General features: G+C 31.3%; 56 protein-coding genes, 1 tRNA gene and 1 pseudogene. 31 read left to right on the top strand and 27 right to left on the bottom strand.

Annotation, left to right across the window (positions count from 1 at the left end):
* Window positions 1-552 precede the first annotated feature (552 nt).
* A complete protein-coding gene (locus C7448_RS15055) occupies window positions 553-1,140 on the bottom strand; it encodes a 2OG-Fe(II) oxygenase family protein (RefSeq protein ID WP_115902239.1) in 588 nt (195 codons plus the stop codon).
* 532 nt (window positions 1,141-1,672) lie between these two features.
* On the opposite strand from C7448_RS15055, the gene nadC reads away from it, so the two are divergent.
* From nadC to C7448_RS15105, 10 genes are all read left to right on the top strand, one after another.
* Window positions 1,673-2,533, top strand: a complete 861-nt coding sequence (gene nadC, locus C7448_RS15060; protein ID WP_115902240.1) for a carboxylating nicotinate-nucleotide diphosphorylase — start codon at window positions 1,673-1,675, stop codon at window positions 2,531-2,533.
* Between the two features lie 84 nt (window positions 2,534-2,617).
* On the top strand, window positions 2,618-4,720 hold the full coding sequence (locus tag C7448_RS15065; protein ID WP_115902241.1) for a M3 family metallopeptidase: 2,103 nt from the start codon (window positions 2,618-2,620) through the stop codon (window positions 4,718-4,720).
* Window positions 4,721-4,730: 10 nt separating this feature from the next.
* Window positions 4,731-5,306, top strand: a complete 576-nt coding sequence (locus C7448_RS15070) for a hypothetical protein (RefSeq protein WP_115902242.1) — start codon at window positions 4,731-4,733, stop codon at window positions 5,304-5,306.
* 16 nt (window positions 5,307-5,322) lie between these two features.
* Window positions 5,323-5,892, top strand: a complete 570-nt coding sequence (locus C7448_RS15075) for a pentapeptide repeat-containing protein (protein ID WP_211321930.1) — start codon at window positions 5,323-5,325, stop codon at window positions 5,890-5,892.
* 198 nt (window positions 5,893-6,090) lie between these two features.
* Entirely contained in the window at window positions 6,091-6,468 is a 378-nt protein-coding gene (locus tag C7448_RS15080) for a four helix bundle protein (protein ID WP_245939494.1), read from the top strand.
* Between the two features lie 154 nt (window positions 6,469-6,622).
* Window positions 6,623-7,558 carry a YihY/virulence factor BrkB family protein gene (locus C7448_RS15085; RefSeq protein WP_115902244.1) on the top strand — a complete coding sequence of 312 codons (936 nt, stop codon included), beginning with the start codon at window positions 6,623-6,625 and terminating at the stop codon, window positions 7,556-7,558.
* 141 nt (window positions 7,559-7,699) lie between these two features.
* Complete coding sequence (gene hisS / locus C7448_RS15090; RefSeq protein ID WP_115902245.1) at window positions 7,700-9,064, top strand: histidine--tRNA ligase; 1,365 nt, start codon at window positions 7,700-7,702, stop codon at window positions 9,062-9,064.
* Between the two features lie 47 nt (window positions 9,065-9,111).
* Window positions 9,112-9,804: a GTP cyclohydrolase I FolE gene (gene folE, locus C7448_RS15095; RefSeq protein WP_115902246.1), complete on the top strand. Its 693-nt coding sequence runs from the start codon at window positions 9,112-9,114 to the stop codon at window positions 9,802-9,804.
* 167 nt (window positions 9,805-9,971) lie between these two features.
* Window positions 9,972-10,163, top strand: a complete 192-nt coding sequence (locus C7448_RS15100) for a cold-shock protein (protein WP_115902247.1) — start codon at window positions 9,972-9,974, stop codon at window positions 10,161-10,163.
* 95 nt (window positions 10,164-10,258) lie between these two features.
* The gene (locus tag C7448_RS15105; protein WP_115902248.1) at window positions 10,259-10,453 is read left to right on the top strand and encodes a YwbE family protein; all 195 of its coding nucleotides are present in this window, start codon (window positions 10,259-10,261) and stop codon (window positions 10,451-10,453) included.
* Between the two features lie 76 nt (window positions 10,454-10,529).
* On the opposite strand, the gene C7448_RS15110 is transcribed toward C7448_RS15105, so the two are convergent.
* The 4 genes from C7448_RS15110 to mtaB all read right to left on the bottom strand — a co-directional run bounded on the left by C7448_RS15110 (window position 10,530) and on the right by mtaB (window position 14,570).
* Entirely contained in the window at window positions 10,530-11,432 is a 903-nt protein-coding gene (locus tag C7448_RS15110; RefSeq protein ID WP_115902291.1) for a lytic transglycosylase domain-containing protein, read from the bottom strand.
* 35 nt (window positions 11,433-11,467) lie between these two features.
* A complete protein-coding gene (locus C7448_RS15115; RefSeq protein ID WP_115902249.1) occupies window positions 11,468-12,133 on the bottom strand; it encodes an alpha/beta hydrolase family protein in 666 nt (221 codons plus the stop codon).
* A complete protein-coding gene (locus C7448_RS15120) occupies window positions 12,133-12,885 on the bottom strand; it encodes a DUF6438 domain-containing protein (RefSeq protein ID WP_115902250.1) in 753 nt (250 codons plus the stop codon). The genes C7448_RS15115 and C7448_RS15120 overlap by 1 nt, the downstream gene beginning before the upstream one ends.
* Window positions 12,886-13,235: 350 nt before the next feature.
* On the bottom strand, window positions 13,236-14,570 hold the full coding sequence (mtaB, locus tag C7448_RS15125) for a tRNA (N(6)-L-threonylcarbamoyladenosine(37)-C(2))-methylthiotransferase MtaB (RefSeq protein WP_115902251.1): 1,335 nt from the start codon (window positions 14,568-14,570) through the stop codon (window positions 13,236-13,238).
* Window positions 14,571-14,697: 127 nt separating this feature from the next.
* On the opposite strand from mtaB, the gene C7448_RS15130 reads away from it, so the two are divergent.
* The 5 genes from C7448_RS15130 (at window position 14,698) to C7448_RS15150 (ending at window position 18,267) form a co-directional block, all read left to right on the top strand.
* Window positions 14,698-15,198, top strand: a complete 501-nt coding sequence (locus tag C7448_RS15130) for a GNAT family N-acetyltransferase (protein ID WP_115902252.1) — start codon at window positions 14,698-14,700, stop codon at window positions 15,196-15,198.
* Window positions 15,195-15,512, top strand: a complete 318-nt coding sequence (locus tag C7448_RS15135) for an antibiotic biosynthesis monooxygenase family protein (protein ID WP_115902253.1) — start codon at window positions 15,195-15,197, stop codon at window positions 15,510-15,512. The genes C7448_RS15130 and C7448_RS15135 overlap by 4 nt, the downstream gene beginning before the upstream one ends.
* Window positions 15,513-15,598: 86 nt before the next feature.
* A complete protein-coding gene (locus C7448_RS15140; RefSeq protein WP_317124712.1) occupies window positions 15,599-16,030 on the top strand; it encodes a DUF4442 domain-containing protein in 432 nt (143 codons plus the stop codon).
* Window positions 15,993-17,636: an ABC transporter substrate-binding protein gene (locus tag C7448_RS15145; RefSeq protein ID WP_394342474.1), complete on the top strand. Its 1,644-nt coding sequence runs from the start codon at window positions 15,993-15,995 to the stop codon at window positions 17,634-17,636. Before C7448_RS15140 ends, C7448_RS15145 begins: the two co-directional genes overlap by 38 nt.
* Window positions 17,637-17,901: 265 nt before the next feature.
* Window positions 17,902-18,267, top strand: a complete 366-nt coding sequence (locus tag C7448_RS15150; RefSeq protein WP_115902255.1) for a hypothetical protein — start codon at window positions 17,902-17,904, stop codon at window positions 18,265-18,267.
* Between the two features lie 89 nt (window positions 18,268-18,356).
* Here C7448_RS15150 and C7448_RS15155 read toward each other — a convergent pair whose 3' ends face one another.
* From C7448_RS15155 to C7448_RS15175, 5 genes are all read right to left on the bottom strand, one after another.
* Window positions 18,357-19,091 (bottom strand): YggS family pyridoxal phosphate-dependent enzyme, encoded by a 735-nt coding sequence (locus C7448_RS15155; RefSeq protein WP_115902256.1) that lies wholly within the window; start codon window positions 19,089-19,091, stop codon window positions 18,357-18,359.
* Window positions 19,084-19,809 carry an AAA family ATPase gene (locus tag C7448_RS15160; protein WP_115902257.1) on the bottom strand — a complete coding sequence of 242 codons (726 nt, stop codon included), beginning with the start codon at window positions 19,807-19,809 and terminating at the stop codon, window positions 19,084-19,086. The genes C7448_RS15155 and C7448_RS15160 overlap by 8 nt, the downstream gene beginning before the upstream one ends.
* A gap of 91 nt (window positions 19,810-19,900) precedes the next feature.
* A complete protein-coding gene (locus tag C7448_RS15165) occupies window positions 19,901-20,503 on the bottom strand; it encodes a MarR family winged helix-turn-helix transcriptional regulator (protein ID WP_115902258.1) in 603 nt (200 codons plus the stop codon).
* Window positions 20,503-20,766, bottom strand: a complete 264-nt coding sequence (locus C7448_RS15170; RefSeq protein WP_115902259.1) for a DUF2024 family protein — start codon at window positions 20,764-20,766, stop codon at window positions 20,503-20,505. Before C7448_RS15170 ends, C7448_RS15165 begins: the two co-directional genes overlap by 1 nt.
* Window positions 20,767-20,833: 67 nt before the next feature.
* Entirely contained in the window at window positions 20,834-21,067 is a 234-nt protein-coding gene (locus C7448_RS15175) for a thioredoxin family protein (RefSeq protein ID WP_115902260.1), read from the bottom strand.
* Between the two features lie 310 nt (window positions 21,068-21,377).
* On the opposite strand from C7448_RS15175, the gene C7448_RS15180 reads away from it, so the two are divergent.
* The 5 genes from C7448_RS15180 (at window position 21,378) to C7448_RS15200 (ending at window position 25,429) form a co-directional block, all read left to right on the top strand.
* Window positions 21,378-23,168: an ATP-binding protein gene (locus C7448_RS15180; protein ID WP_170137060.1), complete on the top strand. Its 1,791-nt coding sequence runs from the start codon at window positions 21,378-21,380 to the stop codon at window positions 23,166-23,168.
* A gap of 8 nt (window positions 23,169-23,176) precedes the next feature.
* Window positions 23,177-23,818, top strand: a complete 642-nt coding sequence (locus tag C7448_RS15185; RefSeq protein WP_115902262.1) for a response regulator — start codon at window positions 23,177-23,179, stop codon at window positions 23,816-23,818.
* A 108-nt stretch (window positions 23,819-23,926) separates the two neighbouring features.
* A complete protein-coding gene (locus C7448_RS15190; protein WP_115902263.1) occupies window positions 23,927-24,268 on the top strand; it encodes a zinc ribbon domain-containing protein in 342 nt (113 codons plus the stop codon).
* A gap of 37 nt (window positions 24,269-24,305) precedes the next feature.
* Window positions 24,306-24,725, top strand: coding sequence for a hypothetical protein (locus tag C7448_RS15195; RefSeq protein WP_115902264.1), 420 nt, complete (start codon window positions 24,306-24,308; stop codon window positions 24,723-24,725).
* A gap of 161 nt (window positions 24,726-24,886) precedes the next feature.
* Window positions 24,887-25,429, top strand: a complete 543-nt coding sequence (locus C7448_RS15200; protein ID WP_115902265.1) for a hypothetical protein — start codon at window positions 24,887-24,889, stop codon at window positions 25,427-25,429.
* Here the strand turns inward: C7448_RS15200 and C7448_RS15205 are convergent.
* From C7448_RS15205 to C7448_RS15250, 10 genes are all read right to left on the bottom strand, one after another.
* Window positions 25,426-26,424, bottom strand: coding sequence for an SAM-dependent methyltransferase (locus C7448_RS15205; RefSeq protein ID WP_147300552.1), 999 nt, complete (start codon window positions 26,422-26,424; stop codon window positions 25,426-25,428). The genes C7448_RS15200 and C7448_RS15205 overlap by 4 nt on opposite strands.
* Before the next feature lie 18 nt (window positions 26,425-26,442).
* Window positions 26,443-27,168 (bottom strand): aspartyl/asparaginyl beta-hydroxylase domain-containing protein, encoded by a 726-nt coding sequence (locus C7448_RS15210; RefSeq protein WP_115902267.1) that lies wholly within the window; start codon window positions 27,166-27,168, stop codon window positions 26,443-26,445.
* Between the two features lie 147 nt (window positions 27,169-27,315).
* Window positions 27,316-28,458, bottom strand: a complete 1,143-nt coding sequence (locus tag C7448_RS15215; protein ID WP_115902268.1) for a geranylgeranyl reductase family protein — start codon at window positions 28,456-28,458, stop codon at window positions 27,316-27,318.
* A 55-nt stretch (window positions 28,459-28,513) separates the two neighbouring features.
* Window positions 28,514-29,527, bottom strand: coding sequence for an endonuclease/exonuclease/phosphatase family protein (locus C7448_RS15220; protein ID WP_115902269.1), 1,014 nt, complete (start codon window positions 29,525-29,527; stop codon window positions 28,514-28,516).
* Window positions 29,528-30,394, bottom strand: coding sequence for a rhomboid family intramembrane serine protease (locus tag C7448_RS15225; RefSeq protein ID WP_115902270.1), 867 nt, complete (start codon window positions 30,392-30,394; stop codon window positions 29,528-29,530). It lies immediately after the preceding gene.
* A gap of 41 nt (window positions 30,395-30,435) precedes the next feature.
* Complete coding sequence (locus C7448_RS15230) at window positions 30,436-31,161, bottom strand: rhomboid family intramembrane serine protease (RefSeq protein ID WP_115902271.1); 726 nt, start codon at window positions 31,159-31,161, stop codon at window positions 30,436-30,438.
* A gap of 8 nt (window positions 31,162-31,169) precedes the next feature.
* Window positions 31,170-33,023 carry a DNA mismatch repair endonuclease MutL gene (gene mutL, locus C7448_RS15235; RefSeq protein WP_115902272.1) on the bottom strand — a complete coding sequence of 618 codons (1,854 nt, stop codon included), beginning with the start codon at window positions 33,021-33,023 and terminating at the stop codon, window positions 31,170-31,172.
* Window positions 33,024-33,305, bottom strand: a complete 282-nt coding sequence (locus C7448_RS15240) for a riboflavin synthase subunit beta (RefSeq protein WP_115902273.1) — start codon at window positions 33,303-33,305, stop codon at window positions 33,024-33,026.
* A 178-nt stretch (window positions 33,306-33,483) separates the two neighbouring features.
* A complete protein-coding gene (gene ribH, locus C7448_RS15245) occupies window positions 33,484-33,990 on the bottom strand; it encodes a 6,7-dimethyl-8-ribityllumazine synthase (protein WP_115902274.1) in 507 nt (168 codons plus the stop codon).
* Entirely contained in the window at window positions 33,990-34,772 is a 783-nt protein-coding gene (locus tag C7448_RS15250; protein ID WP_115902275.1) for a tetratricopeptide repeat protein, read from the bottom strand. Before C7448_RS15250 ends, ribH begins: the two co-directional genes overlap by 1 nt.
* Window positions 34,773-34,885: 113 nt before the next feature.
* Here C7448_RS15250 and recF point away from each other — a divergent pair, with 113 nt between their 5' ends.
* Together recF and C7448_RS15260 are read left to right on the top strand one after the other, a co-directional pair.
* Window positions 34,886-35,965, top strand: a complete 1,080-nt coding sequence (gene recF, locus C7448_RS15255; RefSeq protein ID WP_115902276.1) for a DNA replication/repair protein RecF — start codon at window positions 34,886-34,888, stop codon at window positions 35,963-35,965.
* A gap of 37 nt (window positions 35,966-36,002) precedes the next feature.
* The gene (locus C7448_RS15260) at window positions 36,003-36,302 is read left to right on the top strand and encodes a DUF721 domain-containing protein (protein WP_115902277.1); all 300 of its coding nucleotides are present in this window, start codon (window positions 36,003-36,005) and stop codon (window positions 36,300-36,302) included.
* Between the two features lie 153 nt (window positions 36,303-36,455).
* On the opposite strand, the gene C7448_RS15265 is transcribed toward C7448_RS15260, so the two are convergent.
* Window positions 36,456-37,364 (bottom strand): hypothetical protein, encoded by a 909-nt coding sequence (locus tag C7448_RS15265; protein ID WP_170137061.1) that lies wholly within the window; start codon window positions 37,362-37,364, stop codon window positions 36,456-36,458.
* A 36-nt stretch (window positions 37,365-37,400) separates the two neighbouring features.
* Window positions 37,401-37,952 carry a hypothetical protein gene (locus tag C7448_RS15270; protein WP_115902279.1) on the bottom strand — a complete coding sequence of 184 codons (552 nt, stop codon included), beginning with the start codon at window positions 37,950-37,952 and terminating at the stop codon, window positions 37,401-37,403.
* A gap of 407 nt (window positions 37,953-38,359) precedes the next feature.
* Between C7448_RS15270 and C7448_RS15275 the strand changes: the two are divergent.
* Window positions 38,360-38,523: pseudogene (locus C7448_RS15275) on the top strand (IS110-like element ISCaa14 family transposase); the annotation flags it as partial.
* Window positions 38,524-38,530: 7 nt separating this feature from the next.
* Here C7448_RS15275 and C7448_RS15280 read toward each other — a convergent pair.
* From C7448_RS15280 to C7448_RS15290, 3 genes are all read right to left on the bottom strand, one after another.
* Window positions 38,531-38,938 (bottom strand): hypothetical protein, encoded by a 408-nt coding sequence (locus tag C7448_RS15280; protein WP_115902280.1) that lies wholly within the window; start codon window positions 38,936-38,938, stop codon window positions 38,531-38,533.
* Between the two features lie 256 nt (window positions 38,939-39,194).
* Window positions 39,195-39,614 (bottom strand): nucleoside-diphosphate kinase, encoded by a 420-nt coding sequence (locus C7448_RS15285; RefSeq protein WP_028892988.1) that lies wholly within the window; start codon window positions 39,612-39,614, stop codon window positions 39,195-39,197.
* Between the two features lie 108 nt (window positions 39,615-39,722).
* Window positions 39,723-40,730, bottom strand: coding sequence for an alkaline phosphatase D family protein (locus C7448_RS15290; protein WP_115902281.1), 1,008 nt, complete (start codon window positions 40,728-40,730; stop codon window positions 39,723-39,725).
* Window positions 40,731-40,811: 81 nt separating this feature from the next.
* Here C7448_RS15290 and C7448_RS15295 point away from each other — a divergent pair, with 81 nt between their 5' ends.
* The 5 genes from C7448_RS15295 (at window position 40,812) to C7448_RS15315 (ending at window position 44,812) form a co-directional block, all read left to right on the top strand.
* Complete coding sequence (locus C7448_RS15295; protein ID WP_115902282.1) at window positions 40,812-41,840, top strand: DHH family phosphoesterase; 1,029 nt, start codon at window positions 40,812-40,814, stop codon at window positions 41,838-41,840.
* On the top strand, window positions 41,830-42,369 hold the full coding sequence (gene gldI / locus C7448_RS15300) for a gliding motility-associated peptidyl-prolyl isomerase GldI (RefSeq protein WP_115902283.1): 540 nt from the start codon (window positions 41,830-41,832) through the stop codon (window positions 42,367-42,369). The genes C7448_RS15295 and gldI overlap by 11 nt, the downstream gene beginning before the upstream one ends.
* Complete coding sequence (locus tag C7448_RS15305; protein WP_115902284.1) at window positions 42,366-43,091, top strand: FKBP-type peptidyl-prolyl cis-trans isomerase; 726 nt, start codon at window positions 42,366-42,368, stop codon at window positions 43,089-43,091. Before gldI ends, C7448_RS15305 begins: the two co-directional genes overlap by 4 nt.
* A gap of 87 nt (window positions 43,092-43,178) precedes the next feature.
* On the top strand, window positions 43,179-44,237 hold the full coding sequence (locus C7448_RS15310) for a peptidylprolyl isomerase (RefSeq protein WP_115902285.1): 1,059 nt from the start codon (window positions 43,179-43,181) through the stop codon (window positions 44,235-44,237).
* 2 nt (window positions 44,238-44,239) lie between these two features.
* The gene (locus C7448_RS15315) at window positions 44,240-44,812 is read left to right on the top strand and encodes a phosphatase PAP2 family protein (RefSeq protein WP_245939495.1); all 573 of its coding nucleotides are present in this window, start codon (window positions 44,240-44,242) and stop codon (window positions 44,810-44,812) included.
* A gap of 114 nt (window positions 44,813-44,926) precedes the next feature.
* Here C7448_RS15315 and C7448_RS15320 read toward each other — a convergent pair.
* Window positions 44,927-45,011: transfer RNA gene (locus tag C7448_RS15320), tRNA-Ser, on the bottom strand.
* A gap of 293 nt (window positions 45,012-45,304) precedes the next feature.
* Between C7448_RS15320 and aroC the strand changes: the two genes are divergently transcribed.
* A complete protein-coding gene (aroC, locus tag C7448_RS15325; RefSeq protein ID WP_115902286.1) occupies window positions 45,305-46,366 on the top strand; it encodes a chorismate synthase in 1,062 nt (353 codons plus the stop codon).
* A 62-nt stretch (window positions 46,367-46,428) separates the two neighbouring features.
* Here aroC and C7448_RS15330 read toward each other — a convergent pair whose 3' ends face one another.
* Window positions 46,429-47,268 carry a M57 family metalloprotease gene (locus C7448_RS15330; protein ID WP_115902287.1) on the bottom strand — a complete coding sequence of 280 codons (840 nt, stop codon included), beginning with the start codon at window positions 47,266-47,268 and terminating at the stop codon, window positions 46,429-46,431.
* A gap of 305 nt (window positions 47,269-47,573) precedes the next feature.
* On the opposite strand from C7448_RS15330, the gene C7448_RS15335 reads away from it, so the two are divergent.
* Together C7448_RS15335 and C7448_RS15340 are read left to right on the top strand one after the other, a co-directional pair.
* A complete protein-coding gene (locus tag C7448_RS15335; protein WP_170137062.1) occupies window positions 47,574-50,165 on the top strand; it encodes a S8 family peptidase in 2,592 nt (863 codons plus the stop codon).
* Between the two features lie 169 nt (window positions 50,166-50,334).
* The gene (locus C7448_RS15340) at window positions 50,335-51,351 is read left to right on the top strand and encodes a PA0069 family radical SAM protein (protein ID WP_394342473.1); all 1,017 of its coding nucleotides are present in this window, start codon (window positions 50,335-50,337) and stop codon (window positions 51,349-51,351) included.
* Window positions 51,352-51,541 lie beyond the last annotated feature (190 nt).

The raw sequence follows: 51,541 nt of genomic DNA on the forward strand, positions 1-51,541 counted from the left end.
AATTGGAATAGAATAAAACAAGAATTAATTATTAAATTTGGTAAAAGGTTTATAGAAAACTAAAAATAAGTTGACACACTTTATTGAATACTCCCCGCTGATATCACGGCACGGATCGCTGACACCACGGCATGGGTCGCTGATATCACGGCATGGGTCGCAGACACCACGGCACGGGTCGCTGACACCACGGCATGGGTCGCTGATATCACGGCATGGGTCGCTGACACCGCGGCATGGGTCGCTACTATCACGGCATGCTCCGAAGATACCGCGGCACGGGTCGCTGATATCACGGCATGGGTCGCTGACACCACGGCATGGGTCGCTGACACCACGGCATGCTCCGAAGATACCACGGCACGGGTCGCTGATATCACGGCATGCTCCGAAGACACCGCGGCACGGGTCGCTAATATCACGGCATACTCCGTTAACACTACGGTGCAGACCTTTTTATCAAAGGCAACTGCCGCAACATCATAAGAACTTCATACAGAAATAAACTGCGAACTCTCAAGAACTAATAACTAACGACTAACGACTAAAAAATTACCTATACGGAGGACCTGCAACCCAACCAACGATAGACTTACGAACTCCTTTGGTAATAGGAGTTACGCGATGCATCATAAAAGAAGGAAAAACAATGATGGTACCTTTCTCTCTAGGAGCACTTACAATTTTTTGATTCAGCATAAACTGTAAATCACCACCCTCATACTCATCAGGGTCAGATAACTGCATAGAAATACTCAGTTTTCTATCAGAAATTTCACCCGCACCAAAATCCAAATGCCAATCAAAAAAATCACCCTCAGTATAGCTAGCCAATTGCAAACAGTTATGAAACCCCAATAAATCAAACCAATAACGTTCGTTATTACACTGAATAGCCAAACCAGCCAATCGGTTATATATCCACTCGTTTTCAGCCGTATTATCAATAAACATCACATCACTTTTTCTAAGCTCATCATCATAAGTGTCCGCTCCGCTAAGCGTAGCCTTAATTTTTTGATTCTCATTCCATAAATTCAAAATTCTATCAGTTTCATGCGGAAGAAATAAACCGTTGTAGTGTACAAATTCAGCAAAATTATGTTTTAACGGAAGACCAAAAGGATAGTTTATTGCCATGATATAAGAGTAGTTATAAGTTGAAAGAAAATTTCTTAATCTTTACAACACGTAAGTTTTAAAATTCAGTTAGTATTTAGAAAGCAAAATATAAAAAACAAACAAGAAGGAGTAAAAAACAGTCGTAAAAGCAAGAAAATAAATCAAGAGTGTCAAACCAGTTGATGCCTTTAGAGGCAAAAATATTGGAAACTGTCAGTTCGAGTGATTTTGAGGTACGAAAAATAATATCGAGAACTAATTTAAACGCTATAACTCTTTTTCTCGATACAAATTTTATTCATTTCAATCGTAAAATTCACTCGAATTGACAAAAATTTATCAAAAAGTACAATGTATCATATATAAAATAATACGCTAAACAAATACCAAACACATACTATACACACAAAGTAGTTGAAAGTGAAAAGTAACCTGTAACAGGTTTAGAATTTTGTTAGTAAAGAAACGGTAAAAATTACACAACAATAAGCAGAGAACTCAAAACAGAGAACTAAAAATAATTGTATTTTTACCTCAACAATTCAATACTATGATTTCACAAGAACAATTTAATAAAGAGTTAGATTTAATTATAACCAACGCTATTAGAGAAGATATAGGAGATGGCGATCATACCTCATTATCATGCATACCTGCCGATGCAACAGGAAAAGCTAAATTATTAGTAAAAGACGAAGGAGTAATTGCAGGGGTAGCGTTTGCTAAAATGGTGTTTAACTATGTGGATGCCGATTTAAAAGTTGAAACGTTGATTAATGATGGATCACCCGTAAAGTACGGAGATATTGTTTTTTATGTGTCAGGAAAATCACAGTCTATTTTAATGGCAGAACGTTTGGTGCTAAACGCAATGCAACGTATGAGTGCTATTGCAACCAAAACTAAGTTTTTTGCCAATTTGTTAGAAGGAACTAAAACCAAGGTGTTAGATACTCGTAAAACCACACCAGGAATCCGTGCTTTAGAAAAATGGGCGGTAAAAATAGGAGGCGGAGAAAACCACCGATTTGCTTTATATGATATGGTAATGATTAAAGATAATCACATCGATTTTGCAGGCGGAATTACACAAGCTATTACCAAAACCAAAAAGTACCTAGCAGAAAAAGGATTGGATATTAAAATAATTGTGGAGGCACGTAGCCTAGAAGAAATTGAAGAGATTTTACAAAACGAAGGTGTGTACAGAATTTTGATAGACAACTTTAACTATGAAGATACCCGTAAGGCAGTAGACATGATAGGAGATACATGTTTAACAGAATCTTCTGGTGGAATCAACGAAAAGACCATTAGAGAATATGCAGAATGTGGGGTTGATTTTATTTCGTCTGGAGCCTTAACACATTCAGTATATAATATGGATTTAAGCTTAAAAGCTGTTGATTAATTAAGAATCGTCATTACGAGTGAAACGAAGTAATCTTAACAGGTAATTACGTTCACTTTATTTGAATAATAAAGACCAAAACTCATGAAAAAACAACTATTACTCATAGCAACGCTAGTAGTAGCTATGTCGTGTAAAACAGAGCAAACTAAAAAAGAAACCACTTCAAACATGGTAGAAAATCCATTATTAGTAAAAAGTTCTTTAGACTTTGGAGCACCAGATTTTACTAAAATAAAGAACGAACACTTTATGCCTGCAATTTTAAAAGGTATGGAAGTTCAAAATGAAGAGATTGCTAAAATTATAGCAAATACGGAAGCACCAACATTTGAAAACACCATTATAGCTTTTGAAGAAAGTAGTAAAACGTTAGATAATGTTGAGGCGGTTTTTTACGCTTTAGCAGGAGCACATACGAACGATACGATTAAAGACAATCAAAAAGAATTAGCTCCAAAGTTTTCTAAACACAACGATGAAATTTTATTAAACACCAAGTTGTTTGAAAAAATAAAATTTATATATTTTAATTTAGAATCTTTAGGTTTAGATGCAGAAGATGAACACTTGGTAAAAGAGTATTATAAAAAATTTGTAAAAGCAGGCGCTGACCTATCGGAAGAAAAGAAGAACGAGTTAAAAGAAATCAATGCAGAATTAGCAAGTTTATCTAACGACTTCGGAAAAAAGTTATTAGATGCGAGTAAAAAAGGAGGTTTAACGGTTACGGATAAAGAACAGTTAAAAGGACTTTCAGAAGAAACAATTAAAGGTTTAGAGAAAGACGGTAAGTACGAAATCCAACTGATTAACACTACACAACAACCTTTATTACAAACTTTAGAGAATAGAGAAGTTCGTAAAGAATTGTTTGAAAAATCAATTCACAGAACTGATGCGGGTGAGTACGATACAAGCGATTTAGTAAAGAAAATGGCTTCGTTACGTGCTAAGAAAGCACAGATTTTAGGTTTTGACAATTTTGCTAGTTGGAGCTTACAAGGAACAATGGCTTCTACACCAGATAAAGTTTTTGAAATGTTCAACGGATTAATTCCAGGGTCGTTAGCAAAAGTAGCTGCTGAAACGAAAGAAATTCAAGCAGAAATCAATAAAGAAGGAAACGATTTTACTTTAGCTCCATACGATTGGAACCATTTTGCTGAAAAAGTACGTAAGTCTAAGTACAACTTAAATGAAGATGAGGTAAAACCATACTTTGAGTTAACCAACGTATTAGAAAAAGGGGTGTTTTATGCTGCTACAAAATTATACGGAATCACCTTTAAAAAGCGTACAGATATTCCAACATATCACCCAGATGTGGTAGTGTATGAAATCTTTGAAGAAGATGGTAGTAAGTTAGGATTGTTCTACGGAGACTTTTTTGCAAGAGATAGTAAAAGAGGAGGAGCTTGGATGAGTGCTTTTGTAAAGCAATCTAAATTAAGAGGACAAAAGCCAGTAATCTACAACGTTTGTAACTACCCTAAACCAGCAGAAGGAGAACCAGCATTAATCAGTTTTGATAATGTAGAAACTACCTTTCATGAGTTCGGACATGCGTTACACGGTTTATTCGGAAATCAAAAATATGCATCAATTTCAGGAACAAGTACCGCAAGAGATTTTGTAGAGTTTCCATCACAGTTTAACGAAAACTGGGCAACACATCCAGAGGTATTAAACAACTATGCATTGCATTATAAAACAGGAGAAGTAATTCCTGATGCGTTATTACAAAAAATTAAAGATGCAGGAACGTTCAATCAAGGATATTCAATTATTGAAAACTTAGCATCTTCTAATTTAGATATGCAATGGCACACTATTTCAGTAGATACTACTATTGAAGATGTAGCTAAATTTGAAGAAGAGGCATTGGTTAAAATGAAGTTAAAGATTGATGAGGTCCCACCAAGATACCGTTCAACATATTTCGCACATATTTTTAGTGGAGGATATGGAGCAGGATATTACTCGTATTTATGGACAGAAATGTTAAGTCACGATGCGTACGATTGGTTTAAAAACAACGGATTGTTAACTAGAGAAAACGGTCAGAAGTTTAGAGAACAAATCTTATCGAAAGGAAACACGATGGATTATGCAGAAATGTATAAAGTTTTTGCAGGAAGAGATCCACAAGCGGAACCAATGCTAAAAGCGAGAGGATTAAAATAAAAAATAAAATATGAAAATAGAAAAATTAGAGTTTATTGAAAAAATAAAGTTAGAGGGTTATAAAAAAAAGATAACAAATACAATAGTAAATTGGGGAGGAGGGAGTTTTATATTCTTTTTAATAGTGTCTTTTATTCCTGTGGGAATGATTCCTAGTAAAAGAAGATCAACTATATCTAATCCAGATATGAGTATTTTTGAATCAATGGGAGTATTTCCAACAATTTTAATGCTATTAATTATTTCTGGATTAATAACCATTTACTTATTTTATTCTTACAAGTATATTAAAGTATCTAAAGACCTTTTAGATTTAAAAAAGGTAACATTAGATGTTACAATAACAAATGTTATATATAAAAAAGGTCAAGGGCCAAAAGAGGTTGAAGTATATTTTAAACCACCATATAATTCGGTTAACAGAGTTATGTTTATAGGAGAGGATAGTTTGCCTACATTATACAGAAATCAAGAAGTTGAATTAGTGTTAACAACTAATGCGTACTATCCTTTGAAAGTAAAATCAAAAGATGTTGTTAAAGACCTTTTAAAATCACTTGAAGTATTAAATCAATACAAAGTTTAAATAAATAGGATTTATTTTGAATAGTTATTTAGACAACGAAACGTTTACAAAAGTTGATTTTACAGTAACAAAAATCAACAAAGGAGAATATGACAGCTGTACGTTCGAGAATTGCAATTTCGAGAACGTACATGCTTCAAATATTGAATTTTTAGAGTGTGAGTTTATCAACTGTAATTTTAGCAATACAGTGGTAAACCACACTTTTTTTAAAGATTGCACTTTTGAAAATTGTAAAATGGTTGGGGTAAAGTTTAATGAATGCAACAACTTTTTACTAGAAATGAGCTTTCATAACTGCCAGCTAAACTTATCTTCTTTTTACCAATTAAAAATTCCTACTACAAAATTTATAAGTTGTAATTTGCAAGAAGTAGATTTTGTTGAAGCTGACCTAAGTAGAGGTCTCTTTAAAGATTGTGATTTAAAAGGAGCAATTTTTGATCAGACGAATTTAGAAAAAGCAGATTTTACAACTGCTACTAATTTTGCGATTGATCCTGAAAGCAATAAAATTAAAAGAGCGAAATTCTCAAATGAAAACATTGTAGGATTGTTGTATACATATGATATTGTAGTGGAGTAATGTGGTTGGGGGTATTGGAGTAACAAAGAAGCAAAGTTGAAAAAAGGCAAAGTTGCTAGGGGTATGAAACAAAGTAACAAAGTTTTTAAGAAGCTGAGAGGTGAAGTTAGAAAGTGGCAGAGATGCAAAGCTAAAGAAGAAGCAAAGCTTCTAAGAGTTATAGAAACAAAGTGGTAAAGTGAAAAAGAAAAGTATAAAATGAAAGAGAAAACACGTATAAAAACGTTTAGAGATTTGTTAGTTTGGCAAAAATCGATGGGTTTTGTAACTGAGGTTTATAAAGTATCTAATAATTTTCCTAGAGAAGAAACTTTTGGACTAACTTCACAAATAAGGAGAAGTGCAGTTTCAGTACCAAGTAATATTTCTGAAGGATTTGGAAGACAAAGTTTAGGAGATTATATTCGTTTTTTAAAGATTGGAATAGCCTCGTTGTTTGAATTACAAACGCAGCTTGAAATTTCTTCAAACTTAGAGTATATTTCAAAAGAATCTTTTGACAGACTTTATGAAGAATCAAGAGAAATAGAAAGAATGCTGTCAAGTTTAATAAGAAAGCTCAAAGAAAAACGATAAAAACTATGCAACTTTGATACAGCAACACTATTCAACTTTGAAACTAAAAAGACTTAGCATCTTTGAACCTTAGCAACCAATAGCACTTTGCAACCAAAAAGACTTTGTAACTTAGAGTCTCTGAAACTAGAAACACTTTGCAACAAAAAAGAAAATGACTAAACACATAGAAGAAAGCCTTGAGAAAATTCCAGTAATAAACTGGCTCGTAGCCTTTGGAAAGAAAATTAAAATTCCAGGGTTAGAAGGAATGTCTTTATATGATGTACTCGAAATGTATGTTATCGGTATTGTAAAAGGAGCATTAACAACAAGGGCAGGAGGTATTGCTTTTAGCTTCTTTATGGCAATCTTTCCATTCTTATTATTCATTTTAACGCTGATTCCATATATCCCAATTGATGGATTTCAAGATGGTTTACTATCGTTAATGCAAGAAGCACTGCCACCAAAAACCTTTGAAGCAGTAGATTTTGTGATCAAAGATATTATTAACAATCAATATGGAGGATTGTTGTCATTTGGTTTTTTAGCTTCTATCTTTTTAATGACCAATGGTGTAAATGCCATATTTGGCGGATTTGAATATTCCTATCACGTAACCGAAGTAAGAAGTGTTTTAAGAGCCTATTTCGTTTCTTTAGGAGTGTCATTATTGATGTCTTTTTTCTTAATTGTTACCGTAACGCTAATTATTTTTTATCAAATAGCGCTAACAAGAATTCACAAAATTGGATGGTTAAACACAGGAGATTTAGATTTGTTTTACTACGGAAGAGGTTTCTTGTTTCTTGTGATGATTTTTACCATTGTATCCTTACTCTTTAGATACGGAACCAAACAAGGAAAAGAAGTAAAATTCTTTTCACCAGGAGCCATTTTAACTACAGTAGTATCTATGTTTACCTTTTACTTATTTGGAATTTATGTAGTTAAGTTTGCTCAATACAACCAATTATACGGGTCAATAGGTACTTTATTGGTTTTAATGCTATTCGTTTGGCTAAATGCAATTATTTTACTCTTAGGATTCGAGCTAAACGCTACAATTTACCGTTTAAAACGCAAAAATAAAGCGAGAGCTAAATAACATTTTTCTTCATATTTTTTCGGATATTTGCAGGCTAAAATGCAAATCAAATTACGAATTAACAATTAATTCATAATTATAAATATACTTTAGTGCTTAGTGCAACTAACGACTAAGAGCTAATGACTAAAAACCAATAAAATGAAACCAGGAATCCCAAAAGGAACAAGAGATTTTTCATCAACGGAAGTAGCAAAAAGAAACTATATTTTTAACACGATTAAACAGTCGTTTGAAAATTTTGGATTTCAACCTATTGAAACGCCAAGTTTTGAAAACTCTTCTACACTAATGGGAAAATATGGAGAAGAAGGGGATAGATTGATTTTTAAAATCTTGAATTCTGGTGATTATTTAAAGAAAGTAGATGAAAACTTATTGGCAGATAAAGACAGTCAAAAAGTTACGTTGAAAATTTCTGAAAAAGCATTGCGTTACGACTTAACAGTTCCGTTTGCACGATACGTAGTACAACACCAAAACGAAATAACATTTCCATTTAAACGTTACCAAATTCAACCAGTTTGGAGAGCAGATAGACCTCAAAAAGGACGTTTCCGTGAGTTTTATCAATGTGATGCCGATGTGGTAGGAAGTACTTCGTTATGGCAGGAAGTTGAGTTTGTACAATTATATGATACTGTTTTTAGTAAGTTAGGATTAAAAGGTACGACTATCAAAATCAACAACCGAAAAATCTTATCTGGAATTGCTGAGGTAATTGGAGCATCAGACAAATTGATTGATTTTACAGTTGCTTTAGATAAGTTAGATAAAGTAGGAAAAGATGGTGTGGTTAAGGAGATGTTGGAGAAAGGAATTTCTGCCGAAGCGATAGAAAAAGTTGATCCGTTATTTAATTTTTCAGGAAGTAATCAAGACAAGTTAGCTTCTTTAGAGGCAATGTTACAGGGTTCAGAAGAAGGACTACAAGGAGTAGCTGATTTAAGAACCGTAGTTGATAGTGTTGAAAGTATCGGATTAGATTCAGCAACTTTAGAACTAGATGTAACTTTAGCACGTGGTTTAAACTACTACACAGGAGCTATTTATGAAGTAGGAGCACCTAAAGGTGTAAAAATGGGTTCTATTGGAGGTGGAGGTCGTTATGACGACTTGACAGGAATCTTCGGTTTAAAGGATGTTTCGGGAGTAGGAATTTCTTTTGGATTGGACAGAATTTACTTGGTAATGGAGGAATTAGAACTGTTTGAGGCAGTAGAATTACCAAAACCAGAAGTATTGTTCTTAAATTTTGAAGAAAACGAAAGTTTAGATAAAATAAAAGCCATCAAAGCATTAAGACAAAATAATATAAAGTCAGAAATGTATCCAGATGTGGCAAGCAGTAACAATCAGCAAAAAAAGCAATGGAAGTATGCTACAAATAGAGAAATAGAGTTTGTAGTAACTACCGTTGAAAATGGTACGCTTGTTGTTAAAAATATGTTGACAGGAGAGCAAACTACTTGTTCTTTAGATGAATTGATAAATAAAGTGCAGTAAATTACCAACAATATTGTAAATTTGCGCCCTACTAATTTTAGATAGAAATGTTTGAAGTGAAGAACAACAAAATGAATGACGATAGCATAGATGAAATAGGAGAGAACCACATTGGTACGTCGGCGAAGACGCCTTTACGTCCAGATGCTTTCGATATTTCTGACAAGGAAAAAATTGATAAAATTCAAGAGAGCGTTAAAGAAATTCTTGAAACCTTAGGAATGGATTTAACTGACGATAGCATGCAAGGTACTCCTAAAAGAGTAGCAAAAGCTTTCGTAAATGAGTTGTTTATGGGATTAAATCCAGAAAACAAACCAGAAGCATCAACATTTGACAATACATATAAGTATGGTGAAATGTTAGTTGAAAAAAACATTATTGTATATTCAACATGTGAGCATCACTTATTACCAATCATTGGTAGAGCACACGTTGCGTATATTTCAAATGGTAAAGTAATCGGTTTATCTAAGATGAATCGTATTGTAGAGTATTATGCTAAGCGTCCGCAAGTACAAGAGCGTTTAACAATGCAAGTTGTACAAGCAATGCAAGAAGCTTTAGGTACTCAAGATGTAGCTTGTGTTATTGATGCAAAACACTTGTGTGTAAATTCACGTGGTATTAAAGATATTGAAAGTAGTACGGTAACTGCTGAGTTTGGTGGAGCGTTTAAAAACAAAGAAACCAAACGTGAGTTTTTAGATTACATAAAATTAAACACTGATTTTCACTAGAAAATAAGTTGTAAATAAAAATTAAAGCTCATTCGAAAGAATGAGCTTTTTAAGTTATTAAGCAAAAGAAAATGAGTGTTTTATCTGTTGTTAAATAATTTGGCACTACATTTGTATTACAATAAATGTTACAGACACTTAAGTAAGTAACATATTAATTTTTTATAATGAATAAAGGTATAGTAAAATTCTTCAACGAATCAAAAGGATTTGGATTTATTACAGAAGAAGGATCAAACAAAGAACATTTTGTACATGTTTCAGGATTAATCGACGAAGTTCGTGAAAACGACGAGGTTGAATTCGATTTACAAGATGGAAAAAAAGGATTAAACGCAGTAAACGTACGAGTATTATAATATATATAGTTATTACTAGTTAATTTTTTAATGAGTAAAGCCTATCAAGATTGATAGGCTTTCTTATTTTTTGTATTTAAAAATAATTTAATAAAATGAAAAACGGTAACCATAAAAAAGATATTACCATAGGAGCAAAAGTTGAAGTAGTACAGAAACACCATCAAAGAACCGGTGAATTAACAAATGGTGTAGTAAGTAAAATTTTAACTAAATCAGCAACCCATCCTCACGGAATTAAAGTACAATTAGACTCTGGAATTGTAGGCAGAGTAAAAAAAGTTTTATAAATAGCTATTACGTTATTTTTAATAAGGATAAATTATTAGCGGAAAATAAAATGTAAACTAAAAGTGTTTGCTCCTGTTATTGTACAGGGATTTTAATTTCGTATAGTTTTCTGCTACGGTTATTTAATTTATTTTCTCGTAACCAAGAATTATGTAATTTAAGTTCCTTGTAAGTAGTTCCGAACTTTTTAGCAAATAAAGCAATGTTACTAATGGCAGTATCTACTTTTACTGTATATGTTTCAGGGAGTGTATACAAATCTTCTTGGTCGAAAACAAAACCATACTCTTTAGGATTAGAAATAATTTCTTTTAAAGCTAAGACTCTAAAAACATAACGTTCAGTCTCATCAGGTAATAAGGCATCATAGTAGCTAGTTACCCCTTGAGCATCTAATCTTTTAGAAACTCCATAGTTACCAGCGTTATAAGCTGCTGCTGCAAGTGTCCAAGAGCCAAAACGTTCTTTTGATTTTTTCAAGTATTCAGCAGCTACTTTGGTAGATTTTTCTATATGATAACGCTCATCAACGTTGCTGTTAATTTCTAATCCATATTCTCTACCTGTTTGCTTCATAAAATGCCACATTCCTGCTGCTCCTACATGTGATGTTTCATCAATAAATCCGCTTTCAGCCAATGCTAAAAATTTAAAATCATCAGGTAACCCGTATTTTTCTAACAAAGGTTCTAAAATAGGAAAGTACTTATTAGCACGTTTTATAAGCAATAATCCGTTAGACTGCCAATAAGTGTTTACCAACAGTTCACGATCCATTCGTTCTCTAATGTCAGGTTTTTCAATAGGAACTCGTTCACCTGCCAAATTTAAATCGTTAGGTAACTTTAAAGCTTTAACCTCGTAGCTTTCAGCTACATTTTTAATGGTTGGTTCGTTTGATTTACTTATAGTATTGGTAAATAAAATTCCAAGAAATACTATAGTTAAGATAGATAAGAAGCGGATTGATTTGTTCATTTTTCTTTTAGTTTTGTTTAAGTTGTGTACTGGTTTTAATCTATCAAAAAACATTCCTTTTTTAATATTTTAGAAATAGTTTTTGCCTTGTTCAGTATCATTACATGTGTACCATTTTCAACTTCAATTGCGTTTTTAATATATTTTATAGGAAAAACTTCATCTTTTTTTCCGTGAATGTGTATTATATCAGGAATTGATTTTTCTTGTTTCCAATGTAATACGTTATATATAGCCCATTGCAAATACTCTTTGTCTCTTACTGATAGATATATTTTATATAACTCAGCTCGTTTTTTTAAATAATCATTAAAAAAATAATGTTCGTAACTTTCAATGTTTGAAATAACTTTTGAAGGGAAAAGTTTATAGGCTTTTGTTATTTGTGCTAATTTAAAACGTTTTGGAAACTCTTTATTGTTTTTAACACTTGATATGATAATTACTTTTTTGCAATTAATAATTTTACTCATTTCTTGCACTATAATACCGCCAAAAGAAACTCCAATTAATATAGGGTTTCTATGTTGAATTTTAGTACATAATCTTTGTGCATAATCTTGAATGCTTTCATCGATAGATGTTGGTAGCATCCAATCTAAAAAGTGGAGTTCAAAATGTTCCTCTGGTAAAGATATATGCTCAAATATTTTGATATTGGCAGCTAAACCAGGAACAAAATACAAGTGAGTTTTTGGCATTATTCAATAAACTTTTTGTCTAGTAAAATACCATCAATATATTCATGTACATCAATAAGTTCATCAGGAATATCTTTCCATAAACGAATTAAGATTTGTTTTCCGTTATGAACAATATAAGTGCTAGATAAATCTGGGATTTTAGGATTGTTATATGCGTCTTTAAAGCTTTTAAAATCTTTTTTATTAAGTTTATCAGTAAGCTCTTTAAGTTGTTTTTCTGAAAGAGTAAATTCACGAATTCCTTTTTCTAATACATATTTAACTCCGTTATAAACTACATTTCCTTCTTTATCAATGGAAACTGTATACACTGGGCAATCGCCAAAACATTGTGTTTTGATAATTCTTAAAAGATTATTTTTTTCTTCGGAAATAATGTCAGTCAAATTCTCTTCTGAGTTACTATTAACTGATCTAAACTCTCCGCTTTCTTGTAGTTTATTAATCCAAAACTCGCGTTTCCCTTCTGGGACTTCAACAATAGCTATTTTTGAAGCATCAGTTTCATAAGCCATTTTACTCCAAGTTAAGCCGCTATTTTTTATAAGTGATTTTACATCATCGATACTTTTAGCATTTTTAAGAACAACAATTAACTCATTTTGAGGAGTTACAGGTTTTGCAACTTCTTCTTCCTCTTCAATGATTGTTTCTTTTTCTATTGGTTCTGTTACTTTGGTTTCAGAATTTTTTTTAGGAATACCACAAGAGATTCCTAAGGCTAAAAAAGAGTATAATAGGTATTTCATAAGTGAGTTTTTTGTATGTGAAAAGTTTATTTTGACTATAAAAATAACTATTATTTATCTTCAAAAATATTTAAATGGAATATTTTATCTATAACCCAAAAAGGCACCCATATAAATAACATAAAACTATTTAGGATAATTTTATAAAGAGGATTATCGTATCTAGAGGAAAGAAACAATAGTAAATATTTTCTTAAGTTAGTATTTTCATAGTAAGCAAAAAAATATTTAAGGTTTTTAGGTTTGATACTTCTTATAATTTCTATTCTGTCTTTGATTAAAACATACAAGAAAAATAAGCTGCCCAATAAGTATATTACATAGGATATAAGAATACTTTTGTAAAGACATTAAGCAATAACTTCTGCATCCACAAAATCAAAACGAACTAAACCGTCTTCATCAATTTTTGCTAACGTAACTGTGTGTAGTGTATTTACTAATTCAGGATTCCAAGGAGCCTTAACTTTTACATAGTTTTCGGTAAACCCATGTATGTATCCTTCTTTGTTTTCACTTTCAAATAATACGGTTAATGTATTCCCTAATTGACTTTCATAAAAAGCTCTACGTTTTTTAACAGATAATCCGCGTAGCATTTTACTACGTTTTGCACGTGTTTTCTTAGGAATAACACCATCCATTTCAACAGCTTCTGTATTAGGTCTTTCAGAGTATGTGAAAACGTGTAAGTATGAAATGTCTAAGTTAGTTAAGTAATTGTAGGTTTCTAAGAATAACTCATCCGTTTCACCAGGGAACCCAACAATAACATCTACACCAACACAGGCATTAGGCATTACTTCTTTAATCTTGGTAACTCTATCGGTGTACACTTTTCGTAAGTAACGACGTTTCATTTTTTTTAATAATTCATCACTACCAGATTGTAGAGGAATATGAAAATGAGGCACAAAAGTGTTTGAGTTGGAAACAAAATCAATGGTTTCATCTTTTAATAAGTTTGGTTCAATAGATGAAATTCGCAAACGATTAATTCCTTCAACTTTATTAAGCGCTTGTACCAATTCTAAAAAGGTATGTTCGTGTTTTTTGTTTCCAAATTCACCTTTTCCGTAATCACCAATATTTACTCCGGTTAATACAATTTCTTTAATCCCTTTTTCTGAAATTTCTTTGGCGTTTTTTAATACGTTTTCTAACGTATCACTTCGTGAAATTCCACGAGCTAGTGGTATCGTACAGTAAGTACATTTGTAGTCACAACCATCTTGCACTTTTAAAAAAGCACGAGTACGGTCTCCAATAGAATAGGAACCTACATAAAAATCGGCATCTTCAATCTCACAAGAATGTACTTCACCAATATCATTTTTGGTTAAGTCGTTAATGTAGCTAGTTACATTAAACTTTTCAGTAGCTCCTAATACTAAATCTACACCATCAACAGCAGCTAATTCTTCAGGCTTTAATTGCGCATAACATCCTACACCAATAACAAAAGCTTCTTCATTTTTCTTTAGGGCAGATTTTACAATGCTTTTAAAACGTTTGTCAGCATTGTCTGTTACAGAACAAGTATTAATCACATATATATCTGCTTTCTCTTCAAACTCAACACGCTCAAAGCCTTCATTAACAAAGTTTCTGGCAATGGTTGAGGTTTCTGAAAAATTTAATTTACAACCTAAGGTGTAAAAAGCTACTTTCTTATCTACATTCATATTTTCTCTGTCCTAAATAAAAAACAAAAGCCTTGTACAAGTCTTTAATTTTTTAGAAGTTCGTATAGTTTATTTAATCTACTACTGCTTAAAGCAGTTTTGGGTTTGCAAAAGTACGATAATATTCATGATTTTTGAAACGAAAAGATTACTTATTCGAAAGCTTCAAGTTGTTGATATAGAGTGTTTTTATGAGTTAGAAAGCAATCCGAAAGTATTGCAATATGCTACAGGGGAACCTAAAGATTTAGAAGAAAGTAAAAAGGATTTGAAACAACTTATAGCGCGATATGAAAATAAAGAAAACGATTTTTGGATTTATGCTGTAGAGCGTAAATCAGACAAAGAATTTATAGGTACCCTTGCATTGACTAAAGATGAAGAAGGAAATGATGAAATAGGGTATCGATTTATAGAGCGATATTGGGGACATGGTTTTGCAACAGAACTTTGCGAAGGATTGATACAGTATTGTAAATCGATTGGGATAAAGAAACTTATAGGATGCGTGGTAGATGAAAATGTGGCTTCCGCTAAAATATTAGAACGATTCAACTTTGTTGAGATAGAGAAATTTGTAAGTGATGATATTGGCTTACCCGAAACTAAATATGAACTAAATTTATGATAGAAGATAACTTAAAACTGCCATACTATGCGGTAATTTTCACCACAATAATTACAACTAATACTGAAGGTTATTATGAAATGGCTGAAAAAATGGAGAATCTAGCTAAAAAACAAGAAGGTTATCTTGGAATTGAATCAGCTAGAAGTGATGTTGGAATTACGGTTTCGTATTGGGAAAGTTTGGAAGCTATTACAAAATGGAAGAATAATATAGAGCATATAGAAGCGAGGGAGCTAGGGAGAGAAAAATGGTATCAAAAATACCAACTTCGTATTTGTAAAGTAGAGCGAGAATATGGATTTGAACAATAATTAGTATGTACGCAACGATTTCTAATTTTTTAAAGAGATATTTTAAACAAAGTACTATTTTTAAATACGGTTTCAATATTTCTCCCATGTATAAAAGATCTACAGGAAAAATAAATTATGTTTCTGAAGATTTATTGAAAGCACAAGTAAAAATTCCTATTACTTACAGAAACAAGAACTATGTAGGATCTATTTTTGGTGGTAGTTTGTTTTCGGCAACCGACCCCGTTTTTATGATTCAGTTGATTAATATTTTAGGAGATAAATATGTGGTTTGGGATAAAGAAGCGATTATGAAATTTAAAAGACCTGCTAAACAAGATGCTTATGTAGATTTTGTTTTTTCTGAAGAAGAAATAGAACAAATAAAAAAGCAGACGGAAGAAGAGCAAGAAATTAATTTAATTAAAGATATTAAAATAACGAACAAAGACAAGTCTGTTGTTTTTGCTGAAGTATCTAAAACTATTTACATTGCAGATAAAATCTATTATAAAAATAAACGTAAGAAGAAATAGCATTGTTGCACTCATTACTTTGTTGTTTCTTTTTTCTTGTGCTAAAAAGGAATCTCAGTATACAAATAATCAGGTTTTTAGATATAATGAGCACTCGAACATTACTTCTTTAGATCCCGCCTTTGCAAAAGATCAACGAAATATTTGGGCTGTAAATCAGCTGTATAATGGATTGGTAGCCTTAGATGATAGTTTGCAAGTACAACCGGCTATAGCTAAAAATTGGATAATTTCAGAAGATGGAAAAACCTATCAGTTTGAGTTAAGAAAGGATGTGCAGTTTCACAAGCACGAGTTGTTTGGAAAAGACTCTACAAGAAATGTAAAAGCAAAAGACTTTGAATATTCTTTTAATAGATTACTAGATAAGAATGTGGCGTCTCCAGGAGGTTGGGTATTACAAAATGTGGAAAGCTTTCATGCCAAAAACGATTCGGTTTTTACTATCAATTTAGAACAACCATTTCCTCCTTTTTTAGGCTTACTGGCTATGAAATATTGTTCTGTAGTTCCAAAAGAAGCTGTTGATTATTTTGGAAATGAGTTTAGAGCAAACCCGATTGGAACAGGTCCTTTTCATTTTAAACTGTGGGTAGAAAATACAAAATTGGTATTGAGAAAAAATCCATTATATTTTGAAAAAGATAAAAATGGAAAACAACTCCCGTATTTAGAAGCAGTAGCTGTTACTTTTTTACCAGATAAGCAAAGTGAGTTTTTACAGTTTATTCAAGGAAATATCGATTTTATGAAAAGTTTAGATGCTTCATATAAAGATGATATTCTAAACACAGATGGAACCTTAAAAGAGAAATATGTTTCTAAAATCAATATGCAAACAGGAGCGTATTTAAACACAGAATATTTAGGAATTTATTTAGATGTAGAAGAAGATCACCCTACAAAATCAAAATTGATACGACAAGCTATAAATTATGGTTTTGATAGAGAGAAGATGATTAAGTTTTTGAGAAACGGAATCGGGAGTCCTGCTACAAGTGGATTCATCCCGAAAGGATTGCCCTCATTCAATAATCAACAAGGATATTTATACAAACCTGAAGAAGCAAAGAAGTTAGTAGCACAATACAAAAGAGAAACAGGAAATACAAATCCACAAATAGCAATTACAACGAATAGCAACTACTTAGATTTGTGTGAATTTATTCAACGTGAATTACAAAAAATAGGGATAGATGCTAAAGTTGATGTGATTCCGCCTTCAACATTACGCCAAGGAAAAGCTAATGGGAAATTGCCTATTTTTAGAGCAAGTTGGATCGCAGATTATCCTGATGCTGAAAATTATATGTCACTTTTTTACAGTAAAAACTTTACGCCTAACGGACCCAATTATACGCATTTTAAAAATGAACTTTTTGATACTTTGTACGAGCAATCCATCAAAGAAGTGGATGTAAAAAAACGTTACAGGTTATACCAAAAAATGGATAGTATTATTATTGCAGAAGCGCCAATTGTACCACTGTATTATGATGAGGTAATTCGTTTTACGCAGAAAAATGTTATAGGTTTAGGAATTAATCCAATTGATATGTTAGATCTAAAAAGAGTAATAAAAGATAAAAAGAACAGTCGTTATTAATGTTAAAAATGATACTATCTTTCTATTTAAATAATGCTTAAAAAGGTATTGTTTTTGTTTCTTATTTATTGATTATTAGTTGTTTATGGTTTATTTTTCTGTGTTGGTTCCTTAATATTACTCGTTTATAGAATTTTATGAGTCTTAATGTGTTAGTTTTAAGAACTTTGGTATACAGGCAGTTAGGAGAGCAACCACTCTTTTTTGTCTAGGCGAAATCCGAAAAGCCTTTAGTAAACAGAGTAGGAAATAAAAACTAATTATTATGGGATTTTATGGTAAACAACCGGTGAACCCGGAAAAATGTACAGCTACTTATATTTGGACTGGACTTGATACTCCTGGTTTTTTTAGCGTATACGTTGAAGGAGATGCACAAAATTATTCATATGGATTTGATTTAGTTCGTGATTCTCACTTTGTAGGTGGATTAAAAGTTGATTCTATGGGGTGGACAGGACCTTTAGGAAAGGGAACTACTCCCTACAAAGATTCAGGAAGCTTTCAAGGAGTGTATAGAAGTGAAATTATTATCTCAGGATCTAATGGTAATTTTAAAATACCAGTAAAAGAAATTCCTTACGACAAAGTAGAAGAATATATTAAGTCTAAGGAAATGGAAAAAGTATAAGGACTCATAGCTAGCCAAACTTTATAATAACAGATGAAGCTATTTAATTGTTATAATTAATTTCATCTGTTATTTTTTTAACAAAAAGGTTAGGTATTACTTTTCGCTTCGTTCCAGTAATAGCTATCAGGATATATACGTTTCCCAAAAATAGCTGTTCCAACTCGTACAATAGTAGCGCCTTCTTCGATAGCAATTTCTAAATCACCACTCATTCCCATAGAGAGTTCTTCCATCACTACATTAGAAATTTGTAGTGCTTTAACTTCCTCCTGAAGTTGTTTTAAAAGGCGAAAACATTTTCGAACTTCATCCGACTCTGAGCTTAACAAGCCAATAGTCATTAGCCCTTTTATATGGATGTTTTTAAACTTTGAAACCTCCTTTACTAGTTTAATGGTTTCTTCTGGTTTAGCCCCAAACTTACTTTCTTCAAAAGAGGTATTTACTTGTATGTAGACATCAATTTCTTTTTCTTCAAAAGTTAAACGTTGATGTAATTTTTGAGCAACTGATAAACGATCGATAGATTCAATACAGCTAGCCCATTTTATAACTTCTTTAATTTTGTTACTCTGTAAATGACCTATAAAATGTACTTCAGGTTGTAAGTGTTTTACAGCATTACATTTTTGTTTCAGCTCTTGTACTTTATTTTCACCAACAAGGGTTTCTCCTTGTTCTAAAGCGAAATTTATCTTATCAGTATCTACTGTTTTTGTAGCCAATAATAAGCGAACATCTGCTGGATTTCTATTAGCTTTTTTACACGCAAACTGCATTCTTTGGTGAATAATGTTGAGGTTGTTCTGAATGTTATTCATTTACTAATTGATTGTTTAATTCTTCCTTTTCAATAATTTTATTTTTTACAGCTCGAAAAGTAATGTCTTTAGCTTCTGCATACGATATACCGTACACACGATTTACCTCTCTAAACTCTTCAGGAAATTGTTGTAGTAAAGTTTCATAATAACTATCTAAATCAGTTTCACTAGGTGCTTCGAATTTAAGTTTTAGTTGAAAGCGTCTTAAAAGTGCAGTATCAATAACACTAGAGTGATTCGTGGCAGCAATTAATAAAACATTGTTAGGTAATTGATCTATTAACTGAATTACAGTATTTACCAATCGTTTCATCTCGCTAGAGTCTTTGCTGTCATAATCACGAGCTTTACCGATGTAATCAAATTCATCTAAAAATAGCACAGCACTTTCTCTTGTAGCTTTTTTAAAAACTTCGGAAATATTTTTAGCTGTTTCTCCTAGTTTTGAAGAAATGATATTTCCTAAATTAAGTATGATAATTTTTTTATTAAGTTTTTTAGCAATAGCCTTAGCGGTGGTAGTTTTACCACAACCAGTATGTCCAAATAACAAAACTTTATTATCAAGAGGGAGTTTGAATTTATCTAAAACAGTCACATGTTTAAACTCCTTTAATAGTTGAGATAAAGTATTTTTATTTTTACTACTTAGGTGAACTTCATCTAGTTCTACAGTTGTTTCTTTCGATTGAAGAATTAAGTTATGTATAGCCATTTTGTTATTTTTTGTCAAAAATAAAAGGTTGTAGGTAATAAAATAAACCTTTTAACATACCCTTAAGAAGTTAGGGGAGTACTTTAAAACACTAACCTTTAAATTCATGTTCAGGACAATCAACTCTCAACTCTTTAGAAGATAATTTAGATTGTAAAAGTTTACAAAAATGTTCGTTGTTTTCATTTTGGTAATAAGAGCAAGTAAAGCACATTCGTTGTATGGTTATCACTCCTGCTTGATTTAGTTGGTATATTACTTTTAAGAGTCCTGCTAGTATATCTTTCTTTTGGTCTTCAGGTAATGAACTTAAAGGCTTCTCTATATTAAGTGTAAAATTAGCTGATTTCTCTGCTATTTGTTTTCCTTGATTGGTTAAACCAATAATATAACTTCTAGTATCGCTAGGGTTATTAAACTTTTGAACTAATTCTTTTTTTAATAAAATTCTAATACTATCACTAATGGTAGCTTTAGTCATATTGAACTCTTCAGCTAAATAACTCACTTTGCATTTTTCTTCAGAGTGAAATAGCAAAAAAATTAGAATTTGAATTTGGATAGGGCTTAAAGAGTTCTCCTTACTTTCGCTCCAAAGAAGTACTCTGAAAGCTTCAGAAATTCGTTCCAAAGCCACAACTATTTTACTTTCAATTTTAGTGTTTTGCTGATTTAAGTCAAAAGGAGATTTCATTACTTACAGTTTTCCATTTCGTATATAAAATACCCTTTTTTATGTATAGAATTTTCCCATTCGGGTTTGAGTATTTCAATATGGCAAAATACACATTCTTTTGAAGATATTTCTAGGTTTTCTAGACCTTTAGTTCTTAAATATTCTTTACCATAATTAAAAATTATGTTAGTGTCTTTATTGTTAGAAGGTGCAATAATATCCAAATGCATTATTGTATCATCTCTCTTAGTTACATAAGTATCCCAAACAGCTACTTCCATTTTATATAATTTAAAATATTAAAAAGCTTTACAAAGTTAGGATTCCTAATTTTGTAGAGTAAAAAAATTATCCTTTAACATCTTCCATTGAAGCTCCAAAATTAATATGGAGAACATTCCCAGTAGGAGTAACCAAAGCAGGAACAGACTTTACACCTGAACCTTCAGCTTCTGAAATTCGACTTTTATCTTCACCAAAGTGAACGATTTCAACATTATCAGAACCAATTAGGTTTATAATGTCTTGTTCTGCGCTTACACAAACAGGGCACCCTGCGTGATAAAAAATAGACTTACTCATATTATATTGATTTTAAATTTTACCACAAATATAGTTAGGTTTCCTAACTAATAAAAATTTTGAAGATAAAATTTTATAAAAGAATAACAATTGTTTATGTACTCTCGCTTTAAGGGTTAGTGTTTAAAAAGAATAAAATTGTTAATAGTTAATAAGGAAATAAAAATGTTATGTAATTTTAGCAGTTCTAATTGTTTAGAAAAAAGACTTAATAATTGATATGAGAATAGGTTACTTAAGAAGAAAAATAAGGCTGTCGTTTATAAAACAAGTTATAATCGCAGTTTTTTTGTTTTTCGCTTTAAAAGGAATGTCACAGTCGGGAGGAGTGCAAGGTTTTAAGGCTTTTGGCGTAAACCCTACAATTCCCCATGATTCTCTTTTTTCAAAAATAAATATAGCAGAAAACTTCAAAACTAAATATGATGCTACGTTTGATCTTATAGAATTTCATAGAGAAAAAGGGAACTTAGACTCCATAATATACTATGGAAGTAAACTGTATACAGAAACAACTAAGAATAAATTAATAAATAAAGAAAAGCATTTGTCTGAGGTCTCTAGTATAATTGCTGAAGGAAAGTTAGAAAAGGGGCTTTTCGATGAGGCTTTAAAGTGGTTTTTTAAAGGAATAGAGCATTCAAACAGCAAACCGAATGATGAGTTATATGTAAAAAATAGAATAGGATTAGGAGTAGTAAAGTATTTAAGAGGAAATGAAAAAGAAGGAAAGTTAATTATAGAAGAATGTATTGAAAATGCTCCTAACGAAAAATTAAAACATGATGCTTTTTTTGAACTAGGTTTTATTTATTATACTCAAAGAGAGTATGATAAAGCAAGAGAAAATTATAATAAAGCTAGGTTACACTATGTGGCCGAGGGGTTTGTGAAAGAAGCTTTAGAAACTGATTTGTGGCTAGGAAAAGTATTGAAAGAAGAAGGTAAAACAACAGAAGCTCTAGATGTTTGTTATTATGTTTTTAATGAGTCGCTATCTAAAGGTTTTTTTACATTGTATGCCAAGACAGGAAATACATTAGGCATTCTTTATTTAAAAGAAAAAGACTATGAAAATGCTAAAAAAATACTTTCTACAGTATATATAAACTCCATACAATGGGCAAATTTAGAGATAGAAAGAAGAGCTATTTTAGGTCTTCAAAATGCTTATGCTGAAACAGGGGACTATAAAAATGCACATGCTTTAATGACACAGTTAAACCGTGTAAACAATGAAATTTTAGTAAGTCAAAATAAACAACAGGTAAATGAATTAGAAGTACAGTATAAAACATTAGAACAAAAGCAGGAAATAAAGCGACAAAAAACGATGAAAACATACATCTTAATAGCTTTTCTCATCGTACTAATACCTGTACTTGCTTTGTTGTATGTGTACTATCAAAAACTGCAAACACAAAGTAAACTTAACAAAACATTAGAAGAAGTAAATCAGCAAAAAATAACGACGTTACTTAAAGATCAGGAATTAAAATTGGTAAAAGCTTCATTAGAAGGACAAAATAACGAAAGAAAACGTATTGCTAGAGAGCTACATGATAGTATTGGTGGAAATTTAGCAACGATAAAGTTGCAGCTATCAAATAAAAGTAAATTAGAGAAAGAAAGCCTTATTAAACAAGTAGATGAAACCTATAATCAAGTAAGAGAATTATCACATAACTTAATGCCAAAAAAATTTAAAGATTCTGCTTTTACAACAATTATTACAGAGTATATAAATAACGTTAAGTATTTATCTAAAGAGCAAATAACGTTACAAATACATCCAGTAGAAGAAGTTGACCAAGTGAATGAGAATTTAAAAGTGGAGCTTTATAAAATAATTCAAGAATTATTAACTAATGCTTTAAAACACGCAAAAGCAACACAAATAGATATTCAGCTTTCTGTATTTAATAATACAATACAATTACTTTTTGAAGATGACGGTGTTGGTTTTGATCAAGAAAAAGTAAAATACGGACTAGGCTTTCAAAATTTAAAAGACAGATTAAAAACAATTAAAGGGAATATTTTAATAAACTCTTTTCCTAAAAGAGGAACAGTAATAGATATAAATGTACCTTTAAATTAATATACACAATGACTTATAATATTATTTTAGTTGATGACCATAAAATGTTTTTAGACGGATTATTAAACATTTTTAATAATGAAGGTGTTTATAATATCTTACTTACAGCAAATAGTGGTGAAAATGTAATAAAGTATATAAAAACAAATCCGAATCAACATATAGATATTGTTATTAGTGATATTTCTATGCCAGATATAGACGGTATTACCTTGAATGATTATATAAAAAAGGAACGTTCAGACATCAAAACATTAATTGTTAGTATGCATACAGATACTGGAATGATAGATGCTTTAATTAAAAATAATGTTGATGGGTATTTATCTAAAAATGCAACACAATCTGAATTACTACAAGCAGTACAAACTATTCTTAATGGTGAAAAATATTTTTCACAATCTGTACGAGAAGCTTACATGGAAAATGTTTTTAATAAAAAAAAGGAAACTTCAATAATGTTAACAGCTAGAGAGAAAGATGTACTTAAATTAATTGCAGAAGAATATACTACACAAGAAATTGCAGATAAACTCTTTTTAAGTAAGCATACTATTGAGAGTTATAGAAAAAACTTAATATCTAAGCTCAACGTAAAAAACCTAGCAGGATTAACAAAATACGCAATAAAACTGGGCTTAGTAGAGTAGTAATTTTACTACCCCCTGAAAACAGGGTAATAACTTTCACTAGTTTCAGTCTATTTTAAGAATCACTTCCAACGCATCTTTGTACCGTAATTATTAAGTAATAAAGTTATGGTCATTTTTGGATGGCGAGAAGCCAAAATAAGTATACAGCCAGTAAACAATCATAGTTGCAGTTATTGCAATACACCAGAACGTTTATTTATTCAAGTAAACAGATTGTACTTACATATATTTTGGATTCCAATTATTCCTTTGTATAAAAAAACATATAGTATTTGTGGGCATTGTAAATTAGAAATGAGCAAAAGTCAAATGCCACCAGATTTACAGCGAAAAGCCAAAGACTATAAACAAACGAGTAAAACTCCTTGGTGGATGTTTTCAGGACTTATCATCGTAACTTTTTTAATGCTGTTTATGTTTTCTTCAGCACTTTTAATTCATAAATAATAAAAATCAATATAAACCATTTAAATTTTAATTAAACATGATTTACGGAATCTCATTAGTATTTTTAAGCATTGTAGCAGTGCCGTCTTTAATCTTATCAAAAAAACCTAATGCTAAAGAATTATTAGAAAAAATAGAACCTTACCAAGGTTGGATTGGTCTTATCTTTTGTATTTGGGGAATTTGGGGAATTATTTCAGCTATTTTAAACTTAGGTTGGTTAACTACAGCACCAATTTGGTGGGTAACTTTCTTAGCAGGTAGCGTAGTTGAAGCAGTCTTAGGTTTTATGTTAGGATACGGAATGATAAACAAATTATTATTATCAAAAAACCCTGAAGCTAGAGAAAAAGCAGAAATATTGAGAGGGAAGATTGCACCGAAACAAGGAAAGTTAGGATTATTAGGAATAGCTGTAGGAGTGTGGATGATTGTTGCTTCATTCATCTTTATATAAGCTAACTAAATAAAGAAAGAGAAAAACATAACATTGTAAACTAAGGCTTAAATAAGGTGGGGGTGTGGGGTTTCTATCAAAAAATCAAAAAAAGCCTTGTTTGCAATGTTTTTACATAAACGTCAAGAATTTATTTTATAACCTGATAAAAGATATTTGAAATGAAAAGGGTAAATAATATTTTAGAGGTAATTGTAGTATGTATATTGTTTATGGGGTGTCAGAAAGAAACTCCGCAAAAAGTTGTTGAAAAAACAGTACTTAAAGCCAATTTATTAACGGCTAATTATGGTACAGGATACTTTAAAGAGCTTAAAGAATTACAAAAAAATGAATATTTAAAGTACTATGATAATGATGGAGAAGAATATGCAGCAACATATTTTCAATATCTTCATAGAGTTACCATACCAAACCTTGAAAGAAGTTTAAGGGATATTCAGAATTTAGAAGTAAATGAAGATTCTAAAGAGTTGATAAGTGCTTCTATTGAATTATTTGAGTTTTGTATAGACTTTTATAAAAAGGACTATGCAGAAATAGCATATATGTATGATGAGGGAAAAACTCAACAAGAAATTAATATGTTAATCAATGAGTTTAAAGCTAAAAGCCTAGAAGAATTTAAAGAAAAAAACTTAGAACTAGATGAGGCAGCAAAAATATATGCTGAGAAAAAAGGAGTGAAACTGAAATTTGTTTAAACAATTTTTAATTCAAGTTTAGGCTCAGAACCAATTACATACTGAGACTCTATAATTAAGCGTTCTTTTTTGTTATTGGAAATATCTTTAATGTATTTAGGAGCGGTTAAACCACTGTCGTTTACAAAAAGCTTCTCGCCTTTATAAATTGTAATTTCTGTCATCACTACAATTTCTTTAGCTGTAAAAAGTTCTTCATTCTTTAAAATAGTCTGTTTTTTAGGGAAATTAAACTTGGTAGTAGTTTTGTTAAATAACCAATCGTTAGAGCTCATAACTTTCTTACTAACTTCAAAAATTTTGTGATGTTGACGGTAATACTTTTGTTGAGTATCAGGTTTACTATTTTTATAAGAACTTGTACCTATAAATAATGTTATTTTCTCAGGGATAAAAATAGTATCAGAAGTAGTTTGTTTCATTAAATTATAAAAAACTGAAACTTGTTGCTCACTGTCTAGGGCACGTTGCATGGTTTCACTTACAATAATATCAGGAGAAAAGTTTTTAAGAACCTTATATTTTGTAGCATCCTTATTTACAAAATTGATATTGTTAGTTTCTAAGCCTAACTTTACAATTGTACTTTTTAAAGTCTCAAAACTAAGAGGATTTATTTCTAAAAGCGTATATGTTATATTAAAATCGGCATACTTCAAAATAAAAGGAAGTATGAGCGAAGCAAAAGGACCAGTACCAGCATAAAGTATATGTAATGAGTCTTTTTGTTGAATTTTTTCTTGAATAGCAATATCAATTCCTTTGATAAATTTTAGAGTTCTTTCTAAATCATCAAGGCAATTAGCAGCCCATAAAGTGCCAATTGCAACACCATTTTCTAACTGAACATTGTTTCTGTACTCTTCATTATTTATAGTTTTATTTGAAATGCAAAGCAAAAGTTGTTTATACTCTTTTAAAGCAGAAGAATAATCAGGTACTTCTTCAAAGAATTGAGAAGTAATACGTAGTAATTCCTTTTTAAAATTCATCATAAGTTATTGTAAGAGTTGTTATTTAGATGCAAGTTTTAATAACTTCTGTTCCATTTCAAAAATAAGTTTTTCTGAAGCAGGTTCGTTATTACGTTTTAGCTCGTTTAAAATTAAACGAATTGTCTCAGGAGATTCATTTTCTTCTTGTATAGGGTAAAAACTTTTTTTTGAAGCAAGTGAAAAAAATAAAGTATCAGACCATTCGTTTCTTTCTAGATCTATAACTAAATGAATACGATCTTCATTTCCTTTATTAGTAACTGAATGCACATAATTTACATTTGTGTACCAACATTCACCAGGTAGCATATTCAGTTGTTTATCATTTAAAATAAACTGAACGTTGTTATTAGTAACAATAGGAATATGTAAACGAAAACTTCCATCTTCATAACCTAGTTTGTAGTCACGATGAGGTTTTATCTCTGCGCCAACACCCAAACGTAATAGACGAGCAGATAAAATAGGACATTTAAAAGAAGTAATTACCTCTTTAAAATACTTACAATTACTCATAATAGGAGTCTCTTGAATAGTATTATTACTGTTTTGAAATGCAAAAATATTAGAAGTATCACCATTGCTAGTGTATAAAGGAATTACTTTCCATTCTCCTTCATATCCTGAGGTATTGAAATGAGGAACCCAGTGTTGATTTATAACTAAAGAATAATCATGTAAAAGCTTTTCTGTATCAAATAGAAAAGGAAGTTTTAAAGATGTGGTAGTTTTAATTTCTTTCACTTATATGTAGAGATTAAAGTTGTAATAGTTCTCTACAGCAAGTTAATAGAAAAATAGTATATAGAAAGTCTTTTAAGGATAAGTGCTGAATTTTTAGGCATAAGTGGAAGAGCTTTGAATAAAAAGCAACCTTTTGAGGCTGCTTTTTTAAAAAACTAAATCTTTAATTCGTTTCGTAATTGTTTTTTTTATGTCTTTAGGATAGCTTCTATCTCCATGAAAAACATCAGCCATAGCTTCACTAAATTGCTGACCGTATTTCTTTAGTAAAATATTTCGAATACTTTTTTGCTCGTAAAACCACTTAGAAAGCCACAAACCAGTTTTTATTTCAGGAAGTAAAGTTTCTGAAATTTTCTCTAAATATAGTTTTTCAGCCAATTCAGGCTCTTTTTTACTTTCAATAATAGCTTCAGCAGCTAGTTTACCGCTATAAATAGCATTTGAAATCCCTTCTGCAGTAATAGGATCAGCAAAACCGGCAGCATCACCAATTAAAAACACGTTGTTTTTAACAAACCCATCTGTACGAGGAGAAACAGGTATTTGAAACCCATGTTGAGACTCACTAACAATATGCGTAATGTTTAACGTTTTTAAATATTGTTGATAATGTTCTTTTAAGTTAATTTTAGTTCTTCTAGCAGAAGCAACCCCAATAGATAAATGTTTTCTCTTTGGAAAATTCCAAGCATAACCATAAGGAATAGCATCAATGTCGAAACGAACCTCTTTTGATAAACGTTCAAAATCTTCATCAGAAACTTCTACCTCATATTCTAAAGCAGGAATTAATTTACGAGTATCTTCTTTCCATCCTGCCATTTTTGCTGTTGGGCTTAAAGCACCGTCTGCAGCAATTACAAAATTAGCAGTAAAATTACCTTGTGATGTTTCAAGAGTAATGATATCATCAGAAAAAGACAATGCTTTTAACTTGTGATTTTCTAGTAAAGTAGCTCCAAACTCTTTCGCTTTTTTAGTAATAAGGTTGTCAAAAGAATCACGCATAATCATAGAAATAGTTGGTTGTTCTCTATGCGTTTGAAAATGAAGTTTTTCACCTAAATAAATATCAACAGTATGAAACTCTTTTTCAACTACTTCTTCAATGTCAAAAGGTAAGTTTTTACGACCTCTAAAAACAAAACCACCTCCGCATGTTTTATAACGAGGTAAAGTTTCTTTTTCAATAATTACAGTTGAAATACCTTTTTGAGCTAAATAAAAAGCTGTTGAAGCCCCTGACGGTCCGCTGCCAATTACAGCAACATCATAGTGTTGTTTCATAGTTTTATTTTTAATTTGGTTAAAAATACACTTTTATACCGAATTAAAAATAAAATTACCAATGTAAGCGAGCCATAACTGGGTAGTGGTCAGAAAGTTTGATGCCTCCGTAAGTTTTAAACTGATTAATAGTTGCTTTGGTATCTGTCAAAACAAAATCGATACGCATAGGGTAGATGTATCGAAAAGATTTACCTAAGCCAATACCACATTGAATAAAAGCATCTTTTTTATTAGTAGCCAGTTGTTTGTAAGCCCAAGAATAAGCAGTGTTGTTAAAATCACCACAAACAATTTTTTTACCCTTCCAAGAATACTCATGTTGTTGAATTAACTCTACTTGACTTACTTGTTTTACAAAACCATTTTCTAAACGTTTAAATAAACGTTCAGAATTTTTTTCTCCAAAATTTTCTTTCTTCGGATTTAATTTTAATGACTCTAAATGTACATTGTATACACGAATAGTGTCTTTTTTTACAAGAATATCAGTAAAAATAGTGTTATTAGCACTCTGTTTAAAATCTAGAGAACCAGCATTTATAATGGGGTATTTGGAATAAATAGCTAGCCCAAACTTATTTGTTTTCGTTTTTGTTTTTATGTATTTGTATGGAAGCTTAATATCAAGTAGCTTAGAGTTGTAAAACTCTTGTATTGCAATAACGTCTGGACTTTCATTATTAATGAATTCGTAAATTTTCTGCTCAGTGGTTATGTCATCTTCATGCTTGTAGTGATTAAATAAATGAACATTATAACTCATTATTTTTAAATCATCATTTAAAATTATTTCCTTATTTGAAAATTTAACTAGCGGAGTAGAGACGAACCATCCAATTGCTAAAATAAGTAAAGATAAGAACGCGTTTTTGTGCATTTTAATGAGCCAATACACAAAAAAAGCAATGTTTACGATAACTAAAAACGGAACAAATAAACCAAAAACAGAAAGAAAAGGAATTGTTTGTGGTGAAACATACGGAAGTACATACGATAGTAATAAAACAGTTGCAAAAACTGAATTGATAAAAAATAAAAATTTATGACCTATCGAAAACTTTTTCATCTAATTTTTTCCTTGTTTAAATAAAAACTCTTTTTCACCTTTACTTAAAGTATCGTACCCAGATTTACTAATCTTATCTAAAATAGTATCAATTTCTTCTTGGTTTCTTGTTTTATCAACGCTGTGTTTTGGTGTTTTATTACCAGATTTGTAAACAGTTTTAAGCTTTTTTTCTTTTTTAGTAAAAGTAAATAGTTGATTTATTGATTTAAAAATATCTAATTTTTTATTACTAGCACTACGAACATAGAAAAAACCTAGCAGAGCACCACCAAGGTGGGCTAAATGTCCACCAGCATTACCAGCAGGGATTTGAATAACATCAATAGCAATCCAAATACAAGCCAACACCCATAATTTTACAAAACCAATTAGTGGGAATTTTAATTCGTAATTAGGTATATAGGTAGCAATACCAATAAAAATAGCAGAGATACCTGCCGAAGCGCCCAGTAAAACACTATTATGAGCAACGTTTTGTAAGGCAGGAAAAAAATTATAGCTAGCAACAAAAATAATTCCTCCAAATAAGGTTCCCAATAAATAAAAACTAAGTAATTGTTTAGGAGTAAAATATTGTTGAAATAGATGCCCAATATAAAATAAGGCAATTAAGTTTAGTAGGATATGTAAAAAACTAGTATGTAAAAAACCATAGGTAATAACCGTCCATGGTTTTAGTAAAAAGTCATCAAAATTGGCGGGTAAAGCTAGCCACTCTACTAAAAAATTAGTTTTTAATTGAAAAAGGAATCCAAAAGTATTGGTAACAAAAACAAGCAAGAAAATAGCTAGGTTTACATAAATTAACTGTTCAACAATTCCTGCGTGTTTAAATCTATATTTTAAGTTTTCGAGTATATTCATATTTTATGACTTCTTGAATAAAGACAAATTAAGATACTAAATTAACGAAATTTAAATTGATTTTTTTTCCAGTACCATGCAATAATAAGACCAATAATAGCACCACCAATATGAGCGAAATGCGCAATGTTACCAATAGAGTAACTTGTCATACCAAAGAATAAATCACTTACTATAATTAGAGGAATAAAGTATTTGGCAGCAATAGGAACAGGGAAGAAAATCAAAGCTAGTTTAGCATCAGGATAGGTTAAACCGAACGCAACTAAAATTCCATAAATAGCACCTGAAGCACCAACGGCAGGAGTGTGGTACAAGCTGTAAAACTCACTCATAGTTTTATTAGACAAGGTAATTAAACTATCGTTATATTGTCCAGAGGTTAAAATGTTTTGAATTTCAGCGGGAGAAATACCCATTCCAATTAGTTGTTCGTATATTCCATTAAATTGATAATAATTGGCAAAAGTGTAAATTAAACCAGCACCAATTCCTGCAGAAAAATAGAAAAATAAAAACTTGTTTCGGCCCCACATTTGTTCAAGTGGAGTACCAAAAGCCCATAAAGCATACATGTTGAAGATTAAGTGCATAGTTCCACCGTGCATAAACATGTGTGTAACATATTGCCAGATACCAAAATGTTCGTTTTTAGGATAATGTAAAGCAAATAGATTAGTTAAATCCATGTTTAATAACTGCGGAGCAAAAAATAGAATCACGTTAATGATTATTAAATGCTTTATGGCTTGTGTTAATCTAGGCATAGTACTTATTATTTATTAAAAATGGTGTCTATCTCGTTTAAGGTTAGTGTTTTAAACGTAGGTTTACCAAATGGTGAAATGTTAGGTTCTTTACAAGAAAATAAATTGTTTACTAAATTTTCTTGTTCTTTAGGATTTAAAGTAGTTCCTGTTTTTATAGCTAGTGATTTTGCAAATGATTTAGCCATCACATCAAAATGACTAAAACTAGTATCAGGTACTTCAAGTTTAATATCGTCTAATAACTGCTCTAAAATAAGAGTGATTTGACTTTCACTTATTGAGGTTGGGATTCCGGCAATTACCACACTTTCTTTTGTGAATTCATCAAACATAAAACCAGCGCTTTCTAAATCAGACTTAATACTGTATATCATTTCTATATCAGAGGAAGAAAAAGAAATATTCACAGGAAATAACAATTGTTGACTACTTGCTTCTTTTACGGTAATGTTCTCTAAAAACTCCTCGTATAAAACTCGTTGATGTGCTAACGATTGATGAATTAATACCACGCCTGATTTTATAGAGCTTAACAAGTATTTTTTTTGAATTTGGAAGGTTTTTCCAGTTTCAGTTTCTTGTTCAGACTCAAAAAGTTGTTCTTGCTGAGTGGATTCAATAGTATCAGTGTTCGTATATAAAGCCTCCCAACTTCCAGTGTCTTTTTTAAAATTAGATTGATAACTGTGTGTTGTTGTGCTTTTTGGTGAGTGACTTTCGTTATAAGACTCTTTATAATTTGTTTCTGTTTTAAAAGGATTAAATGACGGGTCTACCGTTATTGGAGGAACCGAAGAACTACCCTTTTTACTATAATCGTAAGGAGTATCTAAAGTAGCATCTCTATCAAAATCCAATACAGGAGCTACATTGTACTGCCCCAAACTATGTTTTACAGTAGCACGTAAAATAGCATATAATGCTTTTTCGTTATCAAACTTAATTTCCGTTTTTGTCGGGTGAATGTTAATATCAATTGTATTAGGTGGTACCTCTAAATACAAGAAATAAGAAGGATGCGAACCACTTTCTAATAAACCTTCAAAAGCATTTACTACCGCATGATTTAAATACGAACTTTTTATAAATCGGTTATTCACAAAAAAGAACTGTTCACCACGTTTTTTCTTAGCAAACTCTGGTTTAGCAACAAATCCGTTAACAGTTATAATATCTGTTTGCTCATTAATGGGAACTAACTTTTCGTTCATTTTAGTTCCAAAAATAGCTACAATACGTTTACGGAAGTTACTTTTCTTTAAATGATAAATTTCGTTGTTGTTATGATGTAATAAAAAAGAAATAGTAGGGTGTGCTAAAGCCACACGTTGAAATTCATCAACAATATGACGCGTTTCAACTGTGTCAGATTTTAAAAAGTTACGACGTGCAGGAATGTTAAAAAATAAATTTTTAATAGCAATACTAGTTCCTTTTGCTGTTGAAACTACTTCTTGAGAAGTTATCTCACTACCTTCAATTTTTATCTGTGTTCCTAACTCGTCATCTTCTTGTTTCGTTTTTAATTCAACATGAGCAATGGCAGCAATAGAAGCTAAAGCCTCACCACGAAACCCTTTGGTGTTTAAATTGAATAAATCTTGTGCTTCTTTAATTTTTGAAGTAGCATGACGTTCAAAACTTAAACGAGCATCGGTAGCACTCATTCCCTTACCGTCATCAATTACTTGAATTAATGTTTTTCCTGCATCTTTTAACAATAAGGTGATAGAGGTAGCACCTGCATCAATTGAATTTTCAACTAATTCTTTTACCACAGAAGCGGGGCGTTGAACCACTTCTCCAGCAGCAATTTGATTCGCAACATGATCAGGTAGTAGCTGTATAATATCTGACATTTAATTATTTTTTGAGAAAAAGATAGAAAGGTCAAAATCGATAATAAACAAAAAAATAAGCGTTAAAACCAACGCTATAACAACGATAGTTTTATTTAGCTTGTAGCCAGACTCTTTGAATTCGTCAATAGCAGCATTAAATTTTCCTTTTAAACCTTTTTTCTTTCCAATAGTAGTTCTGTATTGATCAAACTTTTGCTTTATTTCATAAGGATTTCCATCTCCTTTGTAATAACGAGGTTTGTAATCAAATTTTTTATTTTCTTTTTTGATAAATCCCATAAAATTGTTGCTTCTTTAATAGCTTACGTGGAACAAAAATCACACCAAATAAGACGAATTTCAAAGTTACTGAATTATAGAGAGGTGGTCAAAAAAAGTGAATAAATTAAAGTTAAAAAGCGTTTAAGTTGTACAACTTAAACGCTTTTTAATAATGTTTATCTAAAAAAAGAATCGATTAAAAACCTAATGAGTTTGAAGTACGTTCATGATTTTTAATTGCTGCCATTTTAACTGCTGCTACAGCACATTCAATTCCTTTGTTTCCTAATTCCCCGCCCGAACGATCAATAGATTGTTGTTTGGTATTGTCTGTCAATACACAGAAAATTACAGGAACATCGTATTTAATGTTTAAATCTACAATTCCTTGAGTAACTCCTTCACAAACAAAATCGAAATGCTTGGTTTCACCTTGAATCACATTTCCAATGGCGATGATAGCATCTAGTTTTTGTGTTTCAATCATTTTTTTACATCCGTACACCAATTCAAAACTACCAGGAACATCCCAAGAAACAATGTTTTCTTCTGTTGCTCCACAGTCTATTAAAGTTTCAATAGCACCTTTATGAAGGTTTTTAGTGATTTCAGGATTCCATTCTGAAACAACAATCCCAAATCGAAAAGGTTTCGCATTTGGGATTGTTGCTTTATCGTAATAAGATAAATTTGTTGTAGCCATTATTGAGCGTATTTTGCACTGTTGATATACTTTTCAATATCTCTTCCTTGATCAGAATCAGCGTATTTTTCTTTAATGGTTGTATAAAATTTTTCAGCTTTACTGTACTCTTTTAAATTCATTGCAATTTGAGCTGCTTTGAATAAAAATAAAGGCGTAGTAAATTGATTGTCTTTTTTATTAGCTGCCTGTTGATAGTAGTCTAAAGCATCTTCTGGTTGGTTAATGTCAGCAAAAGCATCACCAATAGCTCCTAAGGCAGTAGGGCCTAATAGCTCATCATCAGAACTAAAGTTACTTAAATACTCAATAGCCTCTTCGTATTTTTTCATTTTTAAGTAAGAAATACCAGCGTAGTAGTTTGCTAAATTTCCTGCTTTTGTTCCACTAAATTGCTCAGCAACATCAATAAAGCCATATTTACCATCACCACCTTCTAAACCTAAAGTGTATAATGAGTCAGCAATTGCACCTGCAGAAGTATTTGCTTTGTCAAAGAAAGTACGAGGATAAGCTAATTCGTTTGAAGCTTCTTGTTGTGTTGGCTCTGCAATAAACTTGTTATAAGCTAAGTACACTAAAATTAAAGCTGCAACAGCCACCAATCCGTAAAATAATGGCTTGCTATTTTTTTCAATCCATTCTTCTGATTTGTTCGCCGTATCATCTAAAGTATTAAATACTTCAGCTGTAGTACTTTGTGTTTCATCAAAAGTTTCTTCTACTTCATTTGTAACCTTTTCTTTCTTAGGTTTGTAACCTCTTTTCTTGTATGTAGCCATAATTGCTTAAAAAATTAGTGGCGACAAAAATAGTTTTTTTAATTGGATTTTAAAAGTCGTTTTTTCGTAAATTTTCGATAATTTGCGCTTTCTTTTAGTAACAGGGCTCATTCATGTATTTGCAAAAACTATCTTTGGTTAATTTTAAGAATATCGAATCGCAAACTTTTGATTTTCAAAAGAAAATAAATTGTTTTGTAGGAAGTAACGGTATTGGAAAAACTAACGTACTTGATGCAATTTACTATTTGTCATTTGCTAAAAGTTACTTCAATTCGATTGCAGGGCAGAATATTCGACACGGTCAAGATTTTTTTATGGTTGAAGGAGATTATTTGTTAAACGACCGACAAGAAAAAATTATCTGTTCCTTAAAAAGGGGGCAGAAAAAAGTGTTAAAACGCAATGGAAAAGCCTACGAAAAATTTTCTGAACATATAGGGCAGCTACCGTTGGTGATTATTTCTCCTGCGGATAGGGATTTAATTGTTGAAGGAAGCGAAACTCGTCGTAAATTTATTGATGGAGTTATTTCTCAGCAAGATAAAAAGTATTTACAAACGTTAATTTCGTATACTAAAACGGTGAGTCAGCGAAATGCGTTGTTGAAGTATTTTGCTGCTAACAGAACATTTGATGCGTTAAATTTAAAAGTATACGATGAGCAGCTAATTGAGTATGGAACGGTTATTTATAACAAAAGAAAAACTTTTTTAGAAGAGTTTGTGCCTATTTTTAACGATAAGCATAAAATTATTTCTGGAGCAAATGAAGAAGTAAATCTACGCTATAAAAGTCAGTTACATGATATGTCTTTTGAGAATTTGTTACAACAAAATTTAGAAAAAGACAAGATGCTACAGTATACATCGGTAGGAATTCATAAAGATGATTTAAATTTTGAAATAGAGGAGCATCCTATTAAAAAGTTTGGTTCACAAGGGCAGCAAAAATCGTATTTAATAGCATTAAAATTAGCGCAATTTGAGTTTATAAAGAAACAATCTAATGTAACGCCAATTTTGTTATTGGATGATATTTTTGATAAGTTAGATGAAAATAGGGTAACCCAAATTGTAGATTTGGTAAATAGTGATGAGTTTGGGCAAATTTTTATTACTGATACACATGCTGATAGAACAGAAGAGGTGATAAAAAAGAGTAACCAAGAATATCAGATTTTTAAGTTATAATGTTGCTGCTAGATAAGTAAGAAAAAAAATAAAACTAATGGCTAAAAGAGAAAACGATAGTTTTTCATTAAAAGACTTGATGGGAAGTTTTATCCAGGAAAACAATAAACTAAAAAAAGGATTTCAAAAAATTCATATTGATGAAGCTTGGGCAAAAATGATGGGGCCAGGTGTTGTGTCGTACACAAGTGAAGTAAAATTACAAAACGGAACCTTGATTGTCCGTTTAACTTCATCGGCTTTAAGAGAGCAATTAGGTTATGGTAAAGATAAAATTATACGCATGATTAATGAGGAGATTGGAGAGGAGCTTGTTAAAAAGTTGATGTTGGTGTAGAATGCAAGGTATGTGATAAGCTACTAAAGCAAGCTTTTGCCATCGTAAAAGTGGTTTACCATATGACACAAATTATAAAAGTACGTTGGTTTAAAAAAGTATAAAATTTACTTGCTTTTTACTTCAGTTCTTTGTTGGCATTAGTTTTAATTTTCATTCGTAAATTTCGTAAATCTCCTTAAATGTTTTAATTGAAGTTTCATTAATTATAACAAGAAGAAGTACATAGTTAAAAAACATAGTAACTTCTTTATTAGTTATAACTAAGTCTTTTTTTCCGTGAGCAATATCATTTCTAACTGTCGTATAATCCTTAAATTCAGAGATTATAGAAGAATAAATCTGATGAGAATTAAGATTACTAATATTTTTTTTACATAATTTTTTCAATTTGTCTTCAAATCTTTCTTCTTCATTTTCCGAGTTTAATTTTTTATTCACATAGTTTTCTAATGACGAGTATACTAGAAAGTATGATAATTTATACTTTTCTTCATTCAACAATGATTTCGATTCAGCCATTAGTTGTTTATAGAATAGCTCGTTTTTCTTGTATCCATTAATTACTAAAAGAGTAATCACTTCTACACCTGTTTCACTGAAGTAAGGATATTCAGTGATTTGGACGCCTCTGTAGTGAATTCTTTTTTTATTGTTATCAATTCTATCAACTTCAATTGCTTCTAATTTGAATTCTTTCCAGTTAGATAACATATTACCAAAGAGGTCATAATCGAAAGTTTCATTGAGGTAAAGTTGCTCTAAAATATTTGTGGTTTCAGACGATTCATTATTGTTTTCTCTTTTAGCTTTGTCAATATCATCTTTAAAAAACGGATATGATGAAGAAATTTTTGCATCAGTAATGAATTCATATTCGTTCTTTAAATCCCAAAAATTCTCAAAAGTATATTTAGCAACTCCATATTCTCTATCTTGATTTTCAGGGTATAAATCTGTATGTAAAAAATGAGAGGTTGTTTCAATGATTTTTAACTCTTTCAATAAAGTATTGTTAAGTTTTTCATTATCAATTTTCATTTTAAATATGTTGTACTTCATTCTACAGGTCAAAAAAGTAATTATAGTTTTTAGCAGTTATTTCATACATTCTTTTAATGTTTTGAAAATAGTTAATAATAAATTAAATATTGGCTCTAATAACCTCTTTTGATGTTCTTCAATATTTTTATAACCGTGAACTAGATTGCACCTAACATTATAAATTACACTCAAAACTGCTTTAGAACGGATTGCATTATCTTTATCATTTAATAAATTTTCACATAACTGTTTATCAAATTCTTCTTGACCAATTCCGTCTTTAAGATTAATATTAAACATTTTCTTATCAATTAAATCAGCAATAGTTTCAATATCCTTTATTCTATCCTCTATTACTAATTTTTCAATAATTATATCCGAACCTATGAAATCTCTAACAACTGTTGTTGCTTTTTCGTAATCTGAAATTCTATTTTGTTGTTTTTTAGAACTATTTTCAAAATTAATTATATGACTATAAAGTCTATTATAAATAGGAAATAAAGTTTGAAATCTATTGAAGTAATCATATAATTCATTTCCATTAATTTTATTAAGTTCTTTTTCCCAATTTGTAATATAATCTAAAGTTTCTTTGGTTAGCATTTGTTAATATTTTATTTTTTCAGTTGCATACAACTTGTTTATACAGATGTAAAATACATCGTTATACAACCGTTTTGGTTTATTTATAGTTGTATTTTATGTTTGTTTATATTTTTACTAACTTACTAATATTAATTTAATTTTCTTACGGAATTCCATAAGCTAAGTTATTTAGAGGGTGAAAGATGTTTTAGGGAGTAGCAACGGTTCTATATATCGCTGTTGACACACTTTATTGAATAGTCTCATCAGCGCATCACGCTGAGCTTTCCTCAATCCAACGAAACCGTCAGCGAGCGTCGCTGAGCTTTCCTCAACACAACGAAACCATCAGCGAGTTTCGCTGAGCTTTCCTCAAGACAACGAAACCATCAACGAGCTTCGCTGAGTTTTCCTCATCAATATATAAGTACAATAAAGTATGTAGAGAATTGTATAAATGAATTGTAGCTAGGGTAAGAGTAAAAAACTTGCTTTAATAGCGGTTTGTAATAAGCTACTAAAACAAGCTTTTGCAATAGTAAAAACTCGTTACATAATTGTAACGAGTTTTATTAGGTTTCTTTATTAAGCTGAAGTTAAACAATAACTAATGATGATTTTTCATTAGGATCATACTTGATATTAATTGTATCTCCAACTTTTGGTATAGATAGTTTAGATACATGTGTTGTGGTGCTAATATCAAATTTTTCTCCAGATTCTGACTCAACATGAAGGCTTAATAGAATAATAGGGTCAAAATTCATTAACGACCCTGTGTCTTGTACTAGAGAAACTTTAGCCTTAGCAGGTATCCCCTCAGTGGTTAACTTTTGTTGTTTGTTAACTAAATCAATTTGAGCTTCAGAAGTCTCAAGTATTTCATTTGTTTCATTAACAAAATCCTTACCTAAGAATAATTTTGTTAGCCATCCAACTATACCACCAGATACTACTTTTTTTGTGTGTTGAATTGCTTCTTTTGGATCTTGATCTTTTCCCATTTTTAATGTTTTAAATTTGTAGAATTGTTTTTCTGCTTTTTTTAAGCGGAAGGCAAAACTAGGTAATATAAAAGCTTTTTAAAAGGAAGTTGCTGGATAAAAGAAAGATTAAATGTTAAGTATTTGTTTTATAGTTTCTTAATGGAAGGAATGATTGTTTTTAGGATAAAAACTAAGTGTTATATAGAGCATTAAACAAAAAACTCGTTACGATTATGTAACGAGTTCAATATATAAAGTTTATTCTTTCTAAGAATTAAAACATTTCTCTACCAGAAAAGTGGAAAGCACCTTCGATAGCTGCGTTTTCATCAGAATCAGAACCATGTACTGCATTTTCTCCAATAGAAGTAGCGTATAACTGACGGATAGTTCCTTCAGCAGCTTCAGCTGGGTTTGTAGCACCGATTAAAGTTCTAAAATCTTCAACAGCGTTATCTTTTTCTAAGATAGCAGCGATGATTGGTCCGCGAGTCATAAATTCAACTAATTCACCAAAGAAAGGACGCTCACTGTGTACTCCGTAAAAAGTCTCAGCATCACGCTTAGTCATCTGTGTTTTTTTCATAGCTACGATTCTGAAACCTGCAGCATTAATTTTTTCTAAAATTGCACCAGTGTGTCCGTTTTCTACAGCATCTGGTTTAATCATTGTAAAAGTTCTATTTGTTGCCATTATTAAATGTAATAAATATCAGTAAATGATAAATTCCTTAATTGTTATTGCTTATGCAAACTTCGCATAAATCGGCGCAAAAATACACTTTTTAATGTTATTAGCAAGTTAAGGGTATATTTGGTTGATTTCTTGTAAGGTAACTCCATTTTTACCACGCATTTGAAAAGTAACTTTTTTCGTTTTTAAGTCTAAAAGTAGCGTGCCGTAACTTAAAGAGTTAACTACATTACCTATTCTAAAGTCATTTTTTTCAGAAGTAAAAGAAGAATAGGCGTGTGTTAATCCGCTAGAAGTAAAATCAATAATTGGATATTTTACTCCGTTAATGTTAGTCTTAGAAAATTCGGAAATATGCCTGTCTCCAGAAAGAAGAATAACATTCGTGTTTATAGATTTTTTAATCAAACCGAATAATTTATCCACTTCATGAGGAAAGTTTCCCCATTTTTCAAAACCATGCTCTTTTGATAAGATTTGGATGCTACTTACTATTACAGTAAAAGTAGCAGTAGAGTTTGTAAGTTCATTTGTAAGCCATTTCCATTGTGTATCGCCTAAAACAGTACCCTCGTTGTATTGATTTGGTTGAAAACGATGTCCGTTTGTTCCTTTGGTAAGAGAGGTCCTAAAATAACGTGTATCTAAAACAATAACTTTAACGTTGCCTTTGCTTGTTTTAAAAGTTTTAGAGTGGTAAACACCTTGTTGTTTTCTTCTAGGAGAATTTCTTGGAACGTCTAAAAAGTCTAAAAATAATTGTTGGCTTTCATCTTTCATTTCAAATTCTACACCTGCATCATTTTTTCCGTAATCATGATCATCCCAAGTAGCAAGAATTGGAACTTTGGTAGTTAGTTCTTTATATCCTTCAACCTTTTTTTGACTTTTATACATACGTTTCATTTTACGCATGTCATTAGTATCCGCATAAATATTATCACCGCCCCATACCCACACATTAGGCTGAAGCGATAGAATGTCTTCCCAAAAAGGATTATTAAGTCTCTGATTGTTGCAAGATCCAAAAGCAATAGTAAATACTTCTTGACTAAAAGAAGTAGTAATTATACTTAGAGAAAAGAATAGTGTAAATGTAAATTTATAAGATTTCATAGAAGTTAAAATTTGAAGCGAAGAAACAAAAAGAAATACATAAAAAGGTTAATATAGCATTAATTTGTATATTCGCCTTTTATGATTTTGAAACACTTTACAGAGCTACAAGAATTCTTGTCAGAACCTAGAAATATTGTAATAATTGGGCACAGAAACCCAGATGGAGACGCAATTGGTTCAACGTTAGGATTAAAACATTATTTAGATAAAAAAGGGCACACTACACAAGTGCTAATGCCAAATGAGTACCCTGATTTTTTACACTGGGTTCCTGGGTCAAAAACCGTAAAACGTTTTGATCGCCAAAACAACCAGTCTGTCAAAGCTTTAGCAAAATCTGATATTGTTTTTTTATTGGATTTTAATGCGTTGCATAGAGTAGGAAATGATATGCAAAACACGTTAGAGCAATATGAAAACGATTTTGCTCTGATAGACCATCATCAACAACCAGATGATTTCATGTATATGTATTCTGACACATCTATGTCTTCAACATGTCAAATGGTATATAACTTTATTGAAATGATGGGAGATGTAGAGCTGATAGATAAAAATATAGCAACTTGTTTATATACGGGAATTATGACTGACACAGGTTCATTCCGTTTTAGATCTACAACCAGTACTACACATAGAATTATTGCTGATTTAATAGATAAGGGAGCTGAAAATGATAAGATTCATAGTAATGTGCATGATGCAAATTCTTACAATAGGTTATTGTTGTTAGGGCAAGCGCTGAGTAATATGAAGGTATTACCAGAGTATAAAACTGCTTTTATAACCTTATCTGAAGAAGAAAAAAAACGTTTTCAGTACGAAAAAGGAGATACTGAAGGAGTAGTGAACTATGCATTATCTTTGAAAGGAATTGTGTTTGCTGCTATTTTTATAGAAGATGAAGAACAAGGAATTGTAAAAATATCTTTTCGTTCAAAAGGGAAATTCTCTGTAAACCAGTTTGCACGTAATTATTTTAACGGAGGTGGACATGATAATGCGGCTGGCGGCAGAAGTGATGATAGTATGGAAAATACGATAGCAAGATTTAAGTCGTTATTACCTACATACCAACAAGAGTTACAAGATTCTTATGAAGCATAAAATAATACTTTTTGTTCTTATAGCTTCGGTTGTGGTGTCGTGTAAAGAACCGCAGGCGAGAAGACCGAAACAGCATGGTACAACAAACTTTTATAAAGAAGTTCTTAAAGAAAATAAGAAGCTAAACGCTTTAGAGAAAAAACGTTTAGAAGAATGGGTGGCTAAAGATACTGTTAAAGAGTATAAAACTTCACCTAACGGTTTTTGGTATACGTATATAACGAAGGATACTTTAAACTCAAATTCTCCACAGTTTGAAGATTTAGTTATGTTGTCTTATAATATAGCAGATCTTAATGGAGATATTCTTTATGAAGAAAAGGAGAGAAGCTATAAAGTAGATAAAGAAGATTTTATTCCTGCATTGCAAGATGGAATAAAGTTGATGAAAAAAGGAGAAACTATTACATTTGTCATTCCATCTTACAGAGCTTTTGGAGTAACAGGAGATGGAAATAAAATAGCTGTAAATCAGCCAATACAAAGTACAGTAACATTAATCGATATAAAATCAAAAATAGAAGAATGAAATTAACCAACATTTTAGCAGCTACAGTTGTAGGTTTATCAATTGTTTCATGTAGTAACGGTCAGTTTAAACAAAAAAGCTCATTAGCAACAGAGGTAGATTCTGTTAGTTATGCTATAGGGTTAGATATGGCGACAAAAATTAAAATGAATTTTGACGAAATGGATCAAGATTTATTTGTACAAGGTTTTAAAAACGGTATGGATTCTACAAACTTATTAGTAGAATCAAAAGACGTAAACAATATCTTGAGAAATTTTTTTAAGAAGAAGCAAGAAGAAAGAATGAAGCAGATGCAAGAAGAGCAAGCAAAAAAAGCAGAAGCTGAATTTGGAGACAACAAAAAAGCAGGCGAAGACTTTTTAGCAGCTAATAAAGCTAAAGACGGAGTGAAAACTACAGAGAGTGGTTTACAGTATGTTGTTTTAAAAGAAGGTGAAGGTGAAGTTCCAACAGCAAATTCTAGAGTTAAGGTTCACTATCATGGTACTTTAATTGATGGAACTGTATTTGATAGTTCTGTGGAAAGAGGTGAGCCAACTGAATTTGGAGTAGGTCAAGTAATCAAAGGATGGACAGAAGGTTTACAGTTAATGAAGCCAGGAGCAAAATACAAGTTCTTTATCCCTCAAGAGTTAGCTTATGGTGCACAACAGAGAGGACAACATATTAAACCTTTTTCAGCTTTAGTTTTTGAAGTAGAGTTGTTAGAAATAAAGTAAACAAAGTTTAAATAACTGATAATTAATTAGGTTAGCACTTGTTGTTAACCTAATTAATTATTTATAAGAGAATATAAAACGAAATAAATGAAATTATTTAAAACTTTACTTGTAGTGCTTGTAGTGCTTGTAGTGCTTACATCATGTAAATCGGCTAAATACCCTAGTCTAGAAAATGGATTGTATGCAGATATCCAAACAAACAGAGGTGATATTTTAGTGAAATTTTTTTATGACAAAGTTCCAATGACTGTGGCGAACTTTATTGCGTTAAGTGAAGGAACTCACCCTAAAATGATAGATTCATTAAAAGGAACACCATTTTATGATGGTACTAAATTTCATAGAGTAATTAAAGACTTTATGATACAAGGCGGGGATAGAACAGGAACAGGTAGTGGAGATGCAGGTTATACATTTGCTGATGAATTTTCAATGGATGAAGAAGGAAAATTATTGTATAAGCATGACGGACCGGGAGTGTTGTCTATGGCAAACTACTCAAGACCAGTCACGAATTCTAGTCAGTTTTTCATAACACATAAAGCAACACCCTGGTTAGATGGTGGACATTCAGTTTTTGGTCGTGTTTTACAAGGTCAGGAAGTGGTTGATACCATTCAAAAGAATGACTATATAAAACAGATAGAAATTTTAAGAATAGGAGAAGACGCTATGAAATTTGACGCACCAATAGTTTTCGAACAAGAGTTAGCAAACGTTGAGAAGAAAGAGATTGAGAGAAAGAAAAAATTAGAAGAGTTAAAACAAAAATATCAAGAAGAGCAAGGAATTAAAGATGCGATTACTACTGATTCTGGTTTGAAGATTTTATCTTTACAAAAAGGAAATGGGAAAAAAGTAAATCCAGCGTTACCAACTACAGCACATTATACGTTGTATTTAGCTGACGGAAGAAAAATTGACTCTAGTTTTGATAAAGGTGAAGCTTTTGTCTTTACGGTTGATGATGAAAATTTTCCATTAATAGCGGGTTGGAAAGAAGGAGTGAAAACAATGAGAGAAGGAGATAAAGTACGATTGTTTATACCTTCTTATTTAGGATATGGTGATCGTAGAGTAGGGCCAATTCCTCCTAAATCGGATTTAATTTTTGAAATAGAAGTATTAAAAATAGGAAAATAGTTTTGATAGAAAATATTATACAAAAAGATAAGGAACTTTTAATTTATCTTAACAATTTAGGAAGTGAACAATGGGATGGTTTTTGGTTAACAATAACTAATCAATTTACTTGGACACCATTATTTGCCTTTGTGCTGTTTTTAGTATTTAAGCAGTTTGGGTGGAAAAAAGGGATATTTACAGTGTTATTTATAGCGGTTATTGTTGCTTTTTCCGACCAGTTTACAAATCTGATTAAAAATACTACAGAAAGAATTAGACCTTGTAACACAGAAGGATTAAAAGAGTATCTACGTAGTTTTACATATAAGCCAAGGGGATATAGTTTTTGGTCAGGACATGCTTCGTTGTCTACTACAATAACCACTTTTATGGTTTTATTATTAAGAAAATATTTTAAGCTGATTTACTTAATGATCTTATTTCCTTTAATCTTTGGGTATAGTAGAATATATTTGGGAGTACATTTTCCAGTAGACGTCACAACAGGGTATGTTTCAGGGGTAATTTTAGGAACATTATTTTATTTTGGATATTTAGCTTTAGAAAAGAAAGTTGGGTTAAGAAAAGAATAACTTTAAAATATGTAGAATACATATTTATTTCTAATAATTAAAAAAAGCTTACGATTCGTAAGCTTTTTTCTTTAATCCCCTAAAAAAAAATCCGAAGCTTTCGCTTCGGACTTGCGGAGAAAGAGGGATTCGAACCCCCGGTCCTGTTACAGACAACGGTTTTCAAGACCGCCGCATTCGACCACTCTGCCATTTCTCCTGAGCGTCTCATCAGGTATTCCCTGATTGCGGGTGCAAATATATGACCTTTTTTCATTTCTAAAAAAGTTTTTTGCTACTTTTTTTAATAAAACTTAAGTCTAAAAAGTGTTGTGAAACGTAATGCTTTTGCTATCAATTAGTTTAGTGGTAAAATGAAAATTAAAAAAATAAAAAGTAAAAGAGAATGAGCCTAAAAAAGGACTATTATAACGAGTTAACCAATAATTATAAGAATGAAAATTATAGTTTTTTAGTAAATAAATTCTACCTTCGTTTAATAAATAGTAAGGTATGTTTAACTCATTCGGAAATATTTTAAAGCTAACTACATTTGGTGAGTCTCATGGAACAGCTATTGGAGGTGTAATAGATGGATTCCCAGCAGGAATGAAAGTTGATTTTGATGCTGTTCAGCAAGAATTAGATCGTCGTAAACCAGGACAGTCTAAAATAGTAACCCAGCGAAAAGAACCAGATACAGTTGAGTTTTTATCAGGTATTTTTGAAGGAGTGACTACAGGAGCATCAATAGGCTTTGTAATCAAGAATACAAATCAAAAAAGTAAAGATTATAATCATAACACTGATGTGTATCGTCCTTCACATGCCGATTATACATATGATAAAAAATACGGAATTAGAGATTATAGAGGTGGTGGACGAACATCAGCAAGAGAAACAGCCAATTGGGTTGTAGCAGGAGCTTTAGCAAAACAGCTAATCAATCATATCAATATCAACGCATTTACATCATCAGTAGGAGATGTTTTTATGATGAAACCATACCAAGATTTAGACTTTTCTAAAACTGAAAGTAATATCGTTCGCTGCCCTGATGAAAATTCAGTAGAAAAAATGATTGATAAAATTCAAGAAATACGTAAAGCTGGAGATACTATTGGTGGAACGATAACTTGTGTAGCGCAAAATGTTCCTGTTGGTTTAGGAGAGCCTATATTCCATAAGTTACATGCCGAACTAGGAAAGGCGATGCTATCTATCAACGCAGTAAAAGGATTTGAATTTGGAAGTGGTTTTTGCGGAGCAAAAATGCAAGGTTCTGAACACAATGATATTTTTAATCCTGATGGAACAACACAATCTAATTTGTCAGGAGGAATTCAAGGAGGAATTTCTAATGGAATGGATATATACTTCCGCGTAGCGTTTAAACCTGTAGCTACGATAATGCAAAACCAATCAACAATAAACTCAAAAGGAGAAGCTTCCGAGATACACGGAAAAGGACGACACGATCCTTGTGTGGTACCAAGAGCAGTACCTATTGTGGAAGCATTAACAGCTTTAGTGCTCGCAGATTTTTGGTTAATGAATAAAACTAGAAGAGTTTAAAAAATAAAAAGCCCAGATACGTACACGTTCTGGGCTTTTAAATATTTTAAAAAAACAAATGTTTAGTAAAGAGTTAACATTGCGTTTTTATCATTATTGTTAAATGTGATAGCTGGTCCACAAGACTGCATTATCGAAGTGTTGTCAGATCCAGTTGGAGTACCAGCAATATGAATAGCTCCTACACCAGCACTACCTTCGTTTACATTACTACCACAGCTTTCACGTGTTTGGTAGTCAGTATGACGGAAACCAATACAGTGTCCAATTTCATGAGCCATAGTACCAGCAAGTTTAGTAGAGGTAGGTGCAATAGATAATTCAAACCATCTACTGTTAATACCAAAACCTTTGGCAGGATCTCCTTTTCTTGTAGGGAAACCAGCAGCTCTACCTAATGTGATAAAACCACCACTTTCTAATTCGTAAAACTCATTAACTTCAATATCAGCCTTAGATTTACCTTTACCACCATAAGAAACTCTTTGATAAGTTAATTGAGAACCTAAGTTATTTAACATAACAATAGTTTCATCTAAAGCATCAGAACCTAAAGTGCCTAAATCAGGAGAAACACTTACTGTGATAACTCTAGGTAAACCAGTTACTAAATTAGTTGTTCTGTAATGTTCTGTGTTAGGGATGTTTGAACTTTCACCTAACTCGTCAATTTGAGCAAAAGTAAAGAACATGTCTTCTACGGCAACACCTTTTTCCCCCATAAAAGTTGTTATTTTTGCTGAAGAAGTTTCAAAATAAGCTGCTTGCAATTTTGAAACTATTTCAGGAGTGATTTCATTGACTTCGTTGCTTGGAATAGCGTCTTCTGAAGAGTTACATGCAGTAAACAAAATAACTGCAAAAGCCATAAGGCTTAATAGTTGTGAATTTAAATTTTTCATTTTATTGAAGGGTTTTAGTTAAAAAATCTCAACGAAAGTATGTTTTTATGGTAAAATACGCAAAAAAAGCATTTTATTTGTAGTGATAATATGTTTTTATGAGGTTAATTTTTCTTTTTTTTTGTACGCTATTTTTAACATTTAATACCTATTCGCAAGTTGATTTTCCTTCTTATGTGAAAAAAACAGACCTGAAAAGGCTTGAAAAAAAAACGTTGAAAAAAAAATATTATTTAATTAATAAAAAAGATCTGATTTTCAATGATAAACATATAAAAGTTGTAAGAAAATTAGATGATAATTTTTTGATAATAACAAAAAAAACAAAATCTACAGAGTTCACTTTTAAAGGAAAGTTGTTTGATGTAAATGATAGTTGGAAGCTGTCATATAGGATTCCAAAGCTATTAAAGGGAAAGAATAAAGAAGTGAAAGTTGTGGTAAAAACAACTAATTCAAACTTGTTTTTAAAAGAAGCAAAGGAAAAGAACTTAAATATTAATGTGTTATACAAGTATAAAGATGTTCTAACTCTTAAAGTGTCTTCAGTAGAAATAAGTAAAATAGCTTCCATGTATCAGGTTGTTTATGTAGATATTCAACTAGCTCCTCGTCCAGAGAAAGTACCAATTGAAAAAGTAGATTTAAGTGTCAACCATATATATAAACTTCAAAATGACTTTAAAATAATCAATGGCGATGGGATAACTGTTTCAGTAAAAGAATTACTGTTTGATGTTAAAGATATTGACTTAAGAAAAAGAATAAAACTATATGGAAGTGAAGCTGAAGATGTTTCTAGTCATGCAACTTTAATGGCTACTATAATAGGAGGAGCAGGAAATAGTACATATAATTCTATGGGGGTTGCTCATCATAGTAATTTGTCATCTTCAGATTTTAGTACACTATTACCTGATAACGATACTTATTATATTAACAATAATATATTTATTCAAAATCATTCTTACGGAACAGAGATCGAAAACTTTTATGGAGCTCAAGCGAATGCTTATGATCAAAGTACAATTGATGTTCCTGAGCTACTTCATGTATTTTCTTCAGGGAATACAGGAGAGGTAGCTTCTGAAGAAGGAAATTATCAAGGGATAGAAGGATATGCTAATATGACGGGAAATTATAAAATGGCTAAAAATGTTTTAGTTGTTGGAGGAGTTAATAAAGAGCTAACTATAAATTCGAGGAGTTCAAAAGGACCTGCTTATGATGGAAGGGTGAAGCCAGAACTGGTTGCTCATGGACCAGATGGAACATCAGACGCAGCAGCTATAGTTTCTGGAGTAGCAACTTTGTTGCAACAAAAGCATAAAGAGAAAACGAATAAACTCTCATCTTCTGCATTGCTAAAATCATTATTAATTGCAGGAGCCGATGATATTGGTCCAAAAGGAATTGACTTTAAAAGTGGTTATGGCAATGTAAACGCATATCAAAGTATAAGTATTTTAGAGAGCGGAGGGTATATTAATGATGTTGTTTCAAGTAATGAGGTTAAAGAATATTCAATTCCTATTAATACTACAACAAAAGAAATACGAATAGCTTTGGTTTGGAATGATGTTCCTGCAAATGTTAATGACGATAAAGCGTTGGTAAACGATCTCGATTTAGAAGTGAGTAGTGGCGCAAATTCATGGTTACCTTGGGTTTTAGATGCTTCACCATCTCAAAGTTCGCTAGAAAAAGACGCTGTGTATGGAGAAGACCATCTTAATAATGTAGAATTAATTACTATAGAAAATCCTGAAACAGGTACATATAACTTAAAAGTAAAAGCAAATTCATTAGCAACAGCTACACAATCGTTTTCTATCGCTTATTTTCTTCAGCCTAAAAATATTTTTATATGGAACTACCCTAATAAAGAGGATAAGTTACCAGCTTTAAGAGATAAATATGTACGATGGACAAACAACTTAGATTTTCCAGTAAGTAAAATTGAATATTCTATTAATAATGGAAGTTGGACTGAGGTTGCAAACTCTACAAATGTTACAAAACCATATTTACTTTGGAATACTCCAGAAGTTAATGGAACAGCTCAATTAAGAGCTTTAGTGAATGGAGCATATTATGTTTCCGAAGAATTTATAATATCAGATGTTGTTACGCCAGTTGTTGATTTTAACTGTGAAGAAAATATTCAAATTAGTTGGGAGTCGGTTCCGAATGCAACGGCATATAATGTACAGTTGTTAGATGATGCTTATATGTATACCAATACAGTAGCAAGCGAAACGGGTATTGCTATTTCAAAAAACACATTTAAAACACCTTATATATCTATAACACCAGTTTTTAATGAAGTAATAGGAGTTAAAGGACAAACAATAAATTACAACTCACAAGGAGTAAATTGTTATTACAAGAATTTTTTAGCCTTTGTAAAAAATGAAAATGTAGTAGATGTTCGATTAAGTTTAAGCACTTTGACGAATGTAGCCTCAGTTGTTTTTGAAAAAACACTCAATGGAAATGTTGAAATAATAAAAACATTCACTATACCTAACACACAAGAACTTCAAATAGAAGATAATGGTGTTTCTGGAGGAGAAAATGAATATAGAGCTAGAATTGTCCTTGATGATGGAACTGAAATTTATACAGATACCATAAAAATAGATTTTCCTTTTGATAATACCTTAAAAATATATCCAAACCCAGTAATAGCATCAGAAGGAATGTTTGTGTATTCAAGAGGAAACAATTTAGATATAGAAATCGTAGATGTTACAGGAAGAATAATTTATACAAACAAAATTCAAAAAATCAGACAAACCATTCCTATACCAAATTTTAAAACAGGTTTATTGTTTGTGCGTATACTAAAAGATGGACAACAGATAGCAGTAAAGAAAATACTGGTAAAGCCTTAATTGTTTTAAATAATATAGACTTCACTAAAATTTTTGTGTTGCTTTTTGTAATTTTACAAAGTCACTTCGGATGATTTCGGAACCCTACCGAAATTGTATCGAGAAGTTTATATTAACCTGTTCTCGATAAAGTCATTCTAAAGACAATTTTATAATATTTTATTTAGGAATGATTATGGACTACATTAAAGGACGTGGTGCGCAACACAACACACACAATAAATTTATACAACATCAACACGAAGTGTTGGATGATTTCTTAAACTATTGCGAAGCTGAAAACGAATCAGCAGACAATAATAAAACAACCTATTTAGAAATTTATCCTAAAACAATTCTTAATAAAGTAACAAGTCCAGATATTGGGTTTTCCTATTCAATGAATCCATATCAAGGTTGTGAGCACGGTTGTATTTATTGCTATGCGCGCAATACGCACGAATATTGGGGGTATTCAGCAGGATTAGATTTCGAACGTAAAATATTGTACAAAGTAAATGCAGCAGAACTATTAGAAAAAAAACTACGAAGCCGTAATTGGCAGCCGCAAAATATTATGTTCTCAGGCAATACAGACTGTTATCAACCGATAGAAAAGAAACTTGAAATCACCCGAAAAATGCTACAAGTACTATTAAAATTAAAGCACCCAGTAAGCATGATAACAAAAAATGCATTAATACTTCGTGATTTAGATATTTTAAAAGAAATGGCAGAGTTGAACTTAGTGAAGGTAAGTATATCTATCACTTCACTATCAGAAGAAACAAGAAGAGTAGTGGAGCCAAGAACAGCAACTATCAAAAAAAGACTAGAAACAGTTAAAACACTAGCAGAAAATAATATTCCAGTAAATGTAATGATGGCACCAATCATTCCTTCAATTAACAGTCACGAAATATTACCATTAGTAAAAAAGGTAAGTGAGCAAGGAGCAACATCAGTAGGGTATACAATAGTGCGTCTAAATGGAGCGGTTGGAGAAATTTTTACCAATTGGGTAAGAAAAACATATCCTGATAGAGCAAACAAAATACTACATCAAATAGAAGACACACATAAAGGATCGTTGAATGATTCACGTTATGGGAATAGAATGAGAGGAGAAGGTAAAATAGCAGAACAAATAAAGACACAATTTGAGTTGGCAAGAAAGCTATATTTAAAAGATAAGAAAATACCTTAATTAGACTTTACTAAGTTTGATAAACACCAAAGAAATCAAATCTCTCTATTTTAGATATTATATATTGTAAAAGCATTTTTCCTACAATATATATGTAATGTATTTCACATAAGATGATTTGTTGGTGTGGGCGTTCCACTTTGTTGCATGTTTCCACTGCGTTCCAACAATACAAAGTGTCGGGCTTTCC

The sequence above is a fragment of the Tenacibaculum gallaicum genome (genome assembly GCF_003387615.1).
In the GTDB taxonomy this organism is placed as follows: Bacteria; Bacteroidota; Bacteroidia; order Flavobacteriales; family Flavobacteriaceae; genus Polaribacter; species Polaribacter gallaicus.

What these genes read in the sequence shown, in the direction of transcription:
- C7448_RS15055 (WP_115902239.1), bottom strand. Translation starts at nt 1,140, where the DNA reads ATGGCAATAAACTATCCTTTTGGTCTTCCGTTAAAACATAATTTTGCT.
- nadC (WP_115902240.1), top strand. Translation starts at nt 1,673, where the DNA reads ATGATTTCACAAGAACAATTTAATAAAGAGTTAGATTTAATTATAACC.
- C7448_RS15065 (WP_115902241.1), top strand. Translation starts at nt 2,618, where the DNA reads ATGAAAAAACAACTATTACTCATAGCAACGCTAGTAGTAGCTATGTCG.
- C7448_RS15070 (WP_115902242.1), top strand. Translation starts at nt 4,731, where the DNA reads ATGAAAATAGAAAAATTAGAGTTTATTGAAAAAATAAAGTTAGAGGGT.
- C7448_RS15080 (WP_245939494.1), top strand. Translation starts at nt 6,091, where the DNA reads ATGAAAGAGAAAACACGTATAAAAACGTTTAGAGATTTGTTAGTTTGG.
- C7448_RS15085 (WP_115902244.1), top strand. Translation starts at nt 6,623, where the DNA reads ATGACTAAACACATAGAAGAAAGCCTTGAGAAAATTCCAGTAATAAAC.
- hisS (WP_115902245.1), top strand. Translation starts at nt 7,700, where the DNA reads ATGAAACCAGGAATCCCAAAAGGAACAAGAGATTTTTCATCAACGGAA.
- folE (WP_115902246.1), top strand. Translation starts at nt 9,112, where the DNA reads ATGTTTGAAGTGAAGAACAACAAAATGAATGACGATAGCATAGATGAA.
- C7448_RS15100 (WP_115902247.1), top strand. Translation starts at nt 9,972, where the DNA reads ATGAATAAAGGTATAGTAAAATTCTTCAACGAATCAAAAGGATTTGGA.
- C7448_RS15105 (WP_115902248.1), top strand. Translation starts at nt 10,259, where the DNA reads ATGAAAAACGGTAACCATAAAAAAGATATTACCATAGGAGCAAAAGTT.
- C7448_RS15110 (WP_115902291.1), bottom strand. Translation starts at nt 11,432, where the DNA reads ATGAACAAATCAATCCGCTTCTTATCTATCTTAACTATAGTATTTCTT.
- C7448_RS15115 (WP_115902249.1), bottom strand. Translation starts at nt 12,133, where the DNA reads ATGCCAAAAACTCACTTGTATTTTGTTCCTGGTTTAGCTGCCAATATC.
- C7448_RS15120 (WP_115902250.1), bottom strand. Translation starts at nt 12,885, where the DNA reads ATGAAATACCTATTATACTCTTTTTTAGCCTTAGGAATCTCTTGTGGT.
- mtaB (WP_115902251.1), bottom strand. Translation starts at nt 14,570, where the DNA reads ATGAATGTAGATAAGAAAGTAGCTTTTTACACCTTAGGTTGTAAATTA.
- C7448_RS15130 (WP_115902252.1), top strand. Translation starts at nt 14,698, where the DNA reads ATGATTTTTGAAACGAAAAGATTACTTATTCGAAAGCTTCAAGTTGTT.
- C7448_RS15135 (WP_115902253.1), top strand. Translation starts at nt 15,195, where the DNA reads ATGATAGAAGATAACTTAAAACTGCCATACTATGCGGTAATTTTCACC.
- C7448_RS15140 (WP_317124712.1), top strand. Translation starts at nt 15,599, where the DNA reads ATGTATAAAAGATCTACAGGAAAAATAAATTATGTTTCTGAAGATTTA.
- C7448_RS15150 (WP_115902255.1), top strand. Translation starts at nt 17,902, where the DNA reads ATGGGATTTTATGGTAAACAACCGGTGAACCCGGAAAAATGTACAGCT.
- C7448_RS15155 (WP_115902256.1), bottom strand. Translation starts at nt 19,091, where the DNA reads ATGAATAACATTCAGAACAACCTCAACATTATTCACCAAAGAATGCAG.
- C7448_RS15160 (WP_115902257.1), bottom strand. Translation starts at nt 19,809, where the DNA reads ATGGCTATACATAACTTAATTCTTCAATCGAAAGAAACAACTGTAGAA.
- C7448_RS15165 (WP_115902258.1), bottom strand. Translation starts at nt 20,503, where the DNA reads ATGAAATCTCCTTTTGACTTAAATCAGCAAAACACTAAAATTGAAAGT.
- C7448_RS15170 (WP_115902259.1), bottom strand. Translation starts at nt 20,766, where the DNA reads ATGGAAGTAGCTGTTTGGGATACTTATGTAACTAAGAGAGATGATACA.
- C7448_RS15175 (WP_115902260.1), bottom strand. Translation starts at nt 21,067, where the DNA reads ATGAGTAAGTCTATTTTTTATCACGCAGGGTGCCCTGTTTGTGTAAGC.
- C7448_RS15180 (WP_170137060.1), top strand. Translation starts at nt 21,378, where the DNA reads ATGTCACAGTCGGGAGGAGTGCAAGGTTTTAAGGCTTTTGGCGTAAAC.
- C7448_RS15185 (WP_115902262.1), top strand. Translation starts at nt 23,177, where the DNA reads ATGACTTATAATATTATTTTAGTTGATGACCATAAAATGTTTTTAGAC.
- C7448_RS15190 (WP_115902263.1), top strand. Translation starts at nt 23,927, where the DNA reads ATGGTCATTTTTGGATGGCGAGAAGCCAAAATAAGTATACAGCCAGTA.
- C7448_RS15195 (WP_115902264.1), top strand. Translation starts at nt 24,306, where the DNA reads ATGATTTACGGAATCTCATTAGTATTTTTAAGCATTGTAGCAGTGCCG.
- C7448_RS15200 (WP_115902265.1), top strand. Translation starts at nt 24,887, where the DNA reads ATGAAAAGGGTAAATAATATTTTAGAGGTAATTGTAGTATGTATATTG.
- C7448_RS15205 (WP_147300552.1), bottom strand. Translation starts at nt 26,424, where the DNA reads ATGATGAATTTTAAAAAGGAATTACTACGTATTACTTCTCAATTCTTT.
- C7448_RS15215 (WP_115902268.1), bottom strand. Translation starts at nt 28,458, where the DNA reads ATGAAACAACACTATGATGTTGCTGTAATTGGCAGCGGACCGTCAGGG.
- C7448_RS15220 (WP_115902269.1), bottom strand. Translation starts at nt 29,527, where the DNA reads ATGAAAAAGTTTTCGATAGGTCATAAATTTTTATTTTTTATCAATTCA.
- C7448_RS15225 (WP_115902270.1), bottom strand. Translation starts at nt 30,394, where the DNA reads ATGAATATACTCGAAAACTTAAAATATAGATTTAAACACGCAGGAATT.
- C7448_RS15230 (WP_115902271.1), bottom strand. Translation starts at nt 31,161, where the DNA reads ATGCCTAGATTAACACAAGCCATAAAGCATTTAATAATCATTAACGTG.
- mutL (WP_115902272.1), bottom strand. Translation starts at nt 33,023, where the DNA reads ATGTCAGATATTATACAGCTACTACCTGATCATGTTGCGAATCAAATT.
- C7448_RS15240 (WP_115902273.1), bottom strand. Translation starts at nt 33,305, where the DNA reads ATGGGATTTATCAAAAAAGAAAATAAAAAATTTGATTACAAACCTCGT.
- ribH (WP_115902274.1), bottom strand. Translation starts at nt 33,990, where the DNA reads ATGGCTACAACAAATTTATCTTATTACGATAAAGCAACAATCCCAAAT.
- C7448_RS15250 (WP_115902275.1), bottom strand. Translation starts at nt 34,772, where the DNA reads ATGGCTACATACAAGAAAAGAGGTTACAAACCTAAGAAAGAAAAGGTT.
- recF (WP_115902276.1), top strand. Translation starts at nt 34,886, where the DNA reads ATGTATTTGCAAAAACTATCTTTGGTTAATTTTAAGAATATCGAATCG.
- C7448_RS15260 (WP_115902277.1), top strand. Translation starts at nt 36,003, where the DNA reads ATGGCTAAAAGAGAAAACGATAGTTTTTCATTAAAAGACTTGATGGGA.
- C7448_RS15265 (WP_170137061.1), bottom strand. Translation starts at nt 37,364, where the DNA reads ATGAAGTACAACATATTTAAAATGAAAATTGATAATGAAAAACTTAAC.
- C7448_RS15270 (WP_115902279.1), bottom strand. Translation starts at nt 37,952, where the DNA reads ATGCTAACCAAAGAAACTTTAGATTATATTACAAATTGGGAAAAAGAA.
- C7448_RS15280 (WP_115902280.1), bottom strand. Translation starts at nt 38,938, where the DNA reads ATGGGAAAAGATCAAGATCCAAAAGAAGCAATTCAACACACAAAAAAA.
- C7448_RS15285 (WP_028892988.1), bottom strand. Translation starts at nt 39,614, where the DNA reads ATGGCAACAAATAGAACTTTTACAATGATTAAACCAGATGCTGTAGAA.
- C7448_RS15290 (WP_115902281.1), bottom strand. Translation starts at nt 40,730, where the DNA reads ATGAAATCTTATAAATTTACATTTACACTATTCTTTTCTCTAAGTATA.
- C7448_RS15295 (WP_115902282.1), top strand. Translation starts at nt 40,812, where the DNA reads ATGATTTTGAAACACTTTACAGAGCTACAAGAATTCTTGTCAGAACCT.
- gldI (WP_115902283.1), top strand. Translation starts at nt 41,830, where the DNA reads ATGAAGCATAAAATAATACTTTTTGTTCTTATAGCTTCGGTTGTGGTG.
- C7448_RS15305 (WP_115902284.1), top strand. Translation starts at nt 42,366, where the DNA reads ATGAAATTAACCAACATTTTAGCAGCTACAGTTGTAGGTTTATCAATT.
- C7448_RS15310 (WP_115902285.1), top strand. Translation starts at nt 43,179, where the DNA reads ATGAAATTATTTAAAACTTTACTTGTAGTGCTTGTAGTGCTTGTAGTG.
- aroC (WP_115902286.1), top strand. Translation starts at nt 45,305, where the DNA reads ATGTTTAACTCATTCGGAAATATTTTAAAGCTAACTACATTTGGTGAG.
- C7448_RS15330 (WP_115902287.1), bottom strand. Translation starts at nt 47,268, where the DNA reads ATGAAAAATTTAAATTCACAACTATTAAGCCTTATGGCTTTTGCAGTT.
- C7448_RS15340 (WP_394342473.1), top strand. Translation starts at nt 50,335, where the DNA reads ATGATTATGGACTACATTAAAGGACGTGGTGCGCAACACAACACACAC.